This window comes from Halomonas organivorans (assembly GCF_014192055.1).
Classification (GTDB): Bacteria; Pseudomonadota; Gammaproteobacteria; order Pseudomonadales; family Halomonadaceae; genus Halomonas; species Halomonas organivorans.
The window spans coordinates 166,753-223,973 of sequence record NZ_JACHXM010000002.1 but is presented as its reverse complement, the minus strand read 5'-3'; the positions used below and the strand labels follow the sequence as shown (position 1 = coordinate 223,973).

The 57,221-nt window shown below is 59.1% G+C and carries 52 protein-coding genes and 2 pseudogenes (2 of these 54 only partly in view); 31 read left to right on the top strand and 23 right to left on the bottom strand.

The features are described 5' to 3' along the window. Positions 1-486 carry the 5' portion of a TetR/AcrR family transcriptional regulator gene (locus FHR96_RS03670; protein WP_183386302.1) on the bottom strand. The gene continues 144 nt to the left of window position 1, outside the view, so only the first 486 of its 630 coding nucleotides appear in the window; it begins with the start codon at positions 484-486; its stop codon lies off the left edge, out of view. Between the two features lie 120 nt (positions 487-606). Between FHR96_RS03670 and FHR96_RS03665 the strand changes: the two genes are divergently transcribed. The 4 genes from FHR96_RS03665 (at position 607) to FHR96_RS03650 (ending at position 3,021) form a co-directional block, all read left to right on the top strand. Continuing rightward, positions 607-1,116, top strand: coding sequence for a DinB family protein (locus tag FHR96_RS03665; protein ID WP_183386301.1), 510 nt, complete (start codon positions 607-609; stop codon positions 1,114-1,116). A 180-nt stretch (positions 1,117-1,296) separates the two neighbouring features. Further along, a complete protein-coding gene (locus FHR96_RS03660; protein ID WP_183386300.1) occupies positions 1,297-1,668 on the top strand; it encodes a cupin domain-containing protein in 372 nt (123 codons plus the stop codon). 153 nt (positions 1,669-1,821) lie between these two features. Then, positions 1,822-2,373 (top strand): nucleotidyltransferase family protein, encoded by a 552-nt coding sequence (locus FHR96_RS03655; protein WP_183386299.1) that lies wholly within the window; start codon positions 1,822-1,824, stop codon positions 2,371-2,373. Between the two features lie 114 nt (positions 2,374-2,487). Continuing rightward, a complete protein-coding gene (locus FHR96_RS03650; protein WP_183386298.1) occupies positions 2,488-3,021 on the top strand; it encodes an AAA family ATPase in 534 nt (177 codons plus the stop codon). An 82-nt stretch (positions 3,022-3,103) separates the two neighbouring features. Here FHR96_RS03650 and FHR96_RS03645 read toward each other — a convergent pair whose 3' ends face one another. Next, the gene (locus FHR96_RS03645; RefSeq protein ID WP_183386297.1) at positions 3,104-4,003 is read right to left on the bottom strand and encodes a LysR family transcriptional regulator; all 900 of its coding nucleotides are present in this window, start codon (positions 4,001-4,003) and stop codon (positions 3,104-3,106) included. A gap of 104 nt (positions 4,004-4,107) precedes the next feature. Here FHR96_RS03645 and FHR96_RS03640 point away from each other — a divergent pair, with 104 nt between their 5' ends. Then, on the top strand, positions 4,108-5,220 hold the full coding sequence (locus tag FHR96_RS03640) for an FAD-dependent monooxygenase (protein ID WP_183386296.1): 1,113 nt from the start codon (positions 4,108-4,110) through the stop codon (positions 5,218-5,220). 66 nt (positions 5,221-5,286) lie between these two features. Here FHR96_RS03640 and FHR96_RS03635 read toward each other — a convergent pair whose 3' ends face one another. Together FHR96_RS03635 and FHR96_RS03630 are read right to left on the bottom strand one after the other, a co-directional pair. Beyond that, positions 5,287-6,198, bottom strand: a complete 912-nt coding sequence (locus FHR96_RS03635) for a LysR family transcriptional regulator (protein ID WP_183386295.1) — start codon at positions 6,196-6,198, stop codon at positions 5,287-5,289. 33 nt (positions 6,199-6,231) lie between these two features. Continuing rightward, positions 6,232-6,948: a hypothetical protein gene (locus tag FHR96_RS03630; protein ID WP_183386294.1), complete on the bottom strand. Its 717-nt coding sequence runs from the start codon at positions 6,946-6,948 to the stop codon at positions 6,232-6,234. A gap of 190 nt (positions 6,949-7,138) precedes the next feature. Between FHR96_RS03630 and FHR96_RS03625 the strand changes: the two genes are divergently transcribed. From FHR96_RS03625 to FHR96_RS03605, 5 genes are all read left to right on the top strand, one after another. Continuing rightward, entirely contained in the window at positions 7,139-8,140 is a 1,002-nt protein-coding gene (locus FHR96_RS03625; RefSeq protein WP_183386293.1) for an LLM class flavin-dependent oxidoreductase, read from the top strand. A gap of 10 nt (positions 8,141-8,150) precedes the next feature. Beyond that, entirely contained in the window at positions 8,151-9,245 is a 1,095-nt protein-coding gene (locus tag FHR96_RS03620) for an alkene reductase (protein ID WP_183386292.1), read from the top strand. Positions 9,246-9,328: 83 nt separating this feature from the next. Beyond that, the gene (locus tag FHR96_RS03615; RefSeq protein WP_221195680.1) at positions 9,329-9,670 is read left to right on the top strand and encodes an EthD family reductase; all 342 of its coding nucleotides are present in this window, start codon (positions 9,329-9,331) and stop codon (positions 9,668-9,670) included. Positions 9,671-10,268: 598 nt separating this feature from the next. Next, positions 10,269-11,456: an NADH:flavin oxidoreductase/NADH oxidase gene (locus FHR96_RS03610; RefSeq protein ID WP_246392759.1), complete on the top strand. Its 1,188-nt coding sequence runs from the start codon at positions 10,269-10,271 to the stop codon at positions 11,454-11,456. Positions 11,457-11,472: 16 nt separating this feature from the next. Beyond that, positions 11,473-12,168 carry an EthD domain-containing protein gene (locus FHR96_RS03605; RefSeq protein WP_183386291.1) on the top strand — a complete coding sequence of 232 codons (696 nt, stop codon included), beginning with the start codon at positions 11,473-11,475 and terminating at the stop codon, positions 12,166-12,168. A 151-nt stretch (positions 12,169-12,319) separates the two neighbouring features. Here FHR96_RS03605 and FHR96_RS03600 read toward each other — a convergent pair whose 3' ends face one another. From FHR96_RS03600 to FHR96_RS03590, 3 genes are all read right to left on the bottom strand, one after another. Beyond that, positions 12,320-13,066 carry an SDR family NAD(P)-dependent oxidoreductase gene (locus FHR96_RS03600; protein WP_183386290.1) on the bottom strand — a complete coding sequence of 249 codons (747 nt, stop codon included), beginning with the start codon at positions 13,064-13,066 and terminating at the stop codon, positions 12,320-12,322. Between the two features lie 76 nt (positions 13,067-13,142). After that, entirely contained in the window at positions 13,143-13,952 is an 810-nt protein-coding gene (locus FHR96_RS03595) for an IclR family transcriptional regulator (protein WP_183386289.1), read from the bottom strand. Positions 13,953-14,003: 51 nt separating this feature from the next. Then, positions 14,004-14,786: an IclR family transcriptional regulator gene (locus tag FHR96_RS03590; RefSeq protein ID WP_183386288.1), complete on the bottom strand. Its 783-nt coding sequence runs from the start codon at positions 14,784-14,786 to the stop codon at positions 14,004-14,006. A gap of 897 nt (positions 14,787-15,683) precedes the next feature. On the opposite strand from FHR96_RS03590, the gene FHR96_RS03585 reads away from it, so the two are divergent. From FHR96_RS03585 to FHR96_RS03570, 4 genes are all read left to right on the top strand, one after another. Further along, entirely contained in the window at positions 15,684-17,384 is a 1,701-nt protein-coding gene (locus tag FHR96_RS03585; protein ID WP_183386287.1) for an FAD-dependent oxidoreductase, read from the top strand. Positions 17,385-17,756: 372 nt separating this feature from the next. Continuing rightward, positions 17,757-18,860, top strand: a complete 1,104-nt coding sequence (locus tag FHR96_RS03580; RefSeq protein WP_183386286.1) for a TRAP transporter substrate-binding protein — start codon at positions 17,757-17,759, stop codon at positions 18,858-18,860. Positions 18,861-19,030: 170 nt separating this feature from the next. Then, positions 19,031-19,576, top strand: a complete 546-nt coding sequence (locus FHR96_RS03575; RefSeq protein ID WP_183386285.1) for a TRAP transporter small permease subunit — start codon at positions 19,031-19,033, stop codon at positions 19,574-19,576. After that, positions 19,573-21,042, top strand: a complete 1,470-nt coding sequence (locus tag FHR96_RS03570) for a TRAP transporter large permease subunit (RefSeq protein WP_183386284.1) — start codon at positions 19,573-19,575, stop codon at positions 21,040-21,042. Before FHR96_RS03575 ends, FHR96_RS03570 begins: the two co-directional genes overlap by 4 nt. Before the next feature lie 924 nt (positions 21,043-21,966). Here the strand turns inward: FHR96_RS03570 and FHR96_RS03565 are convergent. The 4 genes from FHR96_RS03565 to FHR96_RS03550 form a co-directional block, all read right to left on the bottom strand. Further along, positions 21,967-23,124 carry an MFS transporter gene (locus FHR96_RS03565; RefSeq protein ID WP_183386449.1) on the bottom strand — a complete coding sequence of 386 codons (1,158 nt, stop codon included), beginning with the start codon at positions 23,122-23,124 and terminating at the stop codon, positions 21,967-21,969. A 403-nt stretch (positions 23,125-23,527) separates the two neighbouring features. Then, positions 23,528-24,808 carry a DcaP family trimeric outer membrane transporter gene (locus tag FHR96_RS03560; RefSeq protein ID WP_183386283.1) on the bottom strand — a complete coding sequence of 427 codons (1,281 nt, stop codon included), beginning with the start codon at positions 24,806-24,808 and terminating at the stop codon, positions 23,528-23,530. Between the two features lie 190 nt (positions 24,809-24,998). Beyond that, positions 24,999-25,967: an MBL fold metallo-hydrolase gene (locus tag FHR96_RS03555; RefSeq protein WP_183386282.1), complete on the bottom strand. Its 969-nt coding sequence runs from the start codon at positions 25,965-25,967 to the stop codon at positions 24,999-25,001. A 587-nt stretch (positions 25,968-26,554) separates the two neighbouring features. Then, positions 26,555-27,193, bottom strand: a complete 639-nt coding sequence (locus FHR96_RS03550; protein ID WP_183386281.1) for an NAD(P)-dependent oxidoreductase — start codon at positions 27,191-27,193, stop codon at positions 26,555-26,557. A gap of 109 nt (positions 27,194-27,302) precedes the next feature. Here FHR96_RS03550 and FHR96_RS03545 point away from each other — a divergent pair, with 109 nt between their 5' ends. Further along, on the top strand, positions 27,303-28,202 hold the full coding sequence (locus FHR96_RS03545; RefSeq protein WP_183386280.1) for a LysR family transcriptional regulator: 900 nt from the start codon (positions 27,303-27,305) through the stop codon (positions 28,200-28,202). Positions 28,203-28,399: 197 nt separating this feature from the next. Here the strand turns inward: FHR96_RS03545 and FHR96_RS03540 are convergent, their stop codons facing one another. Further along, positions 28,400-28,855 (bottom strand): DCC1-like thiol-disulfide oxidoreductase family protein, encoded by a 456-nt coding sequence (locus tag FHR96_RS03540; protein ID WP_183386279.1) that lies wholly within the window; start codon positions 28,853-28,855, stop codon positions 28,400-28,402. Between the two features lie 446 nt (positions 28,856-29,301). Between FHR96_RS03540 and FHR96_RS03535 the strand changes: the two genes are divergently transcribed. Beyond that, complete coding sequence (locus tag FHR96_RS03535; RefSeq protein ID WP_183386278.1) at positions 29,302-30,960, top strand: dihydroxyacetone kinase subunit DhaK; 1,659 nt, start codon at positions 29,302-29,304, stop codon at positions 30,958-30,960. Positions 30,961-31,147: 187 nt separating this feature from the next. On the opposite strand, the gene FHR96_RS03530 is transcribed toward FHR96_RS03535, so the two are convergent. Further along, positions 31,148-32,113 carry an integron integrase gene (locus FHR96_RS03530; RefSeq protein WP_183386277.1) on the bottom strand — a complete coding sequence of 322 codons (966 nt, stop codon included), beginning with the start codon at positions 32,111-32,113 and terminating at the stop codon, positions 31,148-31,150. A 731-nt stretch (positions 32,114-32,844) separates the two neighbouring features. Here FHR96_RS03530 and FHR96_RS03525 point away from each other — a divergent pair. The 14 genes from FHR96_RS03525 to FHR96_RS03460 all read left to right on the top strand — a co-directional run bounded on the left by FHR96_RS03525 (position 32,845) and on the right by FHR96_RS03460 (position 45,415). Then, positions 32,845-33,783, top strand: a complete 939-nt coding sequence (locus FHR96_RS03525; RefSeq protein ID WP_183386276.1) for a hypothetical protein — start codon at positions 32,845-32,847, stop codon at positions 33,781-33,783. An 81-nt stretch (positions 33,784-33,864) separates the two neighbouring features. Beyond that, positions 33,865-34,374 carry a hypothetical protein gene (locus FHR96_RS03520; protein WP_183386275.1) on the top strand — a complete coding sequence of 170 codons (510 nt, stop codon included), beginning with the start codon at positions 33,865-33,867 and terminating at the stop codon, positions 34,372-34,374. Between the two features lie 94 nt (positions 34,375-34,468). Continuing rightward, complete coding sequence (locus tag FHR96_RS03515) at positions 34,469-35,311, top strand: hypothetical protein (protein ID WP_183386274.1); 843 nt, start codon at positions 34,469-34,471, stop codon at positions 35,309-35,311. Positions 35,312-35,397: 86 nt separating this feature from the next. Then, positions 35,398-35,964, top strand: a complete 567-nt coding sequence (locus tag FHR96_RS03510) for a hypothetical protein (protein WP_183386273.1) — start codon at positions 35,398-35,400, stop codon at positions 35,962-35,964. Between the two features lie 94 nt (positions 35,965-36,058). Continuing rightward, positions 36,059-36,589, top strand: coding sequence for a hypothetical protein (locus FHR96_RS03505; RefSeq protein ID WP_183386272.1), 531 nt, complete (start codon positions 36,059-36,061; stop codon positions 36,587-36,589). 94 nt (positions 36,590-36,683) lie between these two features. Further along, positions 36,684-38,204, top strand: coding sequence for a hypothetical protein (locus tag FHR96_RS03500; RefSeq protein ID WP_183386271.1), 1,521 nt, complete (start codon positions 36,684-36,686; stop codon positions 38,202-38,204). A gap of 52 nt (positions 38,205-38,256) precedes the next feature. Continuing rightward, positions 38,257-38,658, top strand: a complete 402-nt coding sequence (locus FHR96_RS22725; RefSeq protein WP_379685095.1) for a GFA family protein — start codon at positions 38,257-38,259, stop codon at positions 38,656-38,658. Positions 38,659-38,786: 128 nt separating this feature from the next. Beyond that, positions 38,787-39,107: an SMI1/KNR4 family protein gene (locus FHR96_RS03490; RefSeq protein ID WP_183386269.1), complete on the top strand. Its 321-nt coding sequence runs from the start codon at positions 38,787-38,789 to the stop codon at positions 39,105-39,107. A 174-nt stretch (positions 39,108-39,281) separates the two neighbouring features. After that, entirely contained in the window at positions 39,282-39,617 is a 336-nt protein-coding gene (locus tag FHR96_RS03485) for a hypothetical protein (RefSeq protein WP_183386268.1), read from the top strand. 13 nt (positions 39,618-39,630) lie between these two features. Further along, positions 39,631-40,290 carry a uracil-DNA glycosylase family protein gene (locus tag FHR96_RS03480; RefSeq protein ID WP_183386267.1) on the top strand — a complete coding sequence of 220 codons (660 nt, stop codon included), beginning with the start codon at positions 39,631-39,633 and terminating at the stop codon, positions 40,288-40,290. A 192-nt stretch (positions 40,291-40,482) separates the two neighbouring features. After that, on the top strand, positions 40,483-41,058 hold the full coding sequence (locus FHR96_RS03475; protein ID WP_183386266.1) for an acyloxyacyl hydrolase: 576 nt from the start codon (positions 40,483-40,485) through the stop codon (positions 41,056-41,058). A 3-nt stretch (positions 41,059-41,061) separates the two neighbouring features. Beyond that, positions 41,062-41,802, top strand: a complete 741-nt coding sequence (locus FHR96_RS03470) for a carbon-nitrogen hydrolase family protein (protein ID WP_183386265.1) — start codon at positions 41,062-41,064, stop codon at positions 41,800-41,802. Between the two features lie 116 nt (positions 41,803-41,918). Then, complete coding sequence (locus tag FHR96_RS03465; RefSeq protein ID WP_183386264.1) at positions 41,919-44,108, top strand: OsmC domain/YcaO domain-containing protein; 2,190 nt, start codon at positions 41,919-41,921, stop codon at positions 44,106-44,108. A gap of 368 nt (positions 44,109-44,476) precedes the next feature. Further along, positions 44,477-45,415, top strand: a complete 939-nt coding sequence (locus tag FHR96_RS03460; protein ID WP_183386263.1) for a GGDEF domain-containing protein — start codon at positions 44,477-44,479, stop codon at positions 45,413-45,415. A 107-nt stretch (positions 45,416-45,522) separates the two neighbouring features. Here FHR96_RS03460 and fabF read toward each other — a convergent pair whose 3' ends face one another. Further along, a complete protein-coding gene (gene fabF, locus FHR96_RS03455) occupies positions 45,523-46,788 on the bottom strand; it encodes a beta-ketoacyl-ACP synthase II (RefSeq protein WP_183386262.1) in 1,266 nt (421 codons plus the stop codon). A 93-nt stretch (positions 46,789-46,881) separates the two neighbouring features. On the opposite strand from fabF, the gene FHR96_RS03450 reads away from it, so the two are divergent. Further along, entirely contained in the window at positions 46,882-47,535 is a 654-nt protein-coding gene (locus FHR96_RS03450) for a TetR/AcrR family transcriptional regulator (RefSeq protein WP_183386261.1), read from the top strand. A gap of 87 nt (positions 47,536-47,622) precedes the next feature. On the opposite strand, the gene FHR96_RS03445 is transcribed toward FHR96_RS03450, so the two are convergent. The 9 genes and pseudogenes from FHR96_RS03445 to FHR96_RS03405 form a co-directional block, all read right to left on the bottom strand. Further along, positions 47,623-48,867 (bottom strand): metal-dependent hydrolase family protein, encoded by a 1,245-nt coding sequence (locus FHR96_RS03445; protein ID WP_183386260.1) that lies wholly within the window; start codon positions 48,865-48,867, stop codon positions 47,623-47,625. A gap of 41 nt (positions 48,868-48,908) precedes the next feature. Then, on the bottom strand, positions 48,909-50,216 hold the full coding sequence (locus FHR96_RS03440) for a TRAP transporter large permease (RefSeq protein WP_183386259.1): 1,308 nt from the start codon (positions 50,214-50,216) through the stop codon (positions 48,909-48,911). A 9-nt stretch (positions 50,217-50,225) separates the two neighbouring features. After that, positions 50,226-50,735: a TRAP transporter small permease gene (locus tag FHR96_RS03435; RefSeq protein WP_183386258.1), complete on the bottom strand. Its 510-nt coding sequence runs from the start codon at positions 50,733-50,735 to the stop codon at positions 50,226-50,228. Next, positions 50,732-51,361 (bottom strand): TetR/AcrR family transcriptional regulator, encoded by a 630-nt coding sequence (locus FHR96_RS03430; protein ID WP_183386257.1) that lies wholly within the window; start codon positions 51,359-51,361, stop codon positions 50,732-50,734. Before FHR96_RS03430 ends, FHR96_RS03435 begins: the two co-directional genes overlap by 4 nt. A gap of 68 nt (positions 51,362-51,429) precedes the next feature. Further along, positions 51,430-52,569 (bottom strand): C4-dicarboxylate TRAP transporter substrate-binding protein, encoded by a 1,140-nt coding sequence (locus FHR96_RS03425; protein WP_183386256.1) that lies wholly within the window; start codon positions 52,567-52,569, stop codon positions 51,430-51,432. A 499-nt stretch (positions 52,570-53,068) separates the two neighbouring features. Beyond that, positions 53,069-53,239, bottom strand: a pseudogene (locus FHR96_RS03420) (hydroxymethylglutaryl-CoA lyase); the annotation flags it as partial. A 28-nt stretch (positions 53,240-53,267) separates the two neighbouring features. Further along, positions 53,268-53,438, bottom strand: a pseudogene (locus FHR96_RS03415) (hydroxymethylglutaryl-CoA lyase); the annotation flags it as partial. A 28-nt stretch (positions 53,439-53,466) separates the two neighbouring features. Then, positions 53,467-54,366, bottom strand: coding sequence for a hydroxymethylglutaryl-CoA lyase (locus tag FHR96_RS03410; RefSeq protein ID WP_183386255.1), 900 nt, complete (start codon positions 54,364-54,366; stop codon positions 53,467-53,469). An 873-nt stretch (positions 54,367-55,239) separates the two neighbouring features. After that, a protein-coding gene (locus FHR96_RS03405) for an acetyl/propionyl/methylcrotonyl-CoA carboxylase subunit alpha (RefSeq protein WP_183386254.1) crosses the window boundary here: on the bottom strand, positions 55,240-57,221 show its 3' portion. It continues 94 nt past the right edge of the window; the window shows 1,982 of its 2,076 coding nt (coding positions 95-2,076); the start codon falls outside the window, past its right edge; the stop codon is at positions 55,240-55,242.

Below are 57,221 nucleotides of genomic sequence, written 5' to 3'. Positions count from 1 at the left end.
AAGTTCCAGGTCGTCCACACGAAGTTCGTCCCGACGACTCTCAAGATATGCCCTGAACAGAGTGTAGTTTTCACGACTGAAGACCTCCAGATCTTCCAGTTCGCCTACCTGTGGAATTTGCTCCGCGATCACGCGATGAAGTCTGGGATCGACACGGTGCGCCCTGACAGCGGTGGCGACAAGAGTGCGGATTGCCTGCTTTACTGGCTGCGCTCGAACCTCCTCTAATTCACCCCGGATCACCTGCATGATCTCTTGACGGTGACGGTCGGCGACGGCGACAACAAGCGCCTCCTTGCCAGGAAAATATTGGTAAAGCGAGCCGATGCTCACACCCGCCACCTCAGCAATGCGATTAGTACTGGTCTTGTCGAAACCTTCCTCGACCAAAATACGAGCCGTCGCTTCAACCAGCGCATCGACTGTGGCTCGGGAACGCTCTTGCGCGGCGATTTTCCTAGGTTTCGTGAGCGGTCTGCGAGTCATTTTAGCTTTCCATCAATGCGAGTTGTTAATACGAGTTATTGCTCATATTCTATCCGACATGAAACTAGCAAAGCAATGCTTTGCGACCCACAATCCTAGAAGCCCTCAGGAGACTCTGACATGCACAACACATTGCTACGGCTATTCCAACATAAGGCTTGGTCGAACAACGAGTTACTGACCACATTGACAAGCCTCGGCGCTGAATCCCCCGTCACCGCGTTGGCTGTTAAGGCACTGAGCCACAGTTACATCGTCGATCGTGTCTTCGCAGCGCATATGCGGCGTAAAGCGCATACATATACGTCGGCCAATACAAGTGAAATGCCAGCGCTAGAAGATCTGTTGGCGAATATCAGAAAAAGCGACCAAGAGTATGTCGACTACATTTCGGCACTTGATTGCAGCCAACTGGAAGAACAAATCGACTTCGTTTTTACAGACGGCGACCTCGGTCGCATGTCCCGCGAGGAGATGCTTATGCATGTGATTACCCACGGCATAGGGCATCGCGGTCAGATCAGCGCGGTTATGCTGCTAAATTCTCTTCCCGCTCCGAAGGATGGATTTACTACCTATCTTCATAAGGCGGAGGCATCGATGAGAAGACGAAACGCTGCGTTAACATAATCCCGCGCAGACGCCATCGGAAACGAAGGCTCAGAAGCTAAAAGAAATGAATCAATGATGCGTGATCGCATGAAACCTTATAGCCAAAATTAGCGCTCAACATGGGAATCCACACAAAGGTTTCAACGCGTTGAGTCTAATCACATAACATTCCGCATCCAACATTAGGAGAAGCAAGCTATGATGGAAATTATTCCTGTAAACCCAATAGAATTTTCTTTCGACATTTATCGCGACCTGTCGATCTATCCACGGAAACGTAAGCCAGGGCCGCCACAACGTATTGACGGAATGACAGCAGGTATATTAACCGTGAACAAGGGCGAGCCGCATGGCAGCGAAGTCCACCCAGACGGTGATGAGCTTATCTATATTATATATGGTGGGATTCTTTTAACCTGCGATTCAGATCCTGAAAGAGAACATATTTTGGGGCCGGGCCAAGCCTGCATCGTTCCCAAGGGCGAGTGGCATAAGGTATCTTTCCTTGAGGACACGCAACTTATTCACATCACACCTGGGCCAAATGGCGATCATCGTCCCTTCAACTAGCATGAAATTTATTTCATGAACCCCACGTCTTCCCGCGCTGCGGGCAGCTAACGTCAAGGATGAGTCGCTGTGGCGCTTGCCCGGCGACGTCAGGCTGTTTTTCGCGGCCTGATGTCGGACGGGTAGTCGCCGGGTGAGGGCGATAGGACGAATATGAATCGAGATCACCAGATACTGTCATGGCTCAAGCAGGATGAGATGCGGATGGCAGTGCTTCGTGTTGCCGCGTCGATGAACTTGCGTGATTGGTGCATTGGGGCGGGATTCGTTAGAAATCTCGTATGGGACAGGTCACACGGCTATTCCGTGCCGACGCCCTTGAACGATATCGATCTGATTTATCATGACCCGTCACGCACTAGCGAAGAGCGTGATGCACAGATCGAGCACGCTTTGAGGGAGAAGTCTGACCTGCCATGGTCAGTGAAGAATCAAGCTCGCATGCACTTGCGTAATGGTGATGAGCCTTATGCATCTACAAGCGATGCCATGCGCCACTGGGTCGAGCTGGAAACAGCCGTTGGAGCAGCGCTTTCGTGCAGTAGTGAGGTCAAGCTTGTAGCCCCATTTGGTGTTGATCGTTTGTTCGACAGTACGATCACGATTAACCCCGGTCGTCGCAAGCCTGAGGCTTTCCTTTATAGAATAAAAAGCAAACGCTGGCTTGAGTCGTGGCCAAATCTTAAGGTGGTCGGCTCGCGGTAAAATAAAGGTTTAATCAGGAGTTTGTTGGTTGAGATTCGGTCACGAATTTTTGGCGTAGCGATTGCAGCTTTAGAAAGAAGCTTGTGTCTCTTTATGGTGGAATGGCAGGGGTGAATGAGTCATAGAGTCGTGATCACTGGCGGGCCCGGTGGTGGAAAAACGAGCCTCATTGAGGCCATGAAGGAACGTGGGTATCCGGTCGTTCAGGAAACTGCCCGGCGGATCATCAAAGAACGCCTGGCAGCAGGATTGTCGCCACGGCCAGACCCGGTTTCCTTCGGCAAGCAGATCCTGAGTTCGGATGTCGAAAAATATCAGGTTGCCGCTGGTGGCCATCGTGCTGTGTTCTTTGATCGAGGAGTGCTGGATGCGCTCTATATGCTGGATGAGGCCCAGGCGTTAACACGTGATAAGGCTGCTCGGTACGTTCGGCGTTTTCCCTACAGCAGGGTCGTCTTTCTTCTACCGCCATGGGAGGAGATTTACGCCAAGGATTCGGAGCGAGACCAAAGCCTTGAAGAAGCTGTTCAAGTATTTGAGGGGATGAAGAGGTGGTATTCATATTGGGGGTATGAAACAGTCGAAGTTCCACGTGTCAGCGTCGAAGCGCGGGTTGCTTTTGTTCTGAAGCGTATACCTTGTTGCTAGTCATGCGTTTTGGAGTGCGCGTTGAGGCTAATCGAAGAGCTTAGAGGTATGAGAATTATCTCGCGCCAGGCTCTCAATAGCGTCATGGCTTATCCTGGGGAATATCCATGATGCCTATCCTCAGGTGCTCCAGGAACACCTTTACCTTCTCCAGCGGATACTTTTTTCCGGAGTAGAAGGCGTACAGCACCAGATCTTCTGGCTCACAGCCAGGATCAATCCTGACGAGGGAGCCGCTGTCGATCTCTGCCTGGCATGCATGCGTAGGTAATATGGCAAAGCCAAGCCCCTTCAGCGCGGCGGCTTTGGCCATGTTGCCGCTGTTGACCTTGTAGCTGGATGTGACCTGAATGGTTTGATTCCCTTTGAATCGCCAGGGCATGCCTTGCAGTACGGATAAACTGGTAATGCAGGGGGCCTTGCTCAGCTCATCCAGAGAGCTCGGCGACGGGTGAGATTCAAGCAGTTCTGGGGCGGCAACCACGCAGCTTGACCAGCGCAGGATTTCCCTGGCAACCCAGCCTGAATCCTCCAATGGCCCGCGGCCAAAGCGCAATACCAGATCGAAACCTTCCAGCATCCCTTCCGTGGGGTTCAGCTGAGTATCGCAACTCAGCTGTATCCGAGGATGATGCAGGCAAAAGTCTGCAATGAGCTCAGCCAGGAACGGCAAGTCAGGCATGATGATCTTGAGATGGCCGGACAGGGTGTCGCCATAGAGGGATACCTCTTCCAGTGCGTCATCCATCGCCTGCGTGAGCGGTGCCATCGACTGATAGAGTTGCTTGCCTGCGGCGGTGGGCGCCATCTTGCGGGTCGTGCGCTCCAGGAGTCGAAGATTCAGCTGCTTCTCCAGCAAGGCGACGTGTCGGCTGACATTGGACGTTGGCACTTGAAGACGTTCTGCTGCGCGCTTGAAGCTCAGTTGTTCATAGGTGGCCTGGAAGCTGAGCAACCACTGCATCTCGACGTTCTCGATCATCAATTATCTCAAAAAATGGGATTGACCCAGTCATGGTAGCAGGTTTATTCCTTTCCATGGGATTGTGACAATCCGGGGAGCATTCGATTGTCGAGGGAAAAGGGATGAATGACACCCGTCGTATTGCCATTGTCGGCGCAGGCGTCGCGGGGATGGCGCTGGCGATATTCGCCAAACGGCAAGGCTGCCAGGTGAGCCTGTATGAGCGCTCAGACGAGATCTCGTCCATAGGAGCCGGTGTGACCCTATGGCCAAATGCCATGTATGTGTTGCAGCGGATGGGGCTGGATGAAGAGATAAGCCGCGTTGGCGGTGAGCCTCGCTTCATGCGCCAGTTTGACCAGTATGGCGTCCCTAAGGGGGAGTTTGATCTTGAAGAGGTCAACGCGATTTGTGGTCTTCCCAGTGTGACGATCTTGCGCCGTGACCTCATGACGGTGCTCGCCAAGACGCTAAGCGACCTGGGAGTGAAGATCCACCTTGGATGCGAGATAACCGAGCAGGATGTGGAGGCGTTGAAGCAGGAGTGTGAGCTGGTGGTAGGGGCCGATGGCCGAATGAACTCGGTGGTGCGCCGGACATTGCATCAAGGCAAGATAGCACCTTGCTATCACGGATTCGTCAATGTGATTGGCGTCAGCCAGCTGCAGGAAGCCGTTCTGGATGGCGCCATACATGAGTACCGCGGGACGAGCGAGCGATTCGGCATCGTCCCCGTGTCAGCGGGATCTTGCTTTTGGGCCGGGGCCTGGAATACGCCTGTCGATCAAGAACGGCCACTGTCTGCTTGGTGGGACGATCTACAGCGGCGCTTTAGTGGCTGGCCTGATCCTGTGAAGCATGTCCTGAGATTCCATGATGAAACACGGCTCAATCGCATTTTCGTCCATGATATTGACCCTCTCCCTTACTGGCATGAAGACAATGTATTGGTGATCGGCGATGCCGCCCATGCCTCCTTGCCGACGTCGGGGCAGGGGGCGTGCCAGGCACTGGAGGATGCATGGCATCTGGCCAGGATGATAGGGGAGAAGCCGTCAATGGAAAGCGTCCTGAGCGCTTTCTATCAGCAGCGCATCGCCAAGGTGTCTGCGGCTCAAGCCGTGGGGAGACAGCTGGCCAGCCGCATTTTTGGATGTCATCCGGAGCTTCCGTCGTCTACTCCGGATATGTCCGCCGAAAAGCTGTGCCAGCTCTGGATGCAGGGCTTGCAATGACGCAAGCGTGAGCGGCGGCCTGTGGTTGAGGGTGGGCCCTTTGTGCTGCAGCCCTCATCAGCAGCCCTAGTCCAGCAGCCCCTTGTTCGCGGCTTCGACCAGTTCGTCGACCACGTGGCGGATCTTCGGCAGCACGCGCCGGCTATGTGGCCACAGCGCACTGATCGGCATCTCGCCGCCCGAGTGTCCGGCCAGCACCTCCCGTAGCTCGCCGCTCTGCAGGTGCTCGCCCACCAGCCACAGCGGCAGCTGCGACAGGCCGCAACCCGCCAGCACCGCGCTGAGCATGGCGTCGCCGTCGGCGAATTCATGGGTGGGCGTTGGCGTGAAGCGCACAAGCCCGCCGTCCGCCTGCTTCAGTAGCCACGAGACCGGCTCGTTACGGCGTACGCCCATCACGCAGCGGTGCTGGCTCAGCGCTTCGGGCGTCTCGGGTTCGCCGTGGTGAAGCAAATAATCGGGGGAGGCGCAGATCACCAGCTTCTGGGTGGTCAGGCGACGGGCAACCAGGCCGCTGCTGTCGGCGAGCTCGCCGATGCGGATCACCAGGTCGATGCCTTCCTCGATCAGGTCGACGAAGCGTTCGCTGTACGACACGGTCAGCGACAGCTCCGGGTAGCGCCGTGCGATGTCCAGCAGCAGCGGTTGGATGCGCCGGCGACCGAACGCCGACGGCAAGTCCACGCGCAGGCGGCCGGCGGGACGCATGATGTGTGAGGTGAGATCGGCCTCCGCCTCATCGAGGATGTCCAGCGCACTCTGGCAACTGGCCAGATAACGTTCACCGTCAGGGGTGAGGCTCAGGCGGCGGGTGGAGCGCTGGAACAGCTTCAGTCCCAGCCGCTCCTCCAGGCGCCCCACGCTCTTGGCGACCGCCGATCTGGTCAGGCCCAGACGCTCCGCGGCGGCGGTGAAGCTGCCCTGCTGGGCGGTGGTGACGAAGGCGGTGATGCCGCCCAGGTGGTCGGTCTTTCTCATGGGGCCCTTCGCTCTTGCGCGCCGCTGGAAAACTCAGCGCCACTCTATCTGCCGGATACTCGGATAGCGACCGGGGCGTTCGATGAAGGTCAGCGCGAGCCGTCGCTCCGCCACCGAGTTGAGCTGCAGCGACAGGCTCAGCGCGGTGTCGTCCTGGGTGATGAGGCGCGCGTCGGCGAGCTCCTCGAGGGAGACCGTCGAGCGAAGCGCCCGCCATGCCTCACGCGCCTCGGCATCCAGCAGCTCCGTCTCGATGCGTTCGGGGCTGTGCTGGGCGCTCAGGAAACGCAGCCGAGCCAGGCCGGCGCCGAGGCGATTGTCGGCGAAGGAATCCTTGAAGTCGCGATCGGGGTTTGGCATCAGCGGCGTCTTCTGCAGGAAACGGAAGCGAGCTTCGTCGTTGGCGTCGAACACCACCTCGGTCTCGTAGTGGATCATGGCCCCGCCCAGCGAGCCGTCCGCTTGTACGACCTGGTAGGCGATGTCCATCTGCATCCGCGCGCTGTCCGCGGAGCGCGCCTGCCAGCTCAGGTCGCGGATGAAGTGCGAGTCGTGATCGCCCGGCGCCTGTTCCAGCCAGCGCGCCATGGCCGGCTGCCCTTCGGCCAGCAGGTGGACGCCGGCATGCACGAGCCGCACGTCCGGGGCGAAGAGGTCCAGGTGGCGCTCGATGCTCTCGGTCTCGCCCTCGAAAAAGGCGAACCAGCGGTGGGCGATGTCGCGAATGGCATGGGGGCGGGCGTCGTGCATCGGTCTCTCCTGCAGCGGTAGATGCTGAAAACGGCGCCAGTCTATCGGCCGCGAAGGGCATGAATTGGAGAAACTATGTCCACACTGAGTGGAAGTTTAGCCGGTTTATCAAGCTATATGCCCCAATCATACTGCTCCCCCTGAATGCGATGGCGGCCATGGCGCCGCCTCAAAGGCTAAGGAGCACATCATGGCCCGTCACGAGACACCCCTTTCCCTGCTGGACCTGGCTCCGATCGGCGAAGGCTTCGTCGCCGGCGAGGCGCTCGAGAACAGCACCCGCCTGGCCCAGGCGGCCGAGAAGGCCGGCTTCAAGCGCTACTGGCTGGCCGAGCACCACAACCTGATCGATATCGCCAGTGCCGCGACCTCTGTGGTGCTGAGCCACATTGGCGCCAAGACCTCGACGATTCGACTTGGCTCCGGCGGCATCATGCTGCCCAATCACGCGCCACTGATGGTGGCCGAGCAGTTCGGCACCCTGGAATCCTTCTACCCGGGCCGCATCGATCTGGGGCTCGGCCGCGCGCCGGGCACCGACATGGCCACCGTCAAGGCGCTGCGTCGCGATGTACGTTCCAACGGCATGGACTTCCCGGAGATGGTCGAGGAGCTGCGCGGCTATCTGGCGCCGACCCAGCGCGGTCAGCGCATCCAGGCAATTCCCGGCGCCGGATTGAAGGTTCCCCTGTGGCTGCTGGGTTCCAGCACCTACAGTGCCCAGCTGGCTGCCGTTCAGGGCCTGCCGCTGGCCTTCGCCTCGCACTTCGCCCCAGACGCCATGCAGGCGGCCATCGACACCTATCGGAGCCATTTTCAGCCGTCTGACCAGTTGGAGGCGCCCTACGTGATCGTCTGCGTCAATGCCGTTGCCGCCGAGACTCAGCGCGAGGCCGAGTACCTGGCCACGACCGAGCTGCAGAAGTTCATGAACCTCGGCCGAGGCGTCGACAAGCTTTTGCCGAAGCCGGTTGAGGACATGAGCCAGCTGTGGCACCGCATCGAGGAGCGGCAGGTGCGGCACCAGCTGCGCGAGTCCGCCTGGGGCACCGGCGAGCAGGTGCGTACCAAGTTGCTCGACCTGGCCGAACGCACCGGCGCCGACGAAGTGATGATCAATTCCTGGATCCACGACCCCGAGGCGCGCATCGACTCCCACGAGCGGATCGCCAATGCCTGGTTCCAGCGCTGAGGAGAGCACCATGGACGCACTGCTGAGTGCCTACGAGCTAGGACCGATGCCGCTCGCCAATCGCGTGGTGATGGCGCCCATGACCCGCTCGCGGGCGAGGGACGGCCAGGCCGACGAGAATACGGCGACCTATTACGCACAGCGTGCCGGGGCCGGTTTGATCGTCTCCGAGGGCGTGCCGATCTCCGCGCAGGGCACGGGCTATCTATACACCCCCGGCATTCATCGAGAGACGCAGGTGGCGGCCTGGCGCCGCGTTACCCAGGCCGTGCGCGAACAGGGCGGCCGCATCGTCGCCCAGCTGTGGCACGTCGGTCGCGTCTCTCACCGCAGTCTCCAGCCCGACGGCCGCGCGCCGGTGAGCTCGGTGGCGGTGGCCGGCGGCCAGGCCTTCGCCTACCACCCCGACGGCACGCCCGGCAACATGGCGGCCAGCCGGCCCGAGGCGCTGGACGAGGGCGGCATTCAGGCGGTGATAGAGGACTTCCGACGGGCCGCCGCCAATGCCATGGCGGCCGGCTTCGACGGCGTCGAGATTCACGCGGCCAATGGCTACCTGATCGAGCAGTTCATTAATCCGATTCTGAACACGCGAGAAGACCGCTACGGCGGTGCGACGCTCGAGAGCCGCAGCCGCTTGCTGCTCGAGGTGGTCGATGAGGTGAACGACGAGATCGGCGCGGAGCGCGTGGGCGTGCGGCTGTCGCCCTACAACGAGCTCCAGGAGATGCCGCGGCATGCCGACACCGCCGAGACCTACCTGTACATCGCCGATGCGCTCGAGCGGCGGAAAATCGCCTACGTCCATCTCGTGGTGCAGGGCCAGGTGATGTCCAGTGGCTTGCTGGCGCGCTTCCGGCAGCGCTGGCACGGCACGCTGATCAGTGCGGGCGGCCTGACGGCGGAGCAGGCCGATCGCCTGATCAAAGACGGTCTGACCGACCTGGCGGCTTTCGGAACGCCGTTCGTCGCCAATCCGGATTTTGTGGAACGCATCCGCCACGGCTGGCCGCTTGCGAGTGTCGATCGCAGCGCCTTCTATGGCGGCGGTGCCGAGGGCTATATCGACTATCCGACCTACCCGGCGTCGCTGGTACCCGCCTGACAGCCGGACGCTGACCTCTTTACGTCGGCAGGGGCTGGCACCTGGCCGTCATTCTCATTGTTGATACTCAGGAGCCCTACACCATGACTGAAGAACCAATGTCACAAGAGCTGGCCTTCAAGCACGTCGGCCTGATCACCAAGCGGCGGGACCAGACCTTCGAGGAGTTCGTCGCGCACTGGACCAAGGTGCATTCCGAGATCGCGCTGCGTGTGCCAGGCCTGCGCAAGTACGTGATCAACCCGATCGATCGCGAGCAGTATCCGGACTCGCCGATCGATGGCTTCTCCGAGCTCTGGTTCGACTCGCTGGAGGCCGCCGAGGCTGCGTTTGCCTCTCCGGTCGGCCAGGAGGCCTATGAGGACGTACCAAACTTCGCGGAACACGTCGCGGTGACCTATCTCACCGAAATCCGCCAGCGCTGACGAGCAGCAGATTGCGAGGCGCTGGCTCTGCCGCAGGCCTTCTGCCGGGGCTGGGGGTGAGATCGACTGGGTATAGGCAGGTGAGTCGTTTGCCGGATTGCCGGCCCTGCGCAGTCATCATCAGGGAAGCTCGAGGGCGTCGAGGGCATCGTACGAAATGTGTCGTGCCGACGCTGGTGCCACGGCCGAAGCCAAATCTGCCCACGAGATGGGGACTTCCCCCTACGACGTGACAGCGGCAGGGCGACTCAGAGATGTTTCTTTCATGTCATGTCATGCATGGAATGCTGCGGTGAGCTTTGGGGGCAATGACGGCTGCCGAGCCGTCGATTTCTCCCATTGCCTTGAGGAAGAGCGCCCGACCGCTTGGTTCTTCGCTGATCCCGCTCCGGTTGCCATCCGCGCTAGTGAATAGCCGTGACTATGTATTAGCCCTCCTTGATGAGAGCTCGGGAGTGTCGGCGGGGATGAGGGACAGGGCAGGGGATAGGGATATTAGGGTAATATTGTTGGATAATAGTTGTTGTGTTAGTTATTGTGTAATCTTGTGGGTGGAGACACGCGATTATCACCCTGCCATGTGAACGAGGAGAGCAGTATGACGGTGCCTGATACGCATGAGTCCCCGGCTATGGATGGACCGGCCCTTCTTCGACCGTTGACCCTGCGAGGACTGACGTTGAAGAACCGCATGGTCGTTTCGCCCATGTGCCAGCACTCGGCGGTGGACGGGGCCGTGCAGGACTGGCATGTCGTCCATTACGGCAAGTTCGTTCTCGGGGGCGCAGCGCTAGTGCTGACAGAAAGCACGGCGGTCAGCAGCGACAGCCGGGTCGGGGTCGCGGATCTGGGGATCTGGTCCGATGACCACGTCGCGGGGTTGAAACGCCTGGGCGATTTCGCCCATGCCAATGGCGCGGCCTTCGGTATCCAGCTGGCCCATGCCGGACGCAAGGCATTTTCCGAACCGCTCTGGGAGGGAGGCAGGGCGCTGAGCCCCGAGACACTCGATGCCCGTGGCATCTCCTGGCGTCGCGTGGGGCCGAGCGCCATCGCGGCCAGCGGCGAATGGACCGAACCTGAGATGCTGAAGCGTGAGGAAATCGAGGCGATTCGGCATGACTTCGTAACGGCGGCTGAGCGCGCGGATCGGGCCGGTGCCGATGTGGTCGAGCTGCATTTTGGCCATGGGTATTTGCTGGCCAGCTTCCTCTCGCCTCTCTCGAATCAGAGAACCGACGAGTATGGCGGGTCGTTGGAAAACCGGATGCGCTTTGCCGTCGAGACCGCACGGGCGGTGCGTGAGGCCTGGCCCGATGACAAACCTCTGTTCGCCCGACTGTCGTGTCTCGATGGAGCCGAGGGCAGCTGGGGAATGGAAGACACCGTCGCGCTGGCAAAGGCCCTGAAGGAGGTCGGTGTCGATGTGATCGATTGCTCCTCGGGAGGGCTGACCGAAGAGACGCGGCGAAGCAATGTGCCACGCGGCATCGGCTTCCAGGTTCCTTTCGCCGAGGAGGTGCGTCGCCGTGCGGGGATCAAGACGCAGGCCGTCGGCATCATCCTGACTCCCGAACAGGCCAACGAGGTCGTGGACAGCGGCAAGGCGGATCTGGTCGCCCTTGGCCGCGAGGTACTGCGTACGCCGTACTGGCCCGCTGAGGCGATTCGTGCCTTGAACGGGGCCGAGGATTTCAGCGCTTGGCCCCTGCAGCACCGCGAGTGGCTGGCCCGAAGACATACGGCACTGAGTCGCTTGGGTGTGACGAATTCAGATGAAGAATAATGAAGAGGAGAAGAGCATGATCACGCGATTTGGCCTGTTGACCAAGCGAAACGGGGTATCCGCCGAGGCGTTCAACGAACACTGGCAACGGGTACACGGTCCAATGGCTGCCCGTTTCCCGGGGCTGAGAGGCTACTGGCAGCATGCGGTCGTCGATAAGGAGCAGTTCGGTATCAGCCATGCGCGTGGCGCGGGATGGGATCTTGACGGTTTTTCAGAGCTGCATTTCGACGATCTGCAGGCGATGCTGGACGCCGTGAGTGGCGATATCTTCGCACCCACCTTGGCTGACGAGACCGAGTTTCTGGAGGATGTTCGCCTCGTTGCCTGCGAGAAGCACGAGGTCGTGCCGGTGAACCTGGGGGAGGGGCCCTACATCAAGCGCATGACCCTGCTCAAGCGTTTGCCGGGTATCAGCCCTGAGGAGTTCCGTCATGAATGGCTGGTGAACCATGCGAACTTCGTTCGCCAGTGGCCGAATGTGCTGGGCTATCGCCAGAACCTCGTGGTCGACCGCTACCATGGTTCGCGTACGGAAAGCGCCTCCTATGAGGCGGTTCCGGTGGACGGGATCGTCGAGTTCTGGTTCCGCAGCAAGGAAGAGGCGGCCGAACTCTATGCCAGTGACATCGTGGCCAGGACGCAGGAGCACGCCAAGGTGTTCCTCGACACGATCACTCCCTATTTCGTCGAGACGCGGAAGATCGTCTGAGGGCGCAGGGGCGTGTCGCGTGCCAAAAGGCCCGGAGCAAGCTTCGGGCCTTCTTCGTATCATTGTTTGTGGCACGTCGCGATCCCAATCCCCGGGTGTTGAGTCCCGGAATGAGTGGGGCTGGGAGCGGTCGGGCCAGCCCCAATCGGGTTCACGAGGTCAGATAGCCGCCATCCACGACGATGGTCGTGCCGGTCACATAGGAGGACATGTCCGAAGCGAGGAAAATGATCGGACCGACGATTTCGTCAGGATCACCGAAGCGTCCCATCGGAATGCGTGACAGAAAGCGCTCGCGCCGTTCGTCATTGTTACGAGTCGCCTCGGTCATCGGGGTCACCAGGGTACCGGGGGCCACGGCGTTGACGCGCACTCCGTCCTTGCCAAGCTCGGCGGCGAGGTTCTGGGTCAGCATCTTCACGGCCGATTTCGATGTCGAGTAGGAGATCGACGTGGCTGTCGATACGAAGGAGGCGATAGACGCCATGTTGATGATACCGCCCCTGGTCTTCCGCAGCGCGGGAATGAAGGGAAGGATCATGTTGAGGGTGCCATCCAGATTCACGGTCATCCCGAGTGTCCAGGTTTCCCGGACATCGGGGCTGTCGATCGTGTTGCGTGGACAGACGCCGGCGTTGTTGATCAGCAGTGATACGTCACCGTGCTGCTGCACGGTTTCGGCTAGCGCCGCGCAGGCGTCTGCATCGGTCACATCGACAGCATAGGCCCAGGCCGTTCCTCCGGTGTTGTGTATCTCATCGGCCGTCTTGGCAGCGCTTTCCAACCGGATGTCGACCAGGACGACTCGCGCCCCCTCCGCGGCGAGGCCCTTGGCGATGCAGGCCCCGACACCCTGGCCGGCTCCCGTCACGATGGCCAGTCTATCTTTCAATTTCATCTGACAACCTCCTTACGCATGGCAAGCCAATTGGCGGATCATGCTGGAGATTAAACTATAGAAAACAGATTAACAATTAGACAATTTGATGGGGTCGCTCCTCGTCCCAGTAGCCTAGCTCGGCAGACAGGCTGCGCGTCGCCTCGACGAGGGTGTGGGCGAACGCCGAGGTGGGAGACTTGTCGAGGATGCGAGCGTCGGCCACCAGCGTAATCACGGCTAGTATCTGTCCGAGGTGGTCGAACACTGGCGAGGCGATGGCGTTGATGCCAGGCACCGGCGGGTTGGGAACGGCCGAGATCCGCGTCTCGCGAATCTGGGCAATATCTTTATCGTCATAGGGTTGCGGGGTGCCGACGCAGTGCTCGAGGAAGAATTTTGGCAAGTTGGAGCGCATGGAGGGTTGGGTCTGCTCGGGCGGCAGGTAGGCCGCGAAGGTGCGTCCTGTCGCGGTGCCGGTAACCGAGTAGACTGTGCCGACCTTGGTATTCATGTGGATCTGATCCTCGCCTTCGTGGACGACCACGACGGTGGGACCGAAGGCTCCCCACACCGACAGCAGCGCCGTCAGTCCGGTTTCCAGCGAGAGATCGACCACTGCCTCTCCGGCCAGCTGCATCGGATCGACCGAGCGCATGCGCGTGACTGCCAGGTCGAGCGCGAATGGGCCCATCTGGTAGCGGCCGGCTCGGTTCTGTTCCACCATGCCGAGGTTTCGGAGGCTGACCAGGTATGGATGGGCCTGGGCGGGCGCAATGCCGGCCGCGGCGGCCAGCTCCTTCAACATCATGGGTTCGCCGCGGGTAATGAGTACTTCCAAAAGCTGGCTGCCGGTCTCGATGGACTGGACGCCTCGCCCTTCGGAGCTCTGGGTCTTGCTGGACATGGAGTCGCCTCGTTGTTGCGGTGAGGTTGTCTTGGTCGTACGTTCGCCGGACTAGGATGCCGTCGAGTTCAGGGCATTAACGCTTGCCAGGATGGCGGGAATGCTGTCCCCCGCCGGGTCGGTATCCAGGATATCGGCGTGGCCAACGCAGGTGACCGCGCCCGCAAACACGCCATGCTCGTCGAAGACCGGTAGCGCAACCGCGTCGACGCCCGGCACTCTGGCGCCCTCGATCGTGCTGAAGCCTTGCTTACGGATCTTGGCGATTTGGCTCCTGTATTCCTCCATGTGTGTCACATCGGTCTGATGCTTGGGTGGAAAGCTGTGCTCCAGGTCGAGGTTCAGCTGCGCTTCCACCTGCTGAGGATCCCCGAAGGCGCCGAAGATACGGCCCGTAGCGGAGTTCAGCACCGAAAATCGTGTGCCCATGCGGATGTTCAAATCACTGCGCTTGTCTCGGGCCTGCACGACCATCACGGCAGTCGGCCCCTTGGCCCCCCAGACTGACAGGAGAGACATGACGTTCAGGCTTGTCGAGAGCTCTTTCAACAGCCCGTTGGTGCGCTGGAAAATCGGTACGCTCCTTAGTCGGCTCAGCCCCACGCGGAGAGCCAGCGGGCCGAGTAGATAGGGGCCTGACTCGAATTGCTGAACGACCATGCCGACACGCTTGAGACTGACCAGATAAGCATGGGCCTGAGCCGGAGTGATGTCCCCCCTTGCGGCAATTTCCCGCAGCGTCAAGGGCTTGGATGCGTCTATCAGCGCCTGGAGTAGTCGTCCACCGACTGCGATGGATTTGATGCCCCGGGCGCTGCGATCGTCTTTGGCCATATAACGGTTCCTGCAAACACTGTTCGATCGACTTTCTCTCATGTTTTGAAGATCGAGAACAAGTTTTTCATTGACATAATGAGTGCATGTTGAGGTGTGGCCGAGCGCATGGCTAGGGAATCGCCATCACTCGACCCTTTCCTCTTGCCCGACCCGGCAAGTAGCCGAGAACTACCCCGAGGGTTGCGGTACAAGGCGCTACCAACCCGGACTCGCCGACCAAGACGCTACCCTAGGCCGTCAAAGCGCAGGTGCAGCTGACGGTCACATCAATGAGTTGGAGCTCATTGGCGATAGGCTGCGTGTGTCCCGATACGAGACGACACCGTACCTTTCTTGGCCGTGGCACAGGCGAAGACTATATCACCCACCCGATCTCCGGAATGACGCTCAAAGCGGATTCCAGGCCGAAGCGCAGGCATGTTGGCCCATGGATCTTATGGGTTGCCGAGTGTGCCCCGGTACTCTGCGTGGCCTGTCGGCCGGTGCGATGGCCGTCAGGAGTATCCTCGCGCCTGCGTCAGCGTTGCGGCCATGCCTATCGGCCTTTGGCGGGTACTATCGCCAATTTCTGGATCAGTTTCGGATGGCTTCCGGCATGCGCTCGGACGCCCCCCCTCCCTTGGTCTATATGATTTGCCATTGACGAATTCATTCGCTAGGGATAAATTTTGTGTTACCAGAGATTGCTGCTGGGTGCTAGCCGGACTGAGGATCCGGCAGCTCCCGGGATGATCTGACCGCCCGGAACCGCGCTCGCGGACGGGCCAGGGGAGGAGGGGGCGAACTTTCGCCGTGAAGCTTCTGCGGTAGTTGCAGTCACTGCCCCCACCTCTCTCCGCTATCAGACGTTTCCGGCCCGGGTATGGGACGGAACCGAAGAGGAGGAAGGACGAGATGAAAGATTACGATTGCGATGTGCTCGTCGTGGGTTCGGGGGCAGGCGGGCTGTCCACGGCCGTCGTCGCGGCTCATCATGATCAAAAAGTGCTCGTGGTCGAGAAAGAGCCGGTCTTCGGTGGTACCACGGCGCGTTCGGGTGGCTGGATGTGGATCCCCGGGAATGCGCCAGGCAAGCGCGCCGGAGTCGAGGACAGCGCCGAAAAGGCGAAGACCTACCTGAAACACGAAACGGGAGAGTTCTTTGACGAAGCCCGCGTGGATGCCTTTCTCGAGAATGGTCCCAAGGCCGTGGATTTCTTCGAGAGCAACACGACCCTGCAGTTCGATCTGGGGCCGACTTTCGCGGATTACCATCCCGATGCGCCCGGTGGGATGCCCGGCGGACGATCAATCGTAGCCAAGCCTTTCGATGGACGTGAGCTTGGCAAGGAGATCAAACGCCTGCGCCCGCCTCTGGCTGAGATCACTGTACTGGGCATGATGATCGGGTCGGGCAAAGAGTTGCTGCACTTCTTCAACGTTACGCGGTCCCCGATCTCGGCTTTGTTCGTCAGCGGCCTCTTCACCAAGTTTCTGCGCGACAAGGTCTTCCATGGACGAGCTATGCGTCTCATGAATGGCAACTCGCTGGTTGCTCGACTGGCCAAGTCCTGTTTCGAGAAGGGGGTGCCGATCTGGACCCGCTCCCCCGTGCGCCAACTGATTCGGGACGATAGCGGACGAGTGACGGGTGCCCTGATCGATACGCCGACAGGCACTGTTCGAGTCAATGCGAACAAGGGAGTGGTCATGGCGGCAGGGGGGTTCCCGCAGGATCCTGTGCGTCGAAAGAAACTGTTCCCTCATGCCCCAAGTGGTCATGAGCATGCTTCGCCCGCTCCGCCCGGAAACACCGGTGATGGACTTCGCCTGGCCGAGAGTGCTGGTGCATCGGTGGAGGAAGGCCTGCCGCATGCCGCCGCCTGGGTTCCGATCTCCCGTCCGGTGTGGCCGGATGGCACACAGGGAACCTTCCCGCATTTCGTTGACCGGTCGAAACCCGGGATCATCGCCGTCACTCGCTCGGGCCGACGCTTCGTGAACGAGGCGAACTCGTACCACGATTTCTGTCAGGCAATGTACAAGCGCTGTACCGAGGAACAAACTGAGGTCTGTGCCTTCTTCATCGCTGACCACCGTACTTTCCGGAAGTATGGTCTCGGGTTCGCTAAGCCGACGCCGATGCCTTACAAGTCGCATCTCAAGAGTGGATATCTGATGCGTGGCAAGACTCTGCGCGAACTGGCTGAAAAGATCGGTGCGGATCCGGCCGAGCTGGAAAAGACCGTGGGTGAGTTCAATCGCCACGCGAAGGATGGCAATGATCCAGAGTTCCACAAGGGAAGCACGGCCTACAACCGCTCGCTGGGTGATCCCGAGCACAAGCCGAACCCCTGTGTGGCTCCTGTCAAGAAGGGACCGTTTTACGCGATCAAACTGGTCATCGGCGACCTGGGGACCTTCGACGGGCTGCGTGCCGACGAGAATGCACGGGTGCTGGATGATAGCGGCAAGGTGATCACCGGCCTCTATGCTGTGGGTAACGATGCCGCTTCGATCATGGGGGGTAACTACCCCGGTGGTGGGATCACCCTTGGGCCGGCGCTCACCTTCGGATATATCGCCGCACAGCACTTGGCCGGCTCGAACCAGTAAGCATGGCTACTTCAACAGAAATGGCGGGGAACAGGTTTCGGGCCGCGGCAAGGTAAAGCTGACATCATGATCTGTCGGTTTGCCTCCCTGTTCTCGCTCATCGTGCAGACCGGCCATCTTCTGAATGAAGGCTGTGTTTGTCCTGGTGTGTTAGCTCAGGCTTGTACATTCAAATTGTCGCGGGAAAGAAGAGCATTTGTGACTTGACGGTTGTTTGTTAAATATGAATCAATCCGTTTGTCCTGCTCTCTGTATGCTGAACCGTTAGAGGAATAATCTGCTATTCGGAGGCGATCGTTCGGTCGCCGAACAAACCACGGTCCCATGCTGGCTAGGATGGCCAAAGGGATCTTTATTGGAGCACGCAATAAGATGAATAAGAGCATTGTGAAAACGAATATGACAAACAAGAACAAGAGCATGAAAAATGGCCTGATTATTGTAGGCTCGGTTGTTTCCTTGCTGTCCGCTGGTGTAGCACAAGCACAGGAAACGCGGACGTTGCGTATGCATGCAGCGTTTCCCACCCAGGCCCCCGTTATCGGTGAGATCTCTCCCTGGCTTGCCGAGCGGATCGAAAAGCTAACGGGGGGATCGCTTGAAGTCGACGTCTTCGAGCCCGGCGCGTTGGTTCCCGCCACGGATTACTACGATGCCGTTTCCCAGGGAGCGGTCGACATGGCGTTCGGCACGCCCGGGTATGGTTCAGGGCTTGAGCCTGCGCTGAACATTTTTACCGCCGTGCCATTCGGGCCGGATGTCACCGAGTACATGGCCTGGATGCGCGAGGGCGGTGGCCAGGAACTGCATGACGAGATCCTTGAGGGCATGAACCTGAAAGGCTTTGTCTGCACACTGACTGCACCCGAGACTGCCGGCTGGACCACGCGTGAATTCAACACGCCGGAAGATTTCTCTGGGGCCAAGTTGAGGTATTTCGGCTTGGGTGGTCGAGTGTTGGCCAAACTTGGCGCGTCGATCCAGATGATTCCAGGGTCAGAGGTCTATTCTGCTCTCGAGCTCGGCGTCATCGATGGGGGGGAATACTCGAACCCCTCGATCGATGTCAGAGCCGGCCTCGACCAGGTGACCGACTATGCCTACTTCCCCGGGTGGCACCAGCAAGTGGCGATCGATACTCTCATCATCAACCTCGATACCTGGAACGAGCTGAGTGAGCAGCAGCAGTTGGCCATTGAGACCACCTGTGGTGAGGCCACCATGCGTACCCTGACGCAGGGGGCAGCGGCGCAGCCTGCCGCCGTACAGGCGCTGGCAGAGGACGATAGCGTCGAGATCAAGGTCTGGTCGGACGAGATCATGGACGCACTCGAGACCGCCTGGGAAGAGGTTGCCGAGGAAGAGAGCGCGAAGAACGAGACCTTCGCCCGTGTGATGGACTCGTACAACAGCTTCCGTGAGCAGTACGCAAAATGGCAGAAGCTCGGTTATCTCAAACCCGAGACTGACGAGTGATCATGGGGTTGTGAAAACGATCTTGCCAAGACAGTGCGGGCCCCTTGCGGGGCCCGCCGATAGGGTCTCGCTCAGAACCATGAGGGTGGCCCTGGCAGGTGCCGCCACCTCTGAACTTCACACAGGAGATCGGGAAGGTGAGGTGCCTGGACCAAGAGAGGGGGGAAAACATGAGAGCCCTGCTTAAGATTAGCGACGGCATCGACGCGTTGCTGAACGGTCTGAGCAAAGTCGCGTCCTTCGCGTTGCTGGGGCTGATCGTAGTCGTAGTTTTCGACGTCACCACGCGACGCCTGTTTCAGATGGGATCGACGCAGTTGCAGGAAGGTGAGTGGCATCTGCATACCATCCTCATCATGTGCTTCCTCGGCGTCACCTATATCCACAATCAACATGTGCGGGTCGATCTCGTGTCAGGGACCTTCAGCTCCAAGGGCCGTGAGCTGGTTGAACTGCTGGGTATCCTGCTGTTGCTCTTGCCGTTCTGTGCTGTGACCGGTTATTACGCCACGGATTTCGCCTATACGTCCTTCGTGCGCAACGAGGTATCCCAATCCATTGATGGGTTGCCTTATCGCTGGGCCATCAAATCAATGCTGCCTCTGGGGATTTACCTGCTGGCACTGGCTGGGGTTAGTCGCGGGATACGTGCCCTGGTGGCCTTGATAGATCCGAAACCGGCCGACCTCGTGGCCGAGGAAAAGGGGGGCGTGTGAATATCTTCGTGGAATATCTACCGATCTTCATGTTTGCCACGATGGCCGTGTTGCTTTTTAGTGGCTTTCCGGTGGCATTCGTGCTGGGGGGAGTCGGCATCGCCTATGGCATCATCGGCATCGCCACTGGGGAGCTGATCCCGATCCAGCTTTATACCATCACGCAACGGATGTGGAGTGGAGCAGCCGAGAACCTGACTCTGACCACCATACCGTTGTTTGTGTTCATGGGGCTCGTGCTCGAGAAGACCGGTGTCGCCAAGGACATGCTGAATAGCCTCAACCGTGCGCTTCAACGGGTACCAGGGGGATTGGCGCTCTCTGTCACGTTGCTTGGCATTATTCTCGCTGCTGCCACTGGCATCGTCGGTGCCTCGGTTGTGATGCTGAGTCTACTGGCGTTGCCGGTGATGCTGGAGAAGCGCTATTCGACGCATTTGGCTACCGGCACTGTCGCGGCTTCTGGCACGCTGGGGATCCTTCTCCCGCCGTCGATCATGCTGGTGATCATTGCAGACCTTCTTTCGCGTTCGGTAGGCACCATGTTCATGGCGGCTTTCGGACCTGGACTTCTCCTGGGCGTGTTTTACCTGGTCTATATTCTGCTGGTCAGCTTTCTGTCGCCAAGTGCTGCACCGCCGACACGAGGCAGAGCCGTTGATGCCGATTGGGGGCAACTGATTGTTACTCTGCTGGTGGGGCTTGTGCCAGCATTCCTGCTGATCTTCCTGGTGCTCGGCTCGATCGTGTTCGGCTGGGCAACGCCGACGGAGTCCGCGGGGATTGGTGCCGCTGGTTCGCTTGCATTGGCATTCCTCGTACGACCAGGGATTTATACGTTGCTGAGCTATACCCGCTTTGCGATCGAGGGGGCAACGGCAAATGAGGTAGGTGGGGGACCATTGGCACGCTTTTCCGCCGAGAACCGCCAATGGTGGGCTACGACCATCAATGCCACGCGGGCAGCTGCCACGACTACCGGCATGATCTTCATGATCATCCTTGCTGCCACAGCCTTTGCCCTGACCTTTCGCCTGCTGGGTGGAGAGCACTTGATCACTGATTTTGTGACCGAGATGGATCTGACACCTTGGCATCTGTTGATCATCGTGCTTGCTCTGGTCTTCATCCTCGGCTTCTTCTTTGACTGGATCGAGATCACCCTCATCGTGCTACCTGTGTTTGCTCCGATCATCCTCAGCCTGGATTTCGGTGACCACATTGCACGGGGCGATCTGGCATACTGGTTTGCCATCATGTTGGCTATCAACCTCCAGACTTCCTTCATGACGCCGCCAATGGGTCCATCCCTGTTCTACATGAAGGCTGTGGCTCCGTCCGGCGTGAGACTTGCCGATATCTATAAGGGGATCCTGCCGTTTGTGGCAATCCAGATCGTCGTTTTGATTCTGGTGCTGCTCTATCCTCAGCTCGCGATGTGGATTCCGAATACCCTTCAGAGTTGAGGGTATCTCTAAAGGTCATGACAGTATCGAATCGTATGATCTTTAAGAATGATGAGTTTTGGGATGAGGTCGATCAGTGTCATGAATAAAGAGGATAGCATTTTTCCGTAGGCGCTATCTGAATATCTCGGGGGTTGGCAGAGGGAAACTGATGCCGACCCCCGAATTGATAGTAGCTTATAGTAGCGTGAATGGTTTACTTGGTTGGGGCTGACAGAGCCTTGTCCTGAAACCGGCCTGCCGGAAATGCGAGACACTCGCAACGGTTTCTCCGGTAGAAGGTATCTCGCCATAAAGCATACTTGCCACCCCGAAGAGTAATTATCATCCTCCTTGCCGCCCATGAGGGCGGTGTCCCGTTGGTCTAGCTGGCTCGACAGCAGGTCGCCAAGCCAACCAGCCATGGTCGGAAGATCAAGCAGACGCCATAGAGGTAGGTAGCGGATCCCCCTAGAGCATTCTGTCAGACAGCGCCATCAGGGAGACGCTGGCGGCAGAACGCGTCCTCGTGAGTGTTACCGCTGGGCGCGTGAGTGATAGGTGACGCTGGCCTTCATCCGCTGAGGAAAGCCCACTCAATGTTTTCATCAAGTACATAAACGACAAGTTCCGGAATGTCTGCACCAAGTGGCACTGGTAACGGCGCCTTGCCGAAGCGCTGCAGAAAATCTTTTTTTCAGGGGGGAGGCGGTCTCAATGACCATGTGAGGCCACGCAGACGAAAGGCTATGGGGAACCCATTGTCTATGTCCAATGGTCTGCATGTAAAAGCGGCTTCCACTTGAAGGGCGAACCTGAACCAAGAGGAAAGCTTAACAGCAAGGCTATCAAGAGATGGATGTGGTCGTCTGCGGTTTGTCCAAATCCGTTTTAAGGTAATACATTCATATCATGAAAATGCTCCTTTTCCGGGGTGATCACTCCTTAGCGCAGCTGTCTTGCCAAGATCAGCCCCAGCATGAACAGCCAAAGGCCGGCAGCGACCAATACTCCCGTGCTGCCGGACCAGGGCAGCAGCAAGCCGCCTAGCGCGATGCCGAGTGACTGCCCGAGGAACAAGCAACCGGCGAACAGCGCCATGGCGGTGCCCCGGGCAGAGGGAGCCATCTGTGTCGCATTCGTCTGCAAGGTACTGTGCATCATGTAGAAGCCTAGGCCAGTCGCGAAGGCGGCGAACATGGCCAGTCCGATCCAGGGTGCCAGGGCCAGGCAGATGAAGCCGAACCCCATCAGCAGTCCTCCACCAGTTGCCAGGCCTGTCTCGCCCAAGCGGGTAACCATCCGATGGGCCAGGCCAGCAAAGGTCAGGCCGCCGATCCCGAAGAGAGCAACCGTCCCGCCGGCAAGCGACAACGAGACGTCCAGGCCATCGTGAAGGTGGGTAGCGGTGAAGGCCAGGGCGCCAAAGACGGCGATCCCTTCCAGGCAAACAAATATCAGAATTTGTCGTGCTCGGGGGATCGCCAGGATACTGGCGATGCGTTCCAGGAAGTTGACGCGTTCGCCTGTGCCACGCGGGGCCAGCTCTGGGTGTCTCTTCAGGGCATTGAGCAGCAGGGTACCTGCAAACAGAAACAGGCCGGTAAGCAGGTAAAAGGCCGTTTGCCAGCCGAAGGAATCGGCCAGCAGCCCCCCGGCTAACTGGCCGATGCTTAGTCCCAGCACCGTGCCCGAGAGCATGTGCATCAAGGTGACCTGGCGGCGTTCGTAAGGAACGTGGCTCCCCACCCAAGCCATGGAAAGCGGAATGATGGCCGCGGCGGTAGCACCGCTTAGCCCACGGAAGAGGAACAGTATCGGTAGTGACTGGGCGAGGGCGGTGCCAAAGGTACCCAGGGCACAGGCCAGGCAGGCTAGACCGATGACCCACAGCGCACCATGTCGATCACTGAGAGGTCCGTAGACAAGCTGCATCAGCCCATAGGCAAGCGTGAAGACAGTGATGTTCTGGGCAACATCGGCGATCGGCTTATGGAAAGTGATGGAAAGTGCCGGCAGCATGGCATCGGTGATACGCATCGAGGCCATGCTGGCGAAGCCGGTCAGGGCCAGCAGTGGGATGACCCGTCCGGTAGTGTTCATACGCTTGCTCCTGTCGCCCACATGGCTCGATGGCTATGGCGCCTGGTAATCAACGATGCGTCTCAGTTTGAGAACAAGGGCACTGGCCGCGTTTTAGGCGTGTCGATACATTGATGAAGGTCTAGCAGCGGCTGATAGAGCCTCGCCACGTTATTGGGTTTCACCAGGTTTCCATTCTTCTCTATTTAGAGTGATTTTAAGCGTTTCACCCGCCGTGATGATTATCTGGATATGCTGGAGGGAAGATAGTGACAGCCACGATGCTGTTTTGGCTTCCTGTCTGCTGTGAGCATCTACTGCCATCCAGGGCGTTTTCTGAAAAATAAGGCCGGCGCTACTCGAGGAGCATCCTTTCGAGTAACGCCGACTTTTTCTGGGTGATGTCAGGTGTGCTACTTAATGGTTAAAAGCTATACATTACCATGCCTTGTAGACGTGTGGCATCGCCACTCCGGCCATCCACTGTTTCTCGCTTATGCCAGCTGGCCTCAATGCCATACTTTACGTTTTCTGCAGGAGACCAGATGTAGTTGATCCAGGCCTCATTGAACTCTTCGTTTTTCGATGGCTGGCTGTAGCTGTCCGGTATGTCGGCGCTGATCAAGCTATAGGCAACGTTCAAGTCACCTTCTCCAAGTGCTAAACTAGCCCCGATGGTTCCGCCTGTGGCTTCGATTGCTTGAAGGTCACCATCGCTATCCACGAATGCCGGGGAGGAAATGACGGCACCGTTCATGTAGCCGCCAATGCCCTGACCATGGGTCACTCCACCACGAACGGTAAGGCTATCGGTCAAGTCGGACGAGCCCTCCAAGGCGATACCCCAGCCAAATGTATTGTCACTGTCCTGCGGGGTGGCCAGACCGGCACTGTCATACTCCAGGTAACGGCCTACTGCTGATGTGGAGTACTTTATCGGACCTGATCGATCCGTGTATCGAACGGTCACGTCGGGGAGTTGGCTCTTGGCGCCAATGGCATCGACTTCTCCCCCCCTGTCCTTGGGGTCTTCGATAGCGACAGAGAAGTTTCCCGATGTGTAGCGAAGTTGTGCTTGCCGGTGCCCCAGGGGTTGTCCACCAACCCCGGTAAAGTCGATAGTTGGAGTCGTCGCTATGAAACTTGTAAAGTTTGTCCAGGTTTGACCCGCCAGGATTCCGCGCCACTCGCCGTATGCATGACGTAGGCGAAGCTCTCCTCCACCCCCGCCATAGAAGTCACCCTCGATTCTGGTCTTTAATTCGCTGCCCTTCAGTGGCGTCGACGTGCTGAACCCAATGCGGCTTTGATAGGCATGCATGGTGGTGTGGCCACGGGATCCCTCTTGGCCATCGAGTAGTGGTGCTCCCCTCATGACTGAGTTTCCAAGTTCGTTGTCAACATCATAGATGACATCCAACTTGGCATACCCATAAATCGAAACGGTAGAATCACCAACGCTCGTGCTATAAGCACTGGCTGTGCCAGTAGCAGAAAGTGCGAGAATGCCAGCTGCTGTAGCCAAGGTTTTTTTTGTCGTGTTGCTGAGCTCCATCTTGTCTTCCTTGTTTGGTTGTATATGGATGTGACAAAAGACAAAGTTATGGCGTTGAATTTCTTGGTTGCTGAGTGGGTTTGTTGCCCTTCTTGCTTGTGCTTGGCTCTGTTTTTTCCTCCTTTGGTTCGATGAGTCGTCATTGCTCAAGCCATTCCCTGTGTGGCTCATCCCGGCTTGGACTGGTGCCTTGGGAACCGTCTTCTGATCAAGCCGTAGAGATTGGCGGCTGAAGCAAATGCGGATTCGGTCGGTGGATTGGGACGAGCTCTCCTGTCACCGCCGGAGCCATGCACCGGCGGCGTTTGTTGTCTCGTTGGAGGAGGGGCCCGTCGAGGCGTTACTGGGCTTCGACGACTTCCTGCAGGGAGTGCCACATTTCCTGATCGCGCTCGGCGGTCCAGATACGTGGATCCGGATACTCGCCGCCGGCCTCGTCATAGCAGCGGGTGATGTCGAAGGGCAGGCAGTGGTCGAAGATCACCCAGTGGCCGTACCTGGGCTTGAGCTTTGCGTAGGTCTCGGCGTAGCACTCTGACAGCGATTTACCGGCGGCCTTGCCGGCCTTGACGCTCTCGTACATGTCGGCGAGGAAATCGCGGGTGCCCTCGATCGCCTCACGGCACTGCGCGGGGGTCTGTAGAGCCTCGCCACGACCCGGCACCAGCTTCTCCGGCTTCAGGGCAAGCAGCTTGTCGAGAGTAGACGGCCACTCCTCGTGATAGGCGTCGCCGCTGTAGGGGGTCGCGCCGTACTCGACCTGGTCGCCTGAGAACAGCACCTTCTCCTCGGGCAGCCAGACCACGGTGTCGCCCTTGGTGTGGCCCTTGCCGAGATGCATGATGCGCACCTCGCGTTCGCCCATGAATACGGTCAGTTCCTTCTGGAAGACGATGGTCGGCCAGGTCAGGCCGGGCACCGAGTCGACGCCCTGGAACAGCCGCGGGAAACGGCCGACCTCGGACTCGTAGTCCTGCTGGCCGCGCTCGACGATCAGGTCATAGGTGTTCTGGCTGGCGTAGATGTTCTCGGCCTTGTAGGCCGAGGCGCCGAGCACGCGCACCGCGTGGTAGTGGGTCATCACCACGTGCTTGATCGGCTTGTCAGTGACCTCGCGGACACGGCGGATCACGTCCTGGGCCATGATCGGGGTGGCCTGGGTATCGATGACCATTACGCTGTCATCGCCAATGACGATGCCGGTGTTGGGGTCACCCTCGGCGGTATAGGCATAGAGGCCCTCAGCCAGCTTATCGAAGCTGACCTGCTTCTCTTCAGTATCGGCGTGGGATGCGAATTTCTTGCTCATGGCTCATCCTCGTTGCGTGGTTAATGGTTTCAAATGAAACCCATGTGGCGGATTCAAAAAATCTGCCGGCATTCTATTAACATCATGAATTTTAAGAATTTTATTCCAGAGCTGTCGGCAGGTGCCTAATGCTGTGAATGACCGTTATCGCAGCGAATATGGTTTCGAAGAGTACAGACTGGTGGCGCTGGTCGTATCTACCACATTAGTCTATGGATAACTTGTTCGTCAATAGACAAAAATGGAGCGCACAAGGTGGGTGGCGAGTCCCTCGATGGGAGAGCCCAAGGTACATCGCAGGGTCGTGCTATCAGCGGCCCCTTGTCGTGCAAGGCGCCGGAATTGTCCGTGCGGCCAGCTGGAGGGGCAGGACATTTTGGACAGAGCGAAGGGGCAACGGCTACCTGGGATGACCGGCTCGTCGTCTGCCCTCGTAACGCGTCAATAGGGAGATGTTGGCAGCATGGAGGCCGAGTGCTTTGGAAGGGGGCCGCCGCTGCTCTCCGTTACGTATAACCACTGGGGCAAGAAAGCGACGGCATGGTATCGTCCTGCGGCGCTTCATGAAGCGTGCGCCGAACTGTGTGCTAGTAGCCCACAGTGAAACGTTGGCGAGAATGAGCCGGTTGCTCCAGCTCGTCCATCATGGCCACGGCATAGTCCTCCACCGAGATATGGCTATCACCGTTGCTGTCGACTAGCAGGCGGTCGTTATCCAGGCGGAAATTTCCGGTCCGCCGCCCGGGAGCGATTTTCGCGGAAGGCGCGAGCATGCACCAATCCAGCTCGGGCTCATCCCGCAACATTGTCAGCGACGAACGCGCCCCTTCGGCGGTAGGTCGGATCTGGTCGGGGAAGGTGGGGGTGTCGAGCAGCTGCTTGCCTGGTGCGACCTCCAAGGCTCCGGCTCCGCCGACCATGAGCAGGCGTGGTATCTCGGCGGCCTTGACCGCTTCCAGGATGGTGCGTGCACCTCGTTCGTAGTAGCCCTGAACATCCGACTGAGCATGACCGCTGAAAGCGCTGATCACGGCTTCATGCCCGTGGAGCTGTCGTGATGTCTGGTGAATGTCGAGCACGTCTGCCCGCACGACAGCAAGCCGATCATGGGAAGGTAGACGCTCGGGGCGAGTCACCAAGGCGGTGATGGTGTGGCCACGTTCCAGGGCCTCGTTTAGCAGGGCGGTGCCGATAAAACCACTGGCGCCGATCAGCGCGATCTTCATGGCTATGTCTCCCTTTGGGGGTGAGGGTGTGACGCCAGTATGGTTAGATCTATTGATCGGAAAAACGGGCTAAACTCGATTTCACTGTTATCAAAAGCGGAACAATCGCATGGCCACTGATCCCGATATCAACGACCTCAAGGCCTTCGTTGCTGTCGCCGAAGCTGGAGGCTTCACTGCAGCGGCGGATCGCCTTGGGGTGGCAAAATCACGTGTAAGTCAGAAGGTTAGCCGACTAGAAGCGTCGCTGGGTGTATCCCTATTCAGCCGCACGACCCGCCGGATCAATACGACACCGGAAGGTGAGTTCGTATACGGCCGCTGCGGCCCACTGCTCTCTGAGCTAACTGAAGTGCTTGAGGAGGTAGGTCAGGCCAAGACCGGCTTGCGAGGCCCCCTTCGCCTCTCCGTACCGATGGAGCTCGCGGTGCAGTCCTTGGCGCCTCTGGTACGCCGTTTCATGATCGTGTATCCCGGGGTTCAGCTTGAGTTGCGATCCAGTGACCACATCATCGACCCGGTTCAGGAAGGCATCGATCTTTCCTTCCGTCTGGGCTGGCTCAAGGAATCCCGTCAGAAGGCGGTTAAATTGAGAGACTTCGAACAAGTGGTGGTGGCCTCGCCGGACTACCTGGCTCGTGCTGGTATGCCTCAAACCCCTGTTGACCTAGCTAACCATGACTGGATAGCCCTCAGTTTGTTACCCGCTCCGCTGACTTGGAGCTTCGTGCATCAGGATGGCCGAGAAGAGCGAGTTCAAGTGCGCGGGCAATGTAAGACGGATGCCACCACTTTGTTAAGGGCCCTGTTGCGTGAAGGGATGGGGATTTCGGTGCTGCATGAGCTGTATGCGGCACCGGATCTGTCTGCGGGAGCCCTGGTGAGGTTGCTACCCGAATGGCACCTCCCACGAGTGGGGCTCTACGCTGTCTATCCACCAGGACGTTTCGTTTCCCCCAGGGCACGGGCGCTTGTCGAGTTCTGTCGGTCCGAGTTAGCCGGATTTTGAAAGTGTCATTGAGTCGTACAGGTGGCGCCTAAACCGAACAGCATCGAGTAGACCGTTTGGTGCAGGCGATCATCGACGATTTGGTCTCGCTCAGTGATGTGCTAGAACATCCTGTGGGATGAAATGACACAACTTTGTGGGCCTAACGTGACGCTGTAGCTAAGCCGCGGTCATTCATCGGGAGAGCTCTCATCCGCTCACCGGCGCAGGTTGTCGATGGGCGGGATGCAGCACAGGCGCAGCAGGCCATTGCGGCAGGCCTTGAGTCCGGGGTAGAGGCGGGCGGCTCGCCCGGGGCTCGCGAACAGGCGATACATCAGGCGATTGAACACGCCGCTGCGCGTGCCGAGCAGGGTGAGGCGATGCAGGGTCTCGCTGCCGTGATACCACTGATCGCCGACCTGCAGGGCGAAGCCTTGGTCCAGGTCGATGCCCCGGGCGCTGAGTTCGCGTCGCGCCTCGCTATCCTGGCGCCCGTCGATCAACTCCAGCTCGCCGACGTCGCGCCGAATGCGGTACCAGAGCACATAGCGCCGACATATCGGGCAGTCGCCATCGTAGACCAGCCGCATCCGACGGCCCTGCGCCGGGGCGCTCTCTGGCGTCTCGGGTTCGGCTTCATCGGGTTTCCGAACATCGGTCGATCGTGACATGCCTTGGCGCCCTCCCTGTGAGGTGCCTCCCAGCCTACTCGGGCTCCAACTGCCTGCAAACCCTCCCGTTTCTGCACTATTCGGCACAGTTCACATCACGGCTTTTGCAGCCGATACCTCGTTCGAATAGCATCAGCTAATAAGGTCGCTCGAGACGGCCACACAAGGGACGCAGGGCTACCGCAGGAGGCGGCTGAAGTACCGTCGCACGATGCAGGTTGGCAGGGCGGTAGCGTGGCCGAGCCAGACATCTTCCTTCCGTCACTTTCCATTCCCGCTGGCGCTGACGCACCGCATCGATGGCTAGCGTTTCCTTCCCTGGAGGAACATGACATTCCCATCGGCGCTCTGGACGTCGCCGTTGTCCAGTAGCAGGATTGTTAGCGTCATATTCTTTTTGTTCCGGCGGCACCGCTCGGTGGGTGCCGGAACCACCAGGGAGACCTATGGAACGCTTCTATAACGCGCCGGACCGTGTCGTCGACGATATCCTCCACGCCGCGGCGGCGACCGCCGACCTGCGCGTGGCCGAACCGGAAAGCGGGCTGCGGATACTCATCAGGGAAGACTGGGACCGGGCTAAACACGGCCGCGAGCAGGTGGCCGTGCTCTCTGGCGGCGGGGCCGGCCACGAGCCCGCCCACGCCGGCTTCATCGGCCAGGGCATGCTGACCGGCGTGATCTCCGGCAGCCTGTTCGCCTCGCCCAGCGTCGAGCCGATCCTGGCGGCGATCCGCGAGGTGTGCGGCGAGGCTGGCTGCCTGCTGGTGGTGAAGAATTACACCGGCGATCGCCTGAACTTCGGCCTGGCGGCGGAGCGCGCTCGTGGCGAGGGGCTGAACGTCGAGATGGTGATCGTCTCCGACGACGTGGCCATCCACCAGGCGCCGCAGCCACGTGGCATCGCCGGCACCCTGCTGGTGCACAAGCTGGCCGGGTATCTCGCCGGACAAGGTACGGCGCTTGGTGATATCCAACAGCAGGCTCGCGCCCTATGCGAGCAGATGGGCTCGCTCGGTATGGCGCTGAAGCCCGCGGCACAGCCCGGCCAGCAGGCGGCGTCTCGCTCGCCCGAGCTAGGTCTCGGCATCCACAACGAGACCGGCACCCGCGAGGTGGCCCCCGAGATCGCTGATGACGCCATGCGGCTGGTGCTCGAGCCGCTGTGTGAGGCGCTCGCCACCATCTCCGGCGCATCGCCGAACACTGCCTGGGTGGCCATGCTCAACAACCTCGGCAGCTGCTCGACCCAAGAAATGGGCGTGCTGGCCGAGAGCCTGCTGCGTCAGTTGGGAGAGGGAAGCGTCAGCCACTTGATCGGACCCGCGCCGCTGATGACCTCTCTCGACATGCACGGCTTCTCCGTCACCCTGGTGCCCGGCACGCCCGAGTTGCTGGCCGCCCTCAGAGCGCCGACCAGCGCGCCTGCCTGGCCGGGCGTGCGTGGCGTGCGGAAGGCGCCCACCTTCATGCCGAACACGGGCCAGGGCCACGATGCCCTGATCGACGACGCCCCGCAGAACGCCGAAACCACGGCGGTGCTGTGGCGCGTTATCGAGACGCTACGCGATGCCCGCGAGGCGCTGGATGCCCTGGATGCCAGCAGCGGCGACGGCGACGCCGGGGCCAGTATGCAGAGCGGCGCCGACAGCCTGGCCCGCGCGCTCGATGCCAACCACCTGACCACCACCGCGCTGGCGCCGCTTTTCACCGGCATCGGCCAGCTGCTGGCCCGAGACATGGGCGGCTCCAGCGGCGTGCTGCTGTCGATCCTGTTCACCGCCGCGGGCAGCGCTCTGGAGCGCGGCGACGCCCCGGCGGAGGCGCTCGCGGCGGGCGTGAACAAGATGCAGGAATACGGCGGCGCCAGGGCAGGGGACCGCACCATGCTCGATGCCCTGCTACCCTCGATCGCCGCGCTGCAGGCTGGCAACACCCTGGCCGATGCTGCTCAAGCGGCCCGCACTGGCGCCGACAACACCGCCTCGCTTACCACCGCCAACGCCGGACGCTCCGCCTACGTGCCGGAAAGCGCTCTCAAAGGCATCGTGGACCCCGGCGCCGAAGCCGTGGCGCGCGTGTTCAAGACGCTGGCGCGGGGGTAAACGACCCGGACCTTTGTGTTTTGACGGAAGCTTGAAATATCGCCTCAGAAACTTGCCTCGAACCAGTTTGATCGGGGCAGGTTTTTAGATGAATGACGAGGCCAACCGCCGTGTTTGGCTATCGCGTGAGAGAGTTAAGTGCCTGCTGAAATAGGCATCCGGGTGTCCGCTTGTCGTGACGTCGCGCCTATTCCAGAGGGCTTCGGACACCCGCGAAGCCGCTTCCCAGCACATGAGTGTAAATTTGGGTGGTTTCGACGCTCTTGTGGCCCAGCAACTCCTGCACCGTGCGGATGTCCGTGCCTCGGCTTAGCAACTGAGTGGCGAAACTATGCCGTAGGGTATGGCACGAACCCGGCCGAGGGAGATTCGCGGCACGCATCGCCTGTCTGACCGATTTCTGCACCGCCGACGTATGGATATGGTGCAGTACCACTTTCCCGAAAGGGACGAAGCAGGGTTTGCTGGAGGGAAACAGCCATTGCCACGCCAGCGACAGGCCGGCATTGGGATACTTGCGATCCAGCGCATGGGGTAGGGTGACGGGAACCTGGCCATTTTCGAGTCGACGGTTCAGCAAGTTCTGGGCCTCTGCGATTCGCTGCTGTATCGACACCATGCAACTGGGCGGCAACAGCGTGGTGCGATCCTTGTCGCCTTTGCCGGATCTCACCGTCAGCACCTGGCGCTCGAATTCTATATCCCACACGCGCAGTCGACAGGCCTCCGTCACGCGCAGGCCCGCCCCGTACATCAGTGCGGCCATCAGATGCATCGGGCCCGACAGTTGGCTCAGCACGCGTATCACTTCCTCGTGTGACAGCACCACCGGCAGCCGGCGAGGGCGCTTAGCTCGTGAGAATTCTCCGATATCGCCCAAGGGTTGTTCGAGAACGTGGCGATACAGGAAGACGATGGCATTCAATGCCTGGTTCTGTGTGGCCGCCGCCACATGACGCTCCACGGCCAGGTGCTCCAGAAAGGCATGCACCTCGGAGCCTCCCATGCCGGCCGGATGCCGTATTCCATGGAAGCGGATGAAGAAACGGATCCAGTAGCAGTAGGTCTTCTCGGTTCGGAGACTGTAACGTTTTACCCGCAGGGTGGCCTTCACGCGGTCCATCAGCTTCGGCGGCTTGCTGTGCGTATCCATGGTGCCCCCCCCCTTCTATGCATGGATATGCATACAGTATTATTGCTGCCGGGAAAACGCGCAAGCGCGCGAATTTTGCATAAAGAGCCGAGCTTTTCTTAGCTTCCTATGGTATCAATGGGTTAGGTGCAAAATGACGGCTCGATAACAATGATGAACGTGCCAGCACGTTCATCATTGTTATCGAGCAATCCACCTAATCACTGTTAGGCCCACAAGGAGATAACGATGTTTGGGTGGTTGAAGAAAAAAAATACGGGTCCAGACTACTCTGGCGTCGATTCAAGAGATAAAGCTGAGGCGCTAGTCCAGAAGGGAGAGCTTCAGAAGCTACTCCTTATACCTTCCGAATTCGGGGGTGAAGATGTTCCACCGAACGTCGTGTATGTGCCAGCTTTCGCAGTTGAACTTAAAGTTAGTACCGATCAAGACGTCATTTTACCCCTTGCCCAAGAGGGTAAGGTAACTCGTTACAACGCGGCTCCAGAGTACGAGGGTAAAGCTTTATCCCAGCGGCAATTAACATCGAGGCTAGCGACCCCGGCTCCTTTACGTACAGAGTAGCAATTTGGGGAAAGGCGCTGAGTGAGTCCAATGCAAAGGCCTAACCAAACGGTCAACCGGACGCCAAAAGCGTGGCGCTTTTGGTTCCCTCCGCTGGCGCTCCGGCGCCGGTTACCTCAGCGTTAGGCAAAAAATCGCCGACATCGAAATATCACTAGGAGTAAGTGATGTTCTTTAAACGGAAGACCAAAAAAAGCGATCAAAATTTATCCGGAATTGTTAAAAAGACAAACCATACGGGATATGTTTTCGTTGATATAAATAATGACTTGGGAGAAGCAGCTGAAGAAATTATGAACAGTTCTCCAATGGTTCAGATGGCATACGGCTATGCCAGGAGAACTGCGGTCGCGGCCTTATATGTCCAAGGTTTGGTTAATGAAGATACTTATAACCATGTAATTTCAATCTTTAAATCGCTGCAAATTAAAACGGGACACACCGTTGAGTTCCAAGAATCTGCCTTTGCAGAGGCAGCTGAGTATATGCTTGCATATCATCATTTGATTACTAGCTTCATGGCTAAAATGATTGTTTCGGTTGCTGAAAACTATGAAATCCCTCCAAGCCAGCTAGATGATGCTCAGCTCTTTAAGGAAATTTTAGATACAGCGCATAATGAGCAGGAGGCTAGGCATGTCAGTTTTGAGGGTAACCATGTTGAGCCTCGGTTAATAGAATATGTAGATCAAGTCAATTCAAGCCACTTAGGACCATTTGCCAACATGCTGGAGGATGTTAATGCTGCAGCTTCACATAGTGATATTTTACGAACCCCTCTACTTTCTGCTGCGGTCGGTTATAGCATGGAGTTGGCCGTAGCTGCCTTATGGGTAGCTGGTGGGGTTCATCACAAGATTATAGAAGACACTATCGAAGGCATTTATATGTTCAAAGCTGACATCGGTTCAGATCGTCAATTGCACAATGAGGCATTAGCTCAAGCAGTTGAGTTGGCAAACATATATACCTCTGGCACCACGGTTAAGCATGTGGAAGTCATTGTTGGCATGACAAAAGATTTGGAACGTTTTAGGCGTGAAGGGGAGCCCGTTCTAGAAGCTAGTGAAGTATTAGCGCGAGCTGAGCGAATCGCCGTTGTCTAGAGCGCATTACTTGAAGGTACGCAAATGCCCTGCACCCTACGAATTGATGGCGCTGGGCAGTTTTAGCATCGAGGTTTGAAATTGAAAATAGATTATGATGTAGAGCTTTATAAGGAAATGGCACAATTTCCTATTAATGAAATTGTTCAGGTTTACAACCGAAAAGGTAGAAAACATACGATTCACATTACGTGTATTTCTCGGCTGACATGGCAGGAGTTGCAATTGCTGATGCCGGAGGGTGCGGATCGGTTTTCGAAAATGGTTTTACTCTATCAGAAGTACGCGAATAGCACCACATCAAACAGCACTCAGGTAAATGGAGTGTTGTTGTCGAAAAATGAAAACGAAGAGATCACTAAATATATCAGCGTGTTTCGCGACCAAGGATTTACGAAACACACAGATGTAAACAGCTACATTACAGAAAACTCACTGTGGGATGAATTCAAGACCATAAGATCTTTAAATGATCATGGAAAGCACCATGGCATAGAAGGGATTCAGCCAAAGTATTTTGAAATAATCTGCTCAATTTTAAAAATATCTGGTGAGGGTGGCGCTCCTCTGGACTCCTACAAAACGTACTAATTTGCCTAACAAGGCGCTGCTGTCGGACAAATTTTCCGCTGCGCTCCAAATTTGCCGCAGAGCGCGGCGTTAGCGGCGTAAGGAGATATCGTAAATGGAAGTCTCGTGCAATCTACACGATCAATGGATTCAAGCTGTTCGAGACGAATTGGGGCGTCAGAACTTTCAGCATTCATCGTTAGATGATTTAGAATGCGCTATCCGACTTTTTTCTTGGCGACGGAGAACTATCAAAACCGGAAAAAGAGAAGTTAAGCGGGCTTCTTCGCTGGCTGTTCCATCTCATCTCCAGGCCGGCCTGGCTCAACTAGACGTGGCTTTCGAAAGTGGACTGGATTTGCACCCATGGCACTCAAAGCTTAGAGAAAATACGAAGTTTGAAGACGGTATGTTAAATGACTTTGGTGTGGCTCACTTCCATTTGGGACAAGAATTGGAGGCATCAGGATACATCGAACGCACAAAAGAGTTGCTTTTTTGTGTGGTAACTCAAAGTGAGGTCTATGAAATCGGGATTTATGACCATGGTGAATGGTTTGAGCTGGATATCCTAGACATTGTTGATCGAGAATGGCCAGAGTTGCTTGATTCAGTTACCGTCAAAGCAATGACTGTGACAAACCCGGTCCGTAGCCGAGAAGATATCCAAGCTCTGAGGATGGCCAATGTAAATACTGCTAGACAACTGAGCAGTGGTCGAATAGTAATGCCGCCTGGTGGCGGTATGGCGATGGATGGTACGTCAACAGACGCAGTAATGGCCGCGCAACGCCTAAGCCGTTTACTAAAGAATGGAGAAAAGCAAATCGTTCGAGATATAACCGACTCTATCGAACGTGGAAAAATAAAGCGCAAAGATTACACTGTTGTTCTAACGATGTCAGACCACGAAATTTATGCAGAAACGGAAGAAGGGTACAGGTGGACGCTAGAATAGCGCTAACAAATTGCTGCACGCGGATAAATTACTCGCTGCGCTCCTAATTTACCGGTGAGCAAAGCGTTATACCTTAGGGTGTGTTTATGAGTGATACTGACGGCAAGGAAATTCCAAAATGGCCAGACAGTTTGCCGCCACCTTCAGAAATGACAATGCTACCACCAGAGCATGTTATTTATAGGGAGTCCTTGATTGAAGAGGAAGATATCTACAACCTAGTTCATGACTTGTTCTACTTCCCAGAAGATAAGTATTTTCTGTACTTCGAATATGCAAGCCCTGTCATACCAGAAGGCTTTGATATTGAAAAATTAGAGCATTTCGGTTTGGCTTTGAGGAAGTACGAGAACTTCTTTTATCGTCGTCCATTTGGTGACGATGAGCCAGATAGATATTCTTATATAAGGCTCACGGCTGCCGACATTAAGTATCCCTGGCATCAAAAGCTTGTTGACTCCGGACCTATGTATGGCCGAGTGCAAATAGAGCTAATGGAATGGGCTAAAAAAGATATTGAGCTTCAACGGCTAAAATCTATGAGTTCTAAAAATGAAGACCCCTTGCTCTTACAGCCAAACTTCATGGGGGTTGGTGTCGACTTAAAGAAAGTCCCATCGTGGCTTAAACGTGTTTTCTCTAAAAAGGTATAACAATCGGCTGTTGTCGCCCCTTCGGGGCTGGGACGGCCTTTTCGCCGCTGCGCGGCTACAAGTCCACCCCAAAGCCGGGCGTTAGGCCATAAATATGACCAAGGATGAGCTACTCGGGATTTATCGCACAAGTCAGAACAACTGTAAGCTTGTCTATGCAGCAATCGTACTGTTCTCCTATGAAGACATGCCGGCTTTCTATGACGAGTGGTCTAGCGCGTTAGATTTCCCTAAGTCCTTTGATGATCGAGATGTTGCCGCTCTGTTAAACGACGAAGAAGTGTCGAAGATTGCTTTTTCTGAGCTTTTTGACACTGTTCACCGCGCTGCACTGAAGGAACTATTTGAAATAACGAAGTATTACTGCAGCACTACTGGGCAAATGGATCTTTTCAGGGCGCAAACTTGGTATCAGTTTTGGCGCATTATTCGGAACTGCTTTTCGCATGATTTTCGTTTCAGGTTTTCAGATCACGACAGGAAAATGCTCCCAGTGAGTTGGGCCACGGTGACGATTGACGAAAAGTTGGAAGGTAAGCCTCTGACACATGGCGTGCTTTCTCGGGAGCAAGTTTTGAATTTTATTGCGGAAGTTCAGGAGTTTGTGAATGAACAACTGGCCTAACAATCGGCTGCACAGCGACCAATTTTACGCCGCTTCGCGGCTCCAAATCGGCGCGTGAGCCGGGCGTTATGTTTTTTGTGCCTGAAATAAAATAATGAAACCTATAAAAGCCAAATATACTGAAATTGTCTTACTCCTAGCCAGGTTGATTCCTTGGGTATTTCCTAAGTGGCTTCGATTTATTGCAAAGAGCTATTCTCGGAAAGAGCAAGAGTCGATCCAGCATCTATATGAAAAAGAGGATCGAATAAAATATGCCAGTCTTTTTGATGGAAGCTTCACGTGGAAAGCGATAAGCGTAGTTGTAAAGGTTGATCCTGATGATTTGGATTCGATTCGCCGATGGCTAAAGTCCAATGCGTCTCCTGGTGATTACAACCCTGAGAGAGATGATTCCGTCTTTGAAAACAAGTATGACCATGGTGGCGGGTACAGAAATTTAGGTTGGATTCATTTTCACAGAGAAAACAGGATGACTTCGCTATTGAGAATGGAGGAAGAAACAGAGTTTTGTGATTCTTGTTACGTGTCTCTGTCCAAATACTCGTATGGAATTAATTATTTGTCCTTATATTTTTTTCTGAAGGAGTCAGCAACAGGAATGGTCTCCGGCGTTGATGTTGGAGAGGTAAAGAGATACTACGCCTTTGCTTCCGCAAATCCATTTTCACAGCAATTTAGAGCTATTCAACATCATGACAAACGAAACCTAGTTGAAGACCTTATAAATGAGAATATAAATAAGGTTTGCAGCGATGTAGTCAGTATGGCTAAAAAGGTCCTTAGACTATGGCGAATAACTAAGGATGAATCAAAGTTAACGCTAATTGCAGATATCTATCGAGATACTAATGAGCCTTATTTTGTCGAAGTTGATGAATGCGAGGATGATAGCCATGTTCACGCTTGTCGACGAAGTCTTGGCTTTTTTGATGAAAAAATAAGCAGTGATGATTCAGAACACTTCTTAAGCCGTTACATGGTAGAGAAGAATGATCTAGATGCGTTGTTTATAAAGAGCAAAAGCTTAGACGAGTTTGACCAGTTTGATAATTTTGCTCGGAATGGGTTAGCTCTATATGACTCACACATATTTATCTCAATGTTTATTGATGTAGCAAGACAACAGAAAGAGATTTCGGAGTATGCTAATTCAGCATTATTGAAGAACTCAAACAAGGTTGAAACAAACTATGACATACTTTTCGAGTCTACCAACAAGCTAGAATCATTAAGGGAAAATATTCTGGCGATTCAGAGAGAGATTCCTCATGGCTGTAGGGAGTCTTACTCGGATAGCGCAAAAAGAATTGCAAAATATAGGCTTCAGCTCGCTGATGAATTAAAAGCATCTATAGATCGTAGGCTGTCCGGATTAAATAGTGAAATGCAGGTTCAAAATCTCCGCTTCAATAGGAGATATTCATTGCTTGTTGGGGTTTTGATTATAGTTCAGATTTTACTGGCAGCACTAACGATTGACTGGGATAACTTAGAAGAAAGATTTAATTCGAGCTTTCTTAAGCATGATGACGTTGTTCTGAAACAAAGATCAACGGAGACAGACGAACATAACAAACTACTGCAGCCGACCGTTAACGCGTCGGCTGAGTAGGACGTTGGGCGTCAGTAACGACCGAGAGGAGAAAAACTTGAAGACAGTAGATGTGCATTGCCGTTGCGGCAAAATTAGCTTGGAACTCTCAGGGCAGCCGGTCGTGCAAGCGTACTGTCACTGTGATGATTGTCGGGCAGCCCATGGTGCCGCGTATGTTGCATCGTCCACTTACCCGGCGACGTCGGTTAAAGTGGTTAACGGAACTCCCACTCCTATCGTGGTGAAGACGACTCAAAGAATGCGTTGCGAGGCTTGCGGCACTCATTTGTTTTCGGAGATCACGCACGCGGGTCTTCGGAGCGTAAATGCGTTTCTGTTGCCGAAGGGGAATTTCAAGCCACAACTACACGTTCAATGTCAGCACGCGGTCCTGCCCATCGTAGATGACTTGCCTCACTTCAAGGATTTTCCATCTGAAGGTGGTGGTTCCGGCGAGCTGGTAGCGTGGTAAGTCCCGCCCAACAAGGCGCTGCACCTGACTGTTTTTCCGCTGCGCTCCAAAGCAGCAGGTGAGCTTTGGCGTTATAACTCATATCGTTAACTATGGACAAATATTTTCGAGACTATCTAGAGCTACACATGGATGAGTTATCCTCGTTAGAAGGTAAGTCATTCCAAACCAGGTTGTTTGATTCATTGGAAAAAGCTATACCTGACTCCAATCTTGAAATAATGGAAGTGTTTTCTATTGAGAAATTGGAAATAATTTGGGAGAACTTTCATCTGTATACTTCTCAGTCGGGTATTGCCCCGGTAGCTGAGTTTTATGGAAATATGGTTCTATGTCTTGGCTGTGAAAGTAAAAACTTAGGTAAAGTTTGCTATTTTGATTTCGATTTCGGCTGTATAGAACTTAGCGATTCACTATCGGAGTTCTCTAAGAGTGTTCAGGAAAGCTAGTCAATGTTATAACAAATTGCACCAGCTGACATTTTTCCGTCGCTCCTTTTTGTGCTGAATAGCACAAACGGGCTCCTCCAAAAATGCAGCTGTGGAAAGCGTTATGCGCCTCTTAGACGCAATCTGTCGCCTATTTTTCTCTAGGTGAAAAAATAACGAGCAGAAGGAATAAGTATGCCAAATTTTGATCAAGACTTCGAAGCTACTCGCCTTGCTATGCTTGTCAAGCAATACCCTGAGGTTATGAAAGCAAACGGTGAAGTGGTTTTCTGTGCGGAAGATAATGAAGCTCGCTTAAGCGGCACTCGTTGGGTGGTTGAAGACGAAATTTTTGAGAAGGCCACTGAGTCAGGGTTCAAAGTGCACCTAATAGAATTGCTTGATAACTTTATTCAGTACCGGGATCAATGCAATGAACTACCGAAAAAGGAAGGTGTCGTTCGTTTTGGTGATGGTGGCTTAAATATCGAATGGCTGCCTGAAGGGCCTACTGACTTAACCAATAGTTAATTTGGGTTTATTCATGGATAATGAAGAAATTTCTGAAATAAAGTGTATTGATGAGTTGATGACTGCTTGGAAAGAGGCCTTCCCGGAAGGCTGGCACTTCAACCACGACGGAGTGATCTCAAAAGAGAATTGGGATAGTAGTGGAAAAAGAGTTTTGTTTGTTTTAAAGGAAACAAATAAAGCCAAGCAGAATGTTGTTACTGCGATCAATAGAGCTATTGACGTTAAGAAAAGCGGATGGTGGCGAGGAAAGGTTCTTCGTCGGGTGGGACGATGGGCTTACGGGATTCAAAATTATGATGGGGTTGTGCCACCACTCAAAGATGCAAAGATAAACGAAAAAAATGCAATTAAGAACATTGCATACATAAATATAAGGAAGACTTCTGGAAGCACTATAACCAATAAGAAAGCGTTTGATGCACATGCTAGTGAATTTGCCCCTTTTGTTAGAAGGCAAGTTGAGTTGATAAAGCCTGATGTTGTTGTGCTTTGCGGTACATATAATCAAGTTAAACGCTACATATTCCCCGAGATTAAAAAAGTTAGTGAGCGGATTCATGTGCATGAGGGGGTTGTATTTATTAACGCTTTCCACCCTGCCGCGAGGAAAAAATCAGCAACTCTTTACCATCAAGTTCTCGAAAATTATCACGCTTACAAAAACATTTAAAATTTGAAAGCTGCGCATAATAAATTGCTGCACTCGGAAAAATTACTCGATACGCTCCTAATGCTCCGGAGAGCAAGGCGTTACCGCGCCGATGATCGGTACCACCGACGCTTTCCACAAATCCTTGCTCACCTCCCGCCCCTACCGCTTGCGCTAACCTGAGGATGACCGAGGTTTTTAGGTGAGTGGACGATGCCTGTGATCGGGTTCCCTCGTCATGCTGTGTCCTTCGGGCTGGTGCCGAGTGTCTTGGCCTGCCTGCTCGCGCCCGGCCCGAGCGTTGCCGACGACTGGGAGCTGCAGAGCCTCAGCCTGCGTGCCCGTGTCTCGGAGAAGACCCTGCTGGGGGAAGAAGCGCCGGAGGACTTCAAGGAGTACGACCTGTCGGCCAACGTCGGCTTGCCATGGGAGCGCTACGCCGCGTCGGGCTGGGGCGTGGGCACTCGGGTGATGGCGAGTGCCGGTTTGCTGCGAGGGGCGGGGGAAAATGCGCTCGTGGTGTCGGCCATTCCGGAGCTGACGCTGGGCAGCGAGGACGGACGCTTCCTGCTGGACCTGGGGGCGGGCGGCGTGCTGATCAGCCGGCATCGCTTCGGGGAGCAGGATTTCGGCGGGCCCTTCCAGTTCGCACTGACCCTGGGCGTCAGGGTGCCGCTATATCGCCGCCTGGGCGTCGGCTATCGGTTTCTCCACTATTCCGATGCCGGCGTGAACGGTCCGGACACCACCGGAGCGGATTTTCACATGATCGAATTCAGCTACAGGTAACCTATGAGGGTATGTGCCGCGCAGTTGCGTCCCGAGCCCGGTGATCTGGCCAGCAATACGGAAAAACATCTCGCCCTCATCAGGCTGGCAGCGGCCCATCGAGCCGATGCGGTGTACTTCCCCGAGCTATCCCTCACGGGCTATCAGCCACGACTGTCGAGCATCCTCGTCAGCGAGGCGGAACACTGGTGCCTGGACGCGCTTCAGGAGCTTAGCGATGCGCACGGCCTGCTCATCGGCGTAGGCATGCCCCTGGTCGTCGACGCTGGCGTGCAGATCGGGATGGTGTGGTTTTCGCCTCACCAGCCGCCTCGCACCTATGCCAAGCAGTGGCTGCATGCCAGTGAGCTTGCCTACTTCACGGCAGGGGAGCGCCAACTGTTGCTCGATGGCCCCGGCGGCACGCTGGCTCCCGCCATTTGCTATGAATCGCTCCAGGCGGATCACGCCAATGCGGCCGCCGCGATGGGCGCTCGGTTCTATCTCGCCAGCGTGGCCGAGTCGGCCAGTAACCTGCCCAGGGCCATGCGGCATTATGCATCCGTCGCCCGGCGCCACGGCATGCACGTGCTGTTGGCCGACGCCGTGGGCCCGAGTGGTGACTTCATCAGCACGGGGCGATCGGCGGCCTGGAATACCGAGGGTGAGCTGCTGGCCCAGATGGGGACGACGTCGGAGGGCCTGCTGATGCTGGACACCGCGCAAGGCATCGCCAGCGTGCATGAGGTGGCCATTAGCGGATAGCCGCGCCCGCACTGGCGATTTTTTGACCACCCGCCCAAGACGAAGCCCCCCAAAAGCTGGATAATGGCCGGCTACGCGCTACGGTCGCCCGAATCCACGAATCCGGTGCTTTGTCAATGGAAATCAAGGTCAACTATCTCGACAACCTCCGGCTGGAGGCCAAGTTCGACGACTTCACGGTCATCTCCGACCAGCCGATCCGCTACAAGGGCGACGGCTCGGCCCCCGGGCCCTTCGACTACTTCCTGGCGTCATCGGCCATGTGCGCGGCCTATTTCGTCAAGGTCTACTGCAACGCGCGGGACATTCCCACCGAGAATATCCGCCTGTCGCAGAACAACATCGTCGACCCGGAGAACCGCTACAAGCAGATCTTCAAGATCCAGGTCGAGCTGCCGGAGGACCTCTCCGACAAGGACCGCCAGGGCATCCTGCGCTCCATCGAGCGCTGCACGGTCAAGAAGGTGGTGCAGACCGGCCCCGAGTTCCAGATCGAGACGGTCGAGAACCTCGACGAGGACGCCCAGGCCCTGCTGATGGCCAAGCCGGAGGAGGGCGCGAGCACCTGGATCGAGGGCAAGGACCTGCCGCTGGAACAGACCATCGCCAACATGACGGCGATCTTCGAGGACCTCGGCATGAAGGTCGAGATCGCCTCCTGGCGCAACATCGTGCCCCACGTGTGGTCGCTGCACATTCGCGATGCCTACTCCAACATGTGCTTCACCAACGGCAAGGGCGCCACCAAGGAGAGCGCGCTGGCCTCGGCGCTGGGCGAATTCATCGAGCGGCTGAGCTGCAACTTCTTCTACAACGACCAGTTCTTCGGCGAGGAGATCGCGAACGGCCGCTTCGTCCACTACCCGAACGAGGAGTGGTTCCAGCCCGGCCCCAACGACGAGCTGCCGGACGGCATCCTCGACGACCACTGCCGGGAAATCTACGACCCGGACGGCGAGCTTCGCGGCTCCAACCTGATCGACACCAACTCCGGCAAGGTGGAGCGCGGCATCGTCTCGATCCCCTACGTGCGCCAGTCGGACGGCGAGACGGTCTACTTCCCCTCCAACCTGATCGAGAACCTCTTCCTCAGCAACGGCATGAGCGCCGGCAACACGCTGCCTGAGGCCCAGGTGCAGTGCCTGTCGGAGATCTTCGAGCGGGCGGTGAAGCGCCAGATCATCGAGGAGGAGATCACCCTGCCCGACGTGCCGAGGGCAGTGCTCGAGAAGTACCCGGACATCCTCGAGGGCGTCGAGGCGCTGGAGGCCCAGGGCTTCCCGATCCTGGTCAAGGACGCCTCGCTGGGTGGCCAGTTCCCGGTGATGTGCGTCACCCTGATGAACCCCAAGACCGGCGGCGTGTTCGCCTCCTTCGGTGCCCACCCGAGCCTCGAGGTGGCGCTGGAACGCAGCCTCACCGAGCTGATGCAGGGCCGCAGCTTCGAGGGCCTGAACGACTTCCTGCCGCCGACCTTCAACTCCCTGGCGATCGCCGAGCCCAACAACTTCGTCGAGCACTTCATCGATTCCTCGGGCCTGGTGTCCTGGCGCTTCTTCAGTTCCAAGGCCGACGTCGAGTTCGCCGAGTGGGACTTCTCGGGCACGACCGAGGAAGAAGCCGCGACCCTGTTCGGCATCCTCGAGGAGCTGGGCCTGGAGGCCTACCAGGCGGTGTTCGAGGAGCTGGGCGCGCCGGTGTGCCGCATCCTGGTGCCGGGCTACTCCGAGGTCTATCCGGTGGAGGACCTGGTGTGGGACAACACCAACAAGGCGCTGCTGTTCCGCGAGGACATCCTGCACCTCCACGAGCTCAACGATGAGCAACTGGGCGAGCTGCTGGAGCGCCTGGAAGAGACCCAGATCGATGACCACGAGGACATCATCACCCTGATCGGCATCGAGTTCGACGAGAACACCGTCTGGGGCCAGCTGACCATCCTGGAGCTCAAGCTGCTGATCAACCTGGCGCTGGCCCAGCACGAGGATGCCCTGGACCGGGTGCAGATGTTCCTGCAGTTCAACGACAACACCGTCGAGCGCGGGCTCTTCTACCAGGCCGTGAATGCGGTGCTGGAGATCGCTCTGGACGACGAGCTGGAACTGGACAACTTCCTCTACAACTTCACGCGCATGTTCGGCGAGGAGACCATGGTGGCCGTGGTCGGCGCGGTGAACGGCACGGTCCGCTTCCCGGGACTGGAGCCGGTCGGCATGCAGCTCGAGGGCCTGGAGCGTCACCAGCGCCTGATCGAGAGCTACAAGAAGCTGCACGCTCACCGCGCCGCGCTGGCGGGCATCGAGTAAGCCCCTAGGGTTTCCCCGCAGCATCAGTAAGCCCCCGAGCCGGTTTTCCGGCTCGGGGGCTTGTCGTGTTGGCCTGGCTGTCATTGGCAGAAGACGATGACACCCAGTGACGAGTTACGCGGCACGTTTTGACGGTCCGAGATTTCCACCGCACACTATCAAGCCATCTAACGTATATGCGATAGATGTGACGCGCTGGTCGGGTACATGCGTTTATCCTAGGTGGATGGCTCCAAGTTATTGATGTGCAGTGTAATTTTTCCCACCTGATTGACGCGGTGCACGATCGACCTGTCGAGGCATTGGCTTCAAGGTGCTGATCGGCCGTTGACTCGATGAAGGCTGCTGGCGAGCTGGTATCTGGCTTTATGAATGACCTCTTCCAAAGCTTGTTTCAGTTGTTCGAATCTTCGCCTGTGCTCGTCGCGGCCTATGATGGCTTTGACAGACTTCGGTATGCCAACAGGGCGTTTCGATCGGCCTACTTCATCGAGCCGGAAGAGATGCCTTTCTGGCCTGATCTGATGAGGCGAAACCACTACGCCGAACGAGGCACGGTCATTCGCGCTGAGGACTTCGAAGAGTGGCTGATCTCCACGCAGTCGCGCCGGGGAAAAGTCGGCTTCAGAGCCTTCGAAACTGATCTGGTCGACGGCCGTTGGCTCTGGATGACGGAGACGGTGCAGGAAGACGGCTGGATGCTTTGCATTGCCACAGATGTGACGGACCTGAAGGCTAGCACTCGTGAGGTTCGCCAGGACCGGGACCTGGCGATCAAGGCCTCCTACACCGACGAACTGACCGGGGTGGCCAACCGCCGGTTCGTGACGGCTCGCATCGAGGACATGCTGCAGGGGCAAGTCACCGATGAGTCGCCATTACCCGGCTGCCTGTGCGTATTCGATGTCGACCACTTCAAGATCATCAATGACCAGTATGGCCATCACAACGGTGATCTGGTGCTGAAAGACTTCGCAAAGTGTATTCACCGGCTCGTGAGGCGCACCGACTGCTTCGGTCGCGTCGGGGGAGAGGAATTCGTCCTGACGCTTCCAGCCACTTCCATTGAGCAGGCAAGGCTGATCGTCGAGAGAATGCTCGTCGGTGTCCGCAAGTCGCGACCGCTCAAGGACAGGCCGGACTTCAAATATACCTTCTCGGTGGGCATTGCGGCTGCGCAGGTTGGGGATACGGCGATCAGCCTTTTTTCGCGCGCGGACCGAGCCCTTTACAGGGCCAAGCTTGCCGGCCGAGATCAGATTCACATAGACGATGCCTCGTCCGATCGACCATCGCAAATAGGATGACGCCCACACAAACTCATTGCGCATTCCAAAGCCCCCGAGCCGGTCCGCCGGCTCGGGGGCTTGTCGTTCGGTGCGCTACAGGTGAACAGAGCGGCCAGCGTCGGTGTTTATAGCCGGCTGACGATCAGGGCGGCATTCACGCCGCCGAAGCCGAAACCGTTGCACAGGGTGTGCTGGATGGCGTGCGACCGCGATGCGTGGGGCACGAAGTCCAGGCCCCGCATGTCGTCGTCGGCGCTGTCGAGGTTGAGGGTCGGAGGCAGCCGTCCCTGCATCGTCGCCATGGCGGAAAAGATGCCCTCCACGCCGCCGGCGGCGCCGAGCAGGTGACCGGTGGCCGACTTGGTGGCGGAGATCGGCACCTCGGCCAGGCCGTCGCCGAACACCCCTCGCAGCGCGGCGATCTCGGCCCGGTCGCCGACTGGCGTGGAGGTGGCATGGGCATTGATGTGGTCGATCGCCTCCGGGGGCAGGCCGGCCATGTTCAGGGCCGCCCGAACGGCGGCCGCGGCGCCGGCGCCGTCATCCGGGCCGGCGGTGATGTGGTAGGCATCGGCGCGGGTGCCGTAGCCGCTCAGCACGGCCAGGGGCGTGGCCCCGCGCGCCTCGGCGTGGGCCAGGGTCTCGATCACCATCACGCCGGCGCCTTCGCCCATGACGAAGCCGTCGCGGTCCCGGTCGAAGGGGCGCGACGCCCGGCTCGGATCGTCCTGCTCCGTCGACAGCGCCTTCATGGCGTTGAAGCTGGCCAGCGAAAGCGGGTCGATGCAGGCTTCGGCGCCGCCCACCACGGCCACCTCGGCCTCGCCGCTGCGGATCAGCCGCATGCCGTCGCCGATGGCCTGCAGGCCGGCGGCGCAGGCGGTGACGGGGCAGCCCAGCGGCCCGCGAAAGCCATGGCGGATCGACACGTGTCCGGCGGCCAGGTTGGCCAGGAAGGCCGGCACGGTGAAGGGCGAGAGCCGCCGATGGCCGCGCGTGGTCAGGGTGTTCTGGGCCTGGGTGATGGTGGGGAAGCCGCCGATGCCGGAACCCACGATCACCGCGGTGGCGTCGCGGTCGGCCTGACGAGAGGGGAACCAGTCGGCCTGGGCCAGGGCCTCGTCGGCGGCGGCCAAGGCGTAGAGGCTGAAACGCTCCAGCTTGCGACGTTCCTTGGCATCCGCCACCCGGTCCGGGTCGAGCCCGGCCTCGGGGTCGTCGGCGATGTTCGGCACGGCGCCGGCGACCTTGATCGGCAGCTCGCCGGTATCGAATCGGGTGATCGGGCCGATGCCCGAGCGGCCGGCGAGCAGCCGTTCCCAGCTTGCCTTGACGCCGCATCCGAGTGGGCTGATCATTCCCATGCCGGTGATGACGAGAGGGGACTGCATGGCGCTTTACCTTGCGATGTTGGGTTTTCGCCAAGCTAGCACCGGGCAATATATGATCAAGGTAATATTCAGTCGCGTGACGACGAGGTTGCGATGCCTTACTCGGCAGCCCACAAAGCGAACTCCCGGGAACGAATCCTCAAGTCGGCCATCGAGCTGTTCAGTCGCCGGGGCTTCGAAAAGGTTTCCATCGGCCAGATCATGAAGCTGGCCAGGATGACCCATGGGGCCTTCTATGCCCACTTCGCCTCCAAGGAGGCGCTGTATCAGGCATCGGTGAAGGAGACCCTGGAGAGCAGCCGCGCGGCCAGGCTGGTCAAGGGGCCCCTGTCGGTGAAGCACCTGACCGACCTGGTGGCCAACTGCTGGAATCTCCAGGAGCTGGAGCGCAAGCGAGATCCCGGCCCGGAATCGGTGCTGTTCAATGAAATCGGCAATGAAAACGCCGAGATTCGCACCCTGTTCGAGGCCTCCTACCTGCGCGTGAAGAAGATGCTGGAGACCCGGCTCATCGCGCTGGGGCGCTTGAAGAAGCTGCCGTTCGAGCCTGATCGCGAGATCATCGCCGAGAAATCCCGCGCCATTCTCGCCTCCTTGGTGGGTGCCGTGGCCATCGCCAAGAGCCTGCCGGAAGAGGCGGAACGCCAGCATGTCCTGAACGCCGCCCAGCGCCATATCCTGCGAATGCTCGGCGTCGAGGAGAGCGAGATGGAGGATATGTTAGGCGCGACGCGCGCCGCCTTCTAGGTTCGTTTTTCCGCATCAAAAGCCCCCGAGCCGGTTTGCCGGCTCGGGGGTTTTTGCATATTGGGTACTGTGAATGGCTGGATGTGGCTACTTGGCGGACAGGGCCACGCCACCCTCGTGATAGACCTTGCCGCCCTTCATGATTGTCAGCAGCTGAGTCTCCGGGTCGGTGAGGGCGGTGATATCCTCCAGAGGGTTGTCGCGGACTACCAGCAGGTCGGCGCGGGCGCCCGGGATGACTTCGCCGAAGTCGCCGACGTAGCCGAAGGCGTCGGCGGCGTTGCAGGTGGCGGCGCGGATCAGGTCGTCGGCGGGCACCACGTCCTTGCGCAGATGGAATTCGTTGAGCTGATGGCGCTGCATGCGGCCGAGCAGGTCGGAGCCGTAGAGCATCTTCACACCGTGCTTCTGCGCCATCTCCAGCGCCCGGCCGCCGGCATCCAGCACGTCGAACACCTTGCGCTGCAGGTGCTCGGCCATGCCGGCCGCCACGCCTTCCTTGGCCAGGGCGTCGTAGGTGGCAAGCGTCGGCGTCAGGTAAGCGTCGTGCTCCAGGAACAGGCGGCAGCTCTCCTCGTCCATCAGGTTGCCGTGCTCGATGGTCTTGACGCCCCGCGGGATCAGCCGGTTGATGGCGCGCGCGGTGTAGGCGTGGGCCATGGTATGGATGTTGGCGGCGGTGGCTTCCTCGACGATGGCATCGATCTCTTCCAGCGAGAACTGGGTACTGTCGATGCGGTCTGTGGGCGAGGATACGCCACCGGAGGCCATGATCTTGATCTGGGTGGCGCCCTTGCGGATTTCGTCGCGGGCGGCGCGACGCACTTCACTGACGCCGTCGCAGACACGTCCGAGTCCGGCACAGCAGAAGCAGCCCTCGAAGGTCTGCTGGCCGGGGCCGCGCATGTCGCCGTGGCCGCCGGTCTGCGAGAGCGCATTGCCGCAGTAGAGCAGCCGCGGGCCGATCAGACTGTCCTCATCGACGGCGTTGGCCAGGCCGTAGTCGGCGCCGCCGGCGTCGCGCACCGTGGTAAAGCCGCGCATCAGCATGGCCTGCAGCAGCTCGCTGGACTTGGCGCCCACGTAGAAGGGGGAGAGCGTTTCCAGCAGTGCGAAGTTGGGGGTGATGGCGGTGACGTGGACGTGGGCGTCGACCAGGCCGGGCATCAGGTAGTGGCCCTTCACGTCGATGACGCGGTCGTCCTCGCCGCCGAGCGGGGCGTCGCTGACCGCGACGATGCGGCCGTCCTGAATGCGCACTTCGCGGCCGGGCAGCACGCGACCGGCGCGGGTGTCGATGACGTTGGCGTTGATGAAGCGGATGGTGGTCATGGGCGGATTCCTTGGGGCATTCGTTGTCGTTCTGTGTCGGGTCACAGCATCTGTTGGGGGAGATAGAGCGAGAGCGCCGGGATCAGCACGATCAACAGCAGGGCGACGATGTCCATGGCGATGAACCAACTGACGCCGCGGAACACTTCCGGCAGGGTCACGCTCTTGCCCAGCGCGCCTTTGATCACGTAGACGTTGAGGCCGATCGGCGGGGTGACCAGGCCGACCTCCAGCAGCTTGACCACGATGATGCCGAACCACACCAGGTTGAGGTCGGCGCCTTGCACCAGCGGCAGGATCAACGGCAGCGTCAGCAGCATCAGGCCGATGGAGTCGATGAACATGCCGAGCACCAGGTAGATCACCGCCACGGCGAGGATGATCCACCAGGTCTCGGTGCTGACGCCGAGGATCAGCTCCGAGAAGGCGGCGGGCACGCCGCTCATGGCCAGGAAGCGGGTGAAGAACAGCGAGCCGATCAGGATGATGAAGATGCTGGCGGTGCTGACGGCGGTGCGCGTCAGCGCCTCGCGGATGGCGCTCAGGGACAGGGTGCGGCGCGCCAGGGCGATCAGCGCGGCGATGGTGGTGCCCACCGCGCCGGCCTCGGTGGGCGAGAACACGCCGAGGAAGATGCCGCCCAGCACGGCGGTGATCAGCAGCGGTAGCGGCCAGATATGGCGAAAGGCCTGCCACTTCTCGTCCCATGTCGACGTGACCCGGGCATGGCCGGCCAGCCCCGGTTTGGCCTTGACCCGCGCCATGATCATCACGATGTAGAGCAGCGCCGAGAGCAGCCCGGGCAGGAAGCCGGCCATGAACAGCTGGCCCACCGAGACCTGGGCGTAGACGCCGTAGAGCACCAGCAGCACGCTGGGCGGGATCAGCGAGCCGAGGGTGCCTGAGGCCGCCACGGTGCCGGTGGCCAGGCCCTTGTCGTAGTTTCGCTTGAGCATCTCCGGCACGGCGATGCGCGACATGGCCGCGGAGGTGGCCACGCTGGAGCCGGAGGCGGCGGCGAAGAAGGCCGAGGCCATCACGCTTGCCACCGCGAGCCCGCCGGGCAGTCGGGCGAGATACAGTCGCATGGCCTGGAACAGGCCCTCGGTCATGCGGGTGGTGGTGCACAGGTAGCCCATGAACAGGAACATGGGCGCGGCGGTCAGCTCCCAGGTGCCGGCGAAGTCGAAGGGGGTGGCGGAGATCATGCCCCAGGCGACGCGCATGTTGACCAGTTGGCCGATGCCGACGATGGAGACCAGGCCCAGGGCGACCCCGATGGGCACACGCAGGGCGATCAGGGACAGGGCGGCGGCGATGCCCGCCACGCCGATCTCGAGATGACTCATGGCAGGCTCCTACAGTGCCTGGCGAAGGCGGATCGCCTTCAGCATGTTGGCGACGATGGCGAGGCAGATGGCGGCGAAGCCGAGCGGCAGCGCCCAGCGGCTGGGCCACAGGTAGAAGGTGAAGTTGGCCATGGCGGTCTCCCGGGACGCGGTGGCGTCCAGCGCGTCCAGGTAGCCCTGGTAGCCAAGCATGGCGAAATAGATCACCCCCAGGACGCCGGCGAACAGGTAGAGCGCGAGCTGCACGCTGGGCGGGAAGCGGCCGACCAGCACGTCGACGTTGATGTGTTCGCCCATGCGCTCGGTGTAGGCCAGCGGCAGGAAGACCAGCGCCACCATGTAATAGAAGGAGACGATCTCCAGCGTGCCGGGGAAGGACCGCCCGACAAAGTAGCGCAGCGCGACATCCAGGGTCACGTGAAGCGCCATCAGGATCAGGAACAGGGCGGCCAGCACCAGGGTGGCGCGGTTGACCCAGTCGCTGAGGTTTTCGATATGGCGTCCGAAGGTGCGGATCATTTGGCATCTCCCGGGGCGGAAGAGGCGCCGATGTAGCCGGTCTCGAGCAGCATGCGCTTCCAGAACAGCAGCATGTCGCGGTACAGCGCCGGATCGTCACGCCAGATGCTCTGTGCGCCCATGCCGCGCATCATGCACAGGGTGGCGTTCAGGGCGACGCGATTCTCGTCGGTGGTGTGGGCGCCGTTGGCGACAAGCTGCTCCCAGATCTGCTCCAGCGAGGCGTTGAAGCGCGCCGCCAGCGGTTCCAGCACGCTCATGATGGCGGGGTCGGTGCGGGCGGTGGTGAGATACTCCAGGGTGACCATGAACAGGTCGCCCTTGAAGTGCTCGTGCAGCGCCTGCAGCAGGCCGTCGACGTTCATCTCGCCTTGCCGCATGCGCCCGGCCAGATCGCGCACGCTGACCACCTCGCGCTCGAGCAGGTCTTCGAGAGCGGCCTGCATCAGCGCTTCCTTGGTCGGGTAGTGGTGGACCAGGGCGCCGCGGGACACGCCGGCGGCACGGGCTACGTCGACCGTGGAGGTGGCGCGGATGCCCTGGCTCAGGATGCATTCGAGCGTGGCCTGCATGATCTTGGCCTGGGTCTGGCGGGAACGCTGTTCCTGGGTCTGGCGTTGGCTCATCGGGGCCTCTCGGATGTGAAAGGCCGCTCGTCGGATCACGATACCGCGAGCGGCCGTCGGTGGGCGGCTCAGTAGATGCCGTAGTCTGCCGGGAGGGTGTCGTAGATCTCTCGCATGGCCAGCTCGGCCAGGGCGTCCTCGTCGCTGCGGTCGACGTCGGCGAGCAGCCCCTGCCATTTCTGGTAGGTGGCCAGGAAGTCGTCGATCAGGGCCTTGGGGTCCTCGACGCCGTACTTGTCGCGGGCGACGTCGTAGATGCCGGCCAGGGCCTGCTCGCGGAAGTCCTTCACCGACTGCATCAGGTCCGGCTCGGGCATGAACACCTGGTTGCCCTTGGCCTGGGCTTCCTCCAGGGCTGCATCGGCGGTGGCCAGGTACTGCACGATCATGCGCGTCATGGCCTTGGCGGAAGCCTGCTTGAAGACGCCGCGCTGGTCGTCGGTCAGACCGGACCAGAAGTCCTCGTTGAAGCCCCACTGTGGGCCGGACCAGTACATGCCGGTTGGCAGTAGAGTGGTGTAGTCGGCGACCTCCCACAATGAGCGGTCGATCAGATCGTTGGCGGCGTTGGTGGCGCAGTCGAGCGAGCCGCGGTCGAGCCCGGTGTACATCTCGCTGGAGGGCACGTTGACAGGTATGCCGCCGGCCTGCTCGACCCAGGCCGAGACGGTGGAGCCGGCGGTGCGGATGCGCTTGCCTTGGAGCTCCTCGAGGTTGCGTACCGGCTGGCGGCAGAACAGCACATAGGGCGGCGTGGTGTAGGCGCCGAGGTAGACGATGTTGAGGTCCTGCCACTCCTGAAGCTGGATCGGGTTGTGGGTGCTGAAGTCGGTGACCGCGAGGATGGCGACCAGCGGATCGTCGAAGTTGAAACCCAGCTCCTGTACGGCGTTGGCGACCGGCATTTCCGAAGGCGTGTAGACCGCGGCGTGGTGGGCCACCTGGACGATACCGTCCTGGATGCCCTGCAGGCTGGCGCGCGGGGCAAGCAGCACGGTGCCGGTGTAGACGTCCGGGGCCAGCTCACCATCGGACAGCTCGCGCACGGTGTCGGCCCACTCGATGTAGCCGTACTTCGAGTGCGGATGCTGCTGGTCGTAGAAGGAATTGGCAATGAACGAGGTTTCGGCCTGGGCGCTGGTGGCCAGGGCGGGCAACGTCATGGCGGCGGCGATCGCCAGAGTCAGGTGGCTTCGCTTGAGGGTCATCTTGTCTCCCGGGCCGTGGGTCGGCCATGCATTGTTGTTGGGCTCTACGAGGTGCCTGATGAAGTTCGGCAACCTGAGACTAGTCAGCCCACCATAAAAAAACAAGCAGGACTGTTTGTTTTTTTATGGTGCCGCAGACGCTCCTTCGGGCCCTGCCCATCAGGAAGGTTTGGAGCCAGACTCAAAAGGATGATGGGAGGATATCGATGGCTTCACTGTCATGCTGGCAGCGATTGAAATGCTGACTGCTGCAGGCCTTCCTGGCTTGCTTAAGCGGCCTCCGATGCCATGGGGCAGGCATTCTTGATCGAATGGGGCCGGCTGCAGGAGGTGTACGCCGAGGTGCTTAAAACCTCCGTCGCCGGTCCGGCCACGCTTCGATTGCGTTGCGCTTGGAACCTGAGACCGTGGTGCACAGTAACAGTAAGGATCTGACAACCCCTCGAGCCGGTTTGCGGGCTCGGGGGGCATTTTGGGTACTGTCAATTGCTGGATGTGGCTACTTGGTGGACAGCGCCACGCTCGCCTTCGAGCGGTTGGGTCGGCCGATGGCCTGGGTGATCCAGTGGCCGGTCTCGGCGAGCTTGTCCAGGTCGATGCCGCTCTTGATGCCGAGCCCGTCGAGCAGGTAGACGACGTCTTCGCTTGCCACGTTGCCGGAGGCGCCCTTGTGGCCATAGAGGGTGGGCAGCCGCCGATCAGCGGCTTGCCAGCGCCACGCTCGCCTTCGAGCGGTTGGGCCGGCCGATGGCCTGGGTGATCCAGTGGCCGGTCTCGGCGAGCTTGTCCAGGTCGATGCCGCTCTCGATACCGAGGCCATTGAGCAGGTAGACGACGTCTTCGCTTGCCACGTTGCCGGAGGCGCCCTTGTGGCCATAGAGGGTGGGCAGCCGCCGATCAGCGGCTTGCCAGGGCCACGCTCGCCTTCGAGCGGTTGGGCCGGCCGATGGCCTGGGTGATCCAATGGCCGGTCTCGGCGAGCTTGTCCAGGTCGATGCCGCTCTCGATGCCGAGCCCGTCGAGCAGGTAGACGACGTCTTCGCTTGCCACGTTGCCGGAGGCGCCCTTGGCATACGGGCAGCCGCCGAGCCCGGCCACGGAGCTGTCGATCACCGCTACGCCTTCCTCGAGCACGGCGTAGAGGTTGGCGAGCGCCTGGCCGTAGGTGTCGTGGAAGTGGGCGGCGAGCTTGTCCATGGGGATGTCGCGGGCCACGGCCTCCAGCATGCGTTTGGCCTTGAGCGGGGTGCCGGTGCCGATGGTGTCGCCGAGTGATACCTCGTAGCAGCCCATGTCGAACAGGGCCTTTGCCACCTCGGCGACCTTGGCGGGGGCGATCTCGCCCTCGTAGGGGCAGCCGAGCACGCAGGAGACGTAGCCGCGCACACGCACATTGGCCGCCTTGGCGCGCTCGAGCACCGGGGCGAAGCGCTTCAGCGATTCCGCCACCGAGCAGTTGATGTTCTTCTGCGAGAAGGCCTCGGAGGCGGCGCCGAACACCGCCACTTCCTCTACGCCGCATTCCAGCGCGGCTTCCAGGCCCTTGAGGTTGGGGGTGAGCGCCGAATAGACGATGCCGTTGCGGCGCGTGAGGCCGGTCATCACTTCGCGGTGGTCGGCCATCTGCGGCACCCACTTGGGCGAGACGAAGCTCGCCGCCTCGATATGGGCGAGGCCGGCGGCGCCGAGGCGGTCGATCAGCTCCAGCTTGGTGGCGGTGGCGATCGCCTCGGGCTCGTTCTGCAGCCCGTCGCGGGGGCCGACCTCGACCAGGCGAACGGATGTCGGGAATGTCATCTTTTCTCTCCCTGTGGGGATGTTGCCGGCAGTGCTATACGTTCAGCCGTTGCCTCTCGATAATCTGGGCACTTGTCGGTGCTGTCTTTATGCAGGAGCGCTTCAGAGCCGGTCCGACGCCTTGGCGTGCCGCGGGCGCCTGTCGGCGCCATTCGCGCTGCTTGCAGCGCGATCCGCCGCGCGAGCGGCGGTGGGTCTGGCCGCTTGGGGAAGAACCCCGGGCGCCTGTCGGCGCCATTCGCGCAGCGGAGCCGGGGCGCCGGACCGTGCGCTCCCACGAAAATCTGTCTGTCCCGCCGAGTCCCGGGTAGCCGGCTTCCCTGTGGGAGCGCTGCTTGCAGCGCGATCCGCCGCGCGAGCGGCGGTGGGTCTGGCCGCTTGGGGGAGAGCTCCGGGCGCCTGTCGGCGCCATTCGCGCAGCGGAGCTGCGCTCCCACGAAAACCAGGACCTCCTGCCGCACTATTTGTACAGCAAGTCGGGACGCCGGGCCGTGCGCTCCCACGAAAATCTGTCTGTCCCGCCGAGTCCCGGGTAGCCGGCTTCCCTGTGGGAGCGCTGCTTGCAGCGCGATCCGCCGCGCGAGCGGCGGTGGATGTTGGCTGCCTTGGCGGGCCCCGGGCGCCTATCGGCGCCATTCGCGCAGCAGAGCTGCGCTCCCACGAAAATCAGGACCTCCTGCCGCACTACTTGTACAGCAAGTCGGGACGCCGGACCGTGCGCTCCCACGAAAATCAGGACCTCCAGCGGCGCCATTCGTGCAGTGAACCGGGGCGCCGGACCGTACGCTCCCACGAAAATCAGGACCTCCAGCGGCGCCATTCGCGTAGTAAACCGGGGCGCCGGACCGTGCGCTCCCACGAAAACCTTGGGCGTTACTCGTCCGCGGCGAACGCCAGCAGCACGTCGCCCTGGCCGACCGTGTCGCCAGCGGCGAAGTGGAAGCTTTCCACGTGGCCGTCGGCGGGGGCGGTCATGGTGTGTTCCATCTTCATGGCTTCCATGACCATCAGCGGCATGCCTTTCTCCACCCGGGCGCCGGCCTCCACCAGCAGTGCCACCACGGTGCCGTGCATGGGCGCGGTGAGGGTCGACTCGGCCTCGTGGTGGCCGTGGTCGATGGCGTCGATGCGCCGCCAGAACAGCCGGGTCTCGCGTCGGGGATCGACCATCACCACCACATTGTCGTCGCGGCGTGCCTGGAGCCGGCGGCGATGGCCGTCGAGGGTCACCGCCACGGCGTCGCCCTCGAGCGGCTCCAGGGTGGCGGCATAGGTGGCGGACAGGTCCTGGCCGTTCAGTGTCAGCTGCCAGGGCGAGCCTTGGCCCTCGCGCTTGCCTTCGACCACCGTCACGCTCTCGGCATCGTCGGCGTCTTGTGCTGGCCCTTGAGAAAGTTCGGGAGCGCACAGGGCGATGCGGATGGTGTGGGGGGCGTTCAGGCGGAAGCCGTCGTGGCGGTCCCAGGGCGAGTCGCTTTCGCACTCCCGGGCCAGCTGGTGCAGGCCGATCAGCGCCGCGGCGGCGTAGTCTTCCGGAGCCACCCGGCGCTCGGCGAACAGCGTGTCCTCGTGGCGCTCGATGAAGCGAGTGTCCAGCTTGGCGTCGCGGAAGTCAGGGTGGGTGGCCAGGCGCTGCAGGAAGCCGCGGTTGGTGACCACGCCGCGCACGTCCAGGGCGGCCAGGGCGCGGTTGAGGGTGGCCAGGGCCTGGGCGCGGTCGTCGCCATGCACGATCAGCTTGGCGAGCATGGGGTCGTAGTGCATGGAGACGACATCGCCGGTCTCCACGCCGCTGTCCAGCCTCACACGCTTCGCCTCGAGGCCGGCGCCGGCGAGGTCCATGGCGAAGCGCGAGAGGGTGCCGGTGGCGGGCAGGAAGTCCTGTTCCGGGTCCTCGGCGTAGAGACGCGCCTCGAAGCTGTGGCCGCTGATCGTCAGTTCATCCTGAGCGAGAGGCAGTCGCTCGCCCATGGCCACGCGCAGTTGCCACTCCACCAGGTCCTGGCCGGTGATCATCTCGGTGACCGGGTGCTCGACCTGCAGGCGGGTGTTCATCTCCATGAAGTAGAAAGAGCCATCCACGTCCAGGAGAAATTCCACCGTCCCGGCGCCCACGTAGCCGATCTCCCGAGCGGCGCGCACCGCGGCCTCGCCCATCTCGCGGCGCAGTTCCTCGGTCATGCCCGGGGCGGGGGCCTCCTCGAGCACCTTCTGGTGGCGGCGCTGCACGCTGCAGTCGCGCTCGAACAGGTAGACGCCGTGGCCGTGGGCGTCGCAGAAGACCTGGACCTCGACGTGGCGCGGCTGCACCAGGTACTTCTCGATCAGCATGCGATCGTCGCCGAAGGCGGACCGGGACTCGCGGCGGCAGCCGTCCAGGGCGGCCTGGAAGCCGTCCGAGGACTCGACCACGCGCATGCCCTTGCCGCCGCCGCCGGCGCTGGCCTTGAGCAGCACCGGATAGCCGATGCGATCGGCCTCGTCGCGCAGCAGGGCGTCGTCCTGGCCTTCGCCGTGGTAGCCGGGCACCAGCGGCACGCCGGCGTCATGCATGCGTGCCTTGGCGGCGGACTTGTCGCCCATGGCGGCGATGGCCGAGGCGGGCGGGCCGACGAAGGTGATGCCGGCGGCGTCCAGGGCCTCGACGAAGGCGCCGTTCTCGGAGAGGAAGCCGTAGCCGGGGTGGATGGCGCCGGCGTTGGTGCGTCGCGCGGCCTCGACCACGGCCGCCACGTTCAGGTAGCTCTCGCGGGCGGCGGCCGGGCCCAGGCGCACGGCCTCGTCGGCCTCGCGCACGTGGCGGGCGTTGGCGTCGGCGTCGGAGTAGACCGCCACGGTGCGCAGGCCCATGCGGC

Coding starts and splice junctions, on each gene's coding strand:
- FHR96_RS03575 (WP_183386285.1), top strand. CDS start 19,031: ATGAGAGCCCTGCTTAAGATTAGCGACGGCATCGACGCGTTGCTGAAC.
- FHR96_RS03630 (WP_183386294.1), bottom strand. CDS start 6,948: ATGCACGACGCCCGCCCCCATGCCATTCGCGACATCGCCCACCGCTGG.
- FHR96_RS03490 (WP_183386269.1), top strand. CDS start 38,787: ATGGATGAGTTATCCTCGTTAGAAGGTAAGTCATTCCAAACCAGGTTG.
- FHR96_RS03600 (WP_183386290.1), bottom strand. CDS start 13,066: ATGAAATTGAAAGATAGACTGGCCATCGTGACGGGAGCCGGCCAGGGT.
- FHR96_RS03655 (WP_183386299.1), top strand. CDS start 1,822: ATGAATCGAGATCACCAGATACTGTCATGGCTCAAGCAGGATGAGATG.
- FHR96_RS03540 (WP_183386279.1), bottom strand. CDS start 28,855: ATGTCACGATCGACCGATGTTCGGAAACCCGATGAAGCCGAACCCGAG.
- FHR96_RS03410 (WP_183386255.1), bottom strand. CDS start 54,366: ATGACATTCCCGACATCCGTTCGCCTGGTCGAGGTCGGCCCCCGCGAC.
- FHR96_RS03590 (WP_183386288.1), bottom strand. CDS start 14,786: ATGGCCAAAGACGATCGCAGCGCCCGGGGCATCAAATCCATCGCAGTC.
- FHR96_RS03635 (WP_183386295.1), bottom strand. CDS start 6,198: ATGAGAAAGACCGACCACCTGGGCGGCATCACCGCCTTCGTCACCACC.
- FHR96_RS03545 (WP_183386280.1), top strand. CDS start 27,303: ATGGCCACTGATCCCGATATCAACGACCTCAAGGCCTTCGTTGCTGTC.
- FHR96_RS03480 (WP_183386267.1), top strand. CDS start 39,631: ATGGATAATGAAGAAATTTCTGAAATAAAGTGTATTGATGAGTTGATG.
- FHR96_RS03445 (WP_183386260.1), bottom strand. CDS start 48,867: ATGACCACCATCCGCTTCATCAACGCCAACGTCATCGACACCCGCGCC.
- FHR96_RS03555 (WP_183386282.1), bottom strand. CDS start 25,967: ATGAGCAAGAAATTCGCATCCCACGCCGATACTGAAGAGAAGCAGGTC.
- FHR96_RS03615 (WP_221195680.1), top strand. CDS start 9,329: ATGACTGAAGAACCAATGTCACAAGAGCTGGCCTTCAAGCACGTCGGC.
- FHR96_RS03580 (WP_183386286.1), top strand. CDS start 17,757: ATGAATAAGAGCATTGTGAAAACGAATATGACAAACAAGAACAAGAGC.
- FHR96_RS03450 (WP_183386261.1), top strand. CDS start 46,882: ATGCCTTACTCGGCAGCCCACAAAGCGAACTCCCGGGAACGAATCCTC.
- FHR96_RS03500 (WP_183386271.1), top strand. CDS start 36,684: ATGAAACCTATAAAAGCCAAATATACTGAAATTGTCTTACTCCTAGCC.
- FHR96_RS03465 (WP_183386264.1), top strand. CDS start 41,919: ATGGAAATCAAGGTCAACTATCTCGACAACCTCCGGCTGGAGGCCAAG.
- FHR96_RS03650 (WP_183386298.1), top strand. CDS start 2,488: ATGAGTCATAGAGTCGTGATCACTGGCGGGCCCGGTGGTGGAAAAACG.
- FHR96_RS03610 (WP_246392759.1), top strand. CDS start 10,269: ATGACGGTGCCTGATACGCATGAGTCCCCGGCTATGGATGGACCGGCC.
- FHR96_RS03435 (WP_183386258.1), bottom strand. CDS start 50,735: ATGATCCGCACCTTCGGACGCCATATCGAAAACCTCAGCGACTGGGTC.
- FHR96_RS03645 (WP_183386297.1), bottom strand. CDS start 4,003: ATGATCGAGAACGTCGAGATGCAGTGGTTGCTCAGCTTCCAGGCCACC.
- FHR96_RS03475 (WP_183386266.1), top strand. CDS start 40,483: ATGCCTGTGATCGGGTTCCCTCGTCATGCTGTGTCCTTCGGGCTGGTG.
- FHR96_RS03425 (WP_183386256.1), bottom strand. CDS start 52,569: ATGACCCTCAAGCGAAGCCACCTGACTCTGGCGATCGCCGCCGCCATG.
- FHR96_RS03625 (WP_183386293.1), top strand. CDS start 7,139: ATGGCCCGTCACGAGACACCCCTTTCCCTGCTGGACCTGGCTCCGATC.
- FHR96_RS03515 (WP_183386274.1), top strand. CDS start 34,469: ATGGAAGTCTCGTGCAATCTACACGATCAATGGATTCAAGCTGTTCGA.
- FHR96_RS03605 (WP_183386291.1), top strand. CDS start 11,473: ATGATCACGCGATTTGGCCTGTTGACCAAGCGAAACGGGGTATCCGCC.
- FHR96_RS03505 (WP_183386272.1), top strand. CDS start 36,059: ATGACCAAGGATGAGCTACTCGGGATTTATCGCACAAGTCAGAACAAC.
- FHR96_RS03640 (WP_183386296.1), top strand. CDS start 4,108: ATGAATGACACCCGTCGTATTGCCATTGTCGGCGCAGGCGTCGCGGGG.
- FHR96_RS03530 (WP_183386277.1), bottom strand. CDS start 32,113: ATGGATACGCACAGCAAGCCGCCGAAGCTGATGGACCGCGTGAAGGCC.
- FHR96_RS03460 (WP_183386263.1), top strand. CDS start 44,477: ATGAATGACCTCTTCCAAAGCTTGTTTCAGTTGTTCGAATCTTCGCCT.
- FHR96_RS03470 (WP_183386265.1), top strand. CDS start 41,062: ATGAGGGTATGTGCCGCGCAGTTGCGTCCCGAGCCCGGTGATCTGGCC.
- FHR96_RS03510 (WP_183386273.1), top strand. CDS start 35,398: ATGAGTGATACTGACGGCAAGGAAATTCCAAAATGGCCAGACAGTTTG.
- FHR96_RS03440 (WP_183386259.1), bottom strand. CDS start 50,216: ATGAGTCATCTCGAGATCGGCGTGGCGGGCATCGCCGCCGCCCTGTCC.
- fabF (WP_183386262.1), bottom strand. CDS start 46,788: ATGCAGTCCCCTCTCGTCATCACCGGCATGGGAATGATCAGCCCACTC.
- FHR96_RS03660 (WP_183386300.1), top strand. CDS start 1,297: ATGATGGAAATTATTCCTGTAAACCCAATAGAATTTTCTTTCGACATT.
- FHR96_RS03665 (WP_183386301.1), top strand. CDS start 607: ATGCACAACACATTGCTACGGCTATTCCAACATAAGGCTTGGTCGAAC.
- FHR96_RS03620 (WP_183386292.1), top strand. CDS start 8,151: ATGGACGCACTGCTGAGTGCCTACGAGCTAGGACCGATGCCGCTCGCC.
- FHR96_RS03525 (WP_183386276.1), top strand. CDS start 32,845: ATGTTCTTTAAACGGAAGACCAAAAAAAGCGATCAAAATTTATCCGGA.
- FHR96_RS03565 (WP_183386449.1), bottom strand. CDS start 23,124: ATGAACACTACCGGACGGGTCATCCCACTGCTGGCCCTGACCGGCTTC.
- FHR96_RS03595 (WP_183386289.1), bottom strand. CDS start 13,952: ATGTCCAGCAAGACCCAGAGCTCCGAAGGGCGAGGCGTCCAGTCCATC.
- FHR96_RS03535 (WP_183386278.1), top strand. CDS start 29,302: ATGGAACGCTTCTATAACGCGCCGGACCGTGTCGTCGACGATATCCTC.
- FHR96_RS03550 (WP_183386281.1), bottom strand. CDS start 27,193: ATGAAGATCGCGCTGATCGGCGCCAGTGGTTTTATCGGCACCGCCCTG.
- FHR96_RS03430 (WP_183386257.1), bottom strand. CDS start 51,361: ATGAGCCAACGCCAGACCCAGGAACAGCGTTCCCGCCAGACCCAGGCC.
- FHR96_RS03585 (WP_183386287.1), top strand. CDS start 15,684: ATGAAAGATTACGATTGCGATGTGCTCGTCGTGGGTTCGGGGGCAGGC.
- FHR96_RS03485 (WP_183386268.1), top strand. CDS start 39,282: ATGCCAAATTTTGATCAAGACTTCGAAGCTACTCGCCTTGCTATGCTT.